45 protein-coding genes and 1 tRNA gene (1 of these 46 running past the window's edge) are annotated in these 57,671 nt (G+C 33.8%); 6 read left to right on the top strand and 40 right to left on the bottom strand.

Features of this window, described 5'->3' with window-relative positions; all coding sequences use genetic code 11:
- Window positions 1-2,825: choice-of-anchor L domain-containing protein (locus BMZ09_RS00005; RefSeq protein WP_143067764.1), on the bottom strand; the 2,825-nt coding region annotated here is incomplete at its 3' end.
- Between the two features lie 244 nt (window positions 2,826-3,069).
- Here BMZ09_RS00005 and BMZ09_RS00010 point away from each other — a divergent pair.
- Window positions 3,070-3,876, top strand: a complete 807-nt coding sequence (locus BMZ09_RS00010; protein WP_090836340.1) for a mechanosensitive ion channel family protein — start codon at window positions 3,070-3,072, stop codon at window positions 3,874-3,876.
- A gap of 68 nt (window positions 3,877-3,944) precedes the next feature.
- Complete coding sequence (locus BMZ09_RS00015; RefSeq protein ID WP_090836342.1) at window positions 3,945-4,652, top strand: hypothetical protein; 708 nt, start codon at window positions 3,945-3,947, stop codon at window positions 4,650-4,652.
- 4 nt (window positions 4,653-4,656) lie between these two features.
- On the opposite strand, the gene tsaB is transcribed toward BMZ09_RS00015, so the two are convergent.
- From tsaB to BMZ09_RS00180, 33 genes are all read right to left on the bottom strand, one after another.
- Entirely contained in the window at window positions 4,657-5,328 is a 672-nt protein-coding gene (gene tsaB, locus BMZ09_RS00020) for a tRNA (adenosine(37)-N6)-threonylcarbamoyltransferase complex dimerization subunit type 1 TsaB (protein WP_090836343.1), read from the bottom strand.
- A 2-nt stretch (window positions 5,329-5,330) separates the two neighbouring features.
- Window positions 5,331-6,668 carry a TolC family protein gene (locus BMZ09_RS00025; RefSeq protein WP_177183487.1) on the bottom strand — a complete coding sequence of 446 codons (1,338 nt, stop codon included), beginning with the start codon at window positions 6,666-6,668 and terminating at the stop codon, window positions 5,331-5,333.
- On the bottom strand, window positions 6,652-7,770 hold the full coding sequence (locus BMZ09_RS00030; RefSeq protein WP_090836347.1) for an efflux RND transporter periplasmic adaptor subunit: 1,119 nt from the start codon (window positions 7,768-7,770) through the stop codon (window positions 6,652-6,654). Before BMZ09_RS00030 ends, BMZ09_RS00025 begins: the two co-directional genes overlap by 17 nt.
- A gap of 59 nt (window positions 7,771-7,829) precedes the next feature.
- On the bottom strand, window positions 7,830-9,068 hold the full coding sequence (locus BMZ09_RS00035) for an ABC transporter permease (protein ID WP_090836349.1): 1,239 nt from the start codon (window positions 9,066-9,068) through the stop codon (window positions 7,830-7,832).
- Window positions 9,069-9,070: 2 nt separating this feature from the next.
- Complete coding sequence (locus BMZ09_RS00040; RefSeq protein ID WP_090836352.1) at window positions 9,071-10,300, bottom strand: ABC transporter permease; 1,230 nt, start codon at window positions 10,298-10,300, stop codon at window positions 9,071-9,073.
- On the bottom strand, window positions 10,293-10,994 hold the full coding sequence (locus tag BMZ09_RS00045) for an ABC transporter ATP-binding protein (protein ID WP_090836354.1): 702 nt from the start codon (window positions 10,992-10,994) through the stop codon (window positions 10,293-10,295). Before BMZ09_RS00045 ends, BMZ09_RS00040 begins: the two co-directional genes overlap by 8 nt.
- A gap of 111 nt (window positions 10,995-11,105) precedes the next feature.
- Window positions 11,106-11,327, bottom strand: coding sequence for a hypothetical protein (locus BMZ09_RS00050; RefSeq protein WP_090836356.1), 222 nt, complete (start codon window positions 11,325-11,327; stop codon window positions 11,106-11,108).
- Window position 11,328: 1 nt separating this feature from the next.
- Window positions 11,329-11,877: a DUF420 domain-containing protein gene (locus BMZ09_RS00055; protein ID WP_090836358.1), complete on the bottom strand. Its 549-nt coding sequence runs from the start codon at window positions 11,875-11,877 to the stop codon at window positions 11,329-11,331.
- 48 nt (window positions 11,878-11,925) lie between these two features.
- Window positions 11,926-12,672, bottom strand: a complete 747-nt coding sequence (locus BMZ09_RS00060; RefSeq protein WP_090836359.1) for an SCO family protein — start codon at window positions 12,670-12,672, stop codon at window positions 11,926-11,928.
- Window positions 12,673-12,682: 10 nt separating this feature from the next.
- Window positions 12,683-13,399, bottom strand: coding sequence for a hypothetical protein (locus BMZ09_RS00065; RefSeq protein ID WP_090836361.1), 717 nt, complete (start codon window positions 13,397-13,399; stop codon window positions 12,683-12,685).
- Between the two features lie 88 nt (window positions 13,400-13,487).
- A complete protein-coding gene (locus tag BMZ09_RS00070; RefSeq protein ID WP_090836363.1) occupies window positions 13,488-13,868 on the bottom strand; it encodes a cytochrome C oxidase subunit IV family protein in 381 nt (126 codons plus the stop codon).
- Between the two features lie 21 nt (window positions 13,869-13,889).
- Window positions 13,890-14,888 (bottom strand): cytochrome c oxidase subunit 3, encoded by a 999-nt coding sequence (locus BMZ09_RS00075; protein WP_090836365.1) that lies wholly within the window; start codon window positions 14,886-14,888, stop codon window positions 13,890-13,892.
- Between the two features lie 121 nt (window positions 14,889-15,009).
- The gene (locus BMZ09_RS00080; protein WP_090836366.1) at window positions 15,010-15,594 is read right to left on the bottom strand and encodes a cytochrome c oxidase subunit 3; all 585 of its coding nucleotides are present in this window, start codon (window positions 15,592-15,594) and stop codon (window positions 15,010-15,012) included.
- 1 nt (window position 15,595) lies between these two features.
- On the bottom strand, window positions 15,596-16,489 hold the full coding sequence (cyoE, locus tag BMZ09_RS00085; protein ID WP_090836368.1) for a heme o synthase: 894 nt from the start codon (window positions 16,487-16,489) through the stop codon (window positions 15,596-15,598).
- 98 nt (window positions 16,490-16,587) lie between these two features.
- On the bottom strand, window positions 16,588-18,720 hold the full coding sequence (locus tag BMZ09_RS00090) for a gliding motility protein RemB (protein ID WP_090836370.1): 2,133 nt from the start codon (window positions 18,718-18,720) through the stop codon (window positions 16,588-16,590).
- A 113-nt stretch (window positions 18,721-18,833) separates the two neighbouring features.
- Window positions 18,834-19,643, bottom strand: a complete 810-nt coding sequence (locus BMZ09_RS00095) for an energy transducer TonB (protein WP_090836372.1) — start codon at window positions 19,641-19,643, stop codon at window positions 18,834-18,836.
- Window positions 19,644-19,756: 113 nt separating this feature from the next.
- Window positions 19,757-20,482 carry an energy transducer TonB gene (locus BMZ09_RS00100; RefSeq protein WP_090836374.1) on the bottom strand — a complete coding sequence of 242 codons (726 nt, stop codon included), beginning with the start codon at window positions 20,480-20,482 and terminating at the stop codon, window positions 19,757-19,759.
- Window positions 20,483-20,539: 57 nt separating this feature from the next.
- The gene (locus BMZ09_RS00105; protein WP_090836376.1) at window positions 20,540-20,932 is read right to left on the bottom strand and encodes a VanZ family protein; all 393 of its coding nucleotides are present in this window, start codon (window positions 20,930-20,932) and stop codon (window positions 20,540-20,542) included.
- Window positions 20,904-21,284 (bottom strand): glycine cleavage system protein GcvH, encoded by a 381-nt coding sequence (gene gcvH / locus BMZ09_RS00110; protein ID WP_090836378.1) that lies wholly within the window; start codon window positions 21,282-21,284, stop codon window positions 20,904-20,906. Before gcvH ends, BMZ09_RS00105 begins: the two co-directional genes overlap by 29 nt.
- A gap of 63 nt (window positions 21,285-21,347) precedes the next feature.
- Window positions 21,348-28,550, bottom strand: coding sequence for a T9SS outer membrane translocon Sov/SprA (sov, locus tag BMZ09_RS00115; protein WP_090836380.1), 7,203 nt, complete (start codon window positions 28,548-28,550; stop codon window positions 21,348-21,350).
- 6 nt (window positions 28,551-28,556) lie between these two features.
- Window positions 28,557-29,138, bottom strand: coding sequence for a Holliday junction branch migration protein RuvA (gene ruvA / locus BMZ09_RS00120; RefSeq protein ID WP_090836382.1), 582 nt, complete (start codon window positions 29,136-29,138; stop codon window positions 28,557-28,559).
- A gap of 59 nt (window positions 29,139-29,197) precedes the next feature.
- A complete protein-coding gene (locus tag BMZ09_RS00125) occupies window positions 29,198-31,489 on the bottom strand; it encodes an NADP-dependent malic enzyme (protein ID WP_090836384.1) in 2,292 nt (763 codons plus the stop codon).
- Window positions 31,490-31,593: 104 nt separating this feature from the next.
- Entirely contained in the window at window positions 31,594-32,517 is a 924-nt protein-coding gene (gene queG, locus BMZ09_RS00130; protein WP_090836386.1) for a tRNA epoxyqueuosine(34) reductase QueG, read from the bottom strand.
- An 8-nt stretch (window positions 32,518-32,525) separates the two neighbouring features.
- The gene (locus BMZ09_RS00135; RefSeq protein ID WP_090836388.1) at window positions 32,526-33,848 is read right to left on the bottom strand and encodes a cytochrome P450; all 1,323 of its coding nucleotides are present in this window, start codon (window positions 33,846-33,848) and stop codon (window positions 32,526-32,528) included.
- A gap of 71 nt (window positions 33,849-33,919) precedes the next feature.
- Window positions 33,920-34,942: a Holliday junction branch migration DNA helicase RuvB gene (gene ruvB / locus BMZ09_RS00140; RefSeq protein ID WP_090836390.1), complete on the bottom strand. Its 1,023-nt coding sequence runs from the start codon at window positions 34,940-34,942 to the stop codon at window positions 33,920-33,922.
- Between the two features lie 108 nt (window positions 34,943-35,050).
- Window positions 35,051-36,841, bottom strand: coding sequence for a cytochrome c oxidase subunit I (locus tag BMZ09_RS00145; RefSeq protein WP_090836392.1), 1,791 nt, complete (start codon window positions 36,839-36,841; stop codon window positions 35,051-35,053).
- Window positions 36,842-36,873: 32 nt separating this feature from the next.
- Entirely contained in the window at window positions 36,874-37,950 is a 1,077-nt protein-coding gene (locus BMZ09_RS00150) for a cytochrome c oxidase subunit II (protein WP_090836394.1), read from the bottom strand.
- Window positions 37,951-37,979: 29 nt separating this feature from the next.
- Window positions 37,980-39,362, bottom strand: a complete 1,383-nt coding sequence (locus BMZ09_RS00155) for a quinol:cytochrome C oxidoreductase (RefSeq protein ID WP_090836396.1) — start codon at window positions 39,360-39,362, stop codon at window positions 37,980-37,982.
- 26 nt (window positions 39,363-39,388) lie between these two features.
- Entirely contained in the window at window positions 39,389-39,946 is a 558-nt protein-coding gene (locus BMZ09_RS00160; protein ID WP_177183488.1) for a c-type cytochrome, read from the bottom strand.
- Window positions 39,947-39,955: 9 nt separating this feature from the next.
- Window positions 39,956-40,486 (bottom strand): DUF3341 domain-containing protein, encoded by a 531-nt coding sequence (locus tag BMZ09_RS00165; protein ID WP_090836398.1) that lies wholly within the window; start codon window positions 40,484-40,486, stop codon window positions 39,956-39,958.
- A gap of 3 nt (window positions 40,487-40,489) precedes the next feature.
- Window positions 40,490-41,947, bottom strand: coding sequence for an NrfD/PsrC family molybdoenzyme membrane anchor subunit (nrfD, locus tag BMZ09_RS00170; RefSeq protein ID WP_090836400.1), 1,458 nt, complete (start codon window positions 41,945-41,947; stop codon window positions 40,490-40,492).
- A 33-nt stretch (window positions 41,948-41,980) separates the two neighbouring features.
- Window positions 41,981-45,094: a TAT-variant-translocated molybdopterin oxidoreductase gene (locus BMZ09_RS00175; RefSeq protein WP_090836402.1), complete on the bottom strand. Its 3,114-nt coding sequence runs from the start codon at window positions 45,092-45,094 to the stop codon at window positions 41,981-41,983.
- Between the two features lie 75 nt (window positions 45,095-45,169).
- Window positions 45,170-46,471, bottom strand: a complete 1,302-nt coding sequence (locus BMZ09_RS00180) for a c-type cytochrome (RefSeq protein WP_090837358.1) — start codon at window positions 46,469-46,471, stop codon at window positions 45,170-45,172.
- Window positions 46,472-46,683: 212 nt separating this feature from the next.
- Between BMZ09_RS00180 and BMZ09_RS00185 the strand changes: the two genes are divergently transcribed.
- A complete protein-coding gene (locus BMZ09_RS00185) occupies window positions 46,684-47,082 on the top strand; it encodes an SPOR domain-containing protein (protein ID WP_090836404.1) in 399 nt (132 codons plus the stop codon).
- 71 nt (window positions 47,083-47,153) lie between these two features.
- On the opposite strand, the gene infB is transcribed toward BMZ09_RS00185, so the two are convergent.
- The 3 genes from infB to rimP are packed head-to-tail and all read right to left on the bottom strand — an operon-like array spanning window position 47,154 to window position 51,749.
- On the bottom strand, window positions 47,154-50,000 hold the full coding sequence (gene infB / locus BMZ09_RS00190) for a translation initiation factor IF-2 (RefSeq protein ID WP_090836407.1): 2,847 nt from the start codon (window positions 49,998-50,000) through the stop codon (window positions 47,154-47,156).
- Between the two features lie 41 nt (window positions 50,001-50,041).
- Window positions 50,042-51,274 (bottom strand): transcription termination factor NusA, encoded by a 1,233-nt coding sequence (gene nusA, locus BMZ09_RS00195; protein ID WP_090836409.1) that lies wholly within the window; start codon window positions 51,272-51,274, stop codon window positions 50,042-50,044.
- Between the two features lie 13 nt (window positions 51,275-51,287).
- Window positions 51,288-51,749: a ribosome assembly cofactor RimP gene (gene rimP / locus BMZ09_RS00200; RefSeq protein WP_090836411.1), complete on the bottom strand. Its 462-nt coding sequence runs from the start codon at window positions 51,747-51,749 to the stop codon at window positions 51,288-51,290.
- Window positions 51,750-51,910: 161 nt separating this feature from the next.
- Here rimP and BMZ09_RS00205 point away from each other — a divergent pair, with 161 nt between their 5' ends.
- Window positions 51,911-52,735, top strand: coding sequence for a universal stress protein (locus tag BMZ09_RS00205; RefSeq protein WP_090836413.1), 825 nt, complete (start codon window positions 51,911-51,913; stop codon window positions 52,733-52,735).
- 55 nt (window positions 52,736-52,790) lie between these two features.
- Here the strand turns inward: BMZ09_RS00205 and BMZ09_RS00210 are convergent.
- Window positions 52,791-52,863: transfer RNA gene (locus BMZ09_RS00210), tRNA-Gln, on the bottom strand.
- Between the two features lie 151 nt (window positions 52,864-53,014).
- Here BMZ09_RS00210 and BMZ09_RS00215 point away from each other — a divergent pair.
- Window positions 53,015-56,323 carry a glycosyltransferase family 117 protein gene (locus BMZ09_RS00215; protein WP_090836415.1) on the top strand — a complete coding sequence of 1,103 codons (3,309 nt, stop codon included), beginning with the start codon at window positions 53,015-53,017 and terminating at the stop codon, window positions 56,321-56,323.
- Window positions 56,324-56,950 (top strand): polysaccharide deacetylase family protein, encoded by a 627-nt coding sequence (locus tag BMZ09_RS00220; protein WP_090836417.1) that lies wholly within the window; start codon window positions 56,324-56,326, stop codon window positions 56,948-56,950.
- On the opposite strand, the gene BMZ09_RS00225 is transcribed toward BMZ09_RS00220, so the two are convergent.
- Both BMZ09_RS00225 and BMZ09_RS00230 read right to left on the bottom strand, forming a co-directional pair.
- Entirely contained in the window at window positions 56,947-57,243 is a 297-nt protein-coding gene (locus BMZ09_RS00225) for a thioredoxin family protein (RefSeq protein WP_090836420.1), read from the bottom strand. The two genes, BMZ09_RS00220 and BMZ09_RS00225, sit on opposite strands and share 4 nt — an antisense overlap.
- A 53-nt stretch (window positions 57,244-57,296) precedes the next feature.
- Window positions 57,297-57,671, bottom strand: the final stretch of a protein-coding gene (locus BMZ09_RS00230) for a metallophosphoesterase (protein WP_090836422.1). It continues 855 nt past the right edge of the window; only the last 375 of its 1,230 coding nucleotides appear in the window; its start codon lies beyond the right edge, outside the window; the stop codon is at window positions 57,297-57,299.

Here is a 57,671-nt window from a genome sequence, read left to right on the forward strand (position 1 = left end):
GCATTAGTCCCTGAATCTGCTTCCGCTTGTGTTAAATAATAACTTACTGCGTATGCAGGGTTACCACCACTTATTTCGTTGTTTTTAAGACTTAAGTTAAATGATGCTAATCCATCAGGTGTACCATCGTCACAAATTGTTAATGATGTTGGTATTGCCACAGTAGGTAATGGATTTACAATTAAATCAAAAGTTGTAGAGCCATAACATGTAGAATTGCTATTATCATTAACTCTAACATATATTGTTTGCTGAGAAGCTGTCGTATTTTGATAAGCTCCCGGATTTAAAATTGGATTAGCTTCTGTTATAACATCTGCCATATCTTCATAAAAAGTTACCGTATAATTTAAAGGATCTTGTCCTCCTAAAATAGTAGTTTCTTGAGCTGTTAAATCAAACACCTCAAAACCATCTTCGGTTGGGTCATCACAAGACGTCAAATCCATTGGCTGTATCGCAACTGCATTAGCATTCACGATAAGTGTAAAACCACCATTTGGTAATTGATTAGCAGAATAACAATTAGCATCTGAAGCACTTTCTAGTCTTACAAAAATAAATTCGCCATCACTACCACTGTAAGGACTTGTTAATGGATTGATATCTGCATCTGCATCTGCGAAAGAATTATGATAAGTCACATTAAAGTCTGTAGCTAGCTGAGTACCTAAAACAGGAACCGTTTGAGATTCTAAATCAAAAAATTCAACGCCATCATTGGATAAATCATCACAGACTTCCAGATCTGGAGCTTGGTTTAATACCGTTGTAATAACATCTAAAGTAAACGCTTCTGTATCTGAACACGTTTGAGAAGCAAGATCTTCTATTCTAACATAAATGGTTTCAGGATATACTCCAGAACCAACATAATTTGCAGGATCAACAATAGGGTTTGCATCGTTTTGCGCATCTACTAAAAGTGTATGATAACTAACAAATACATCTGTCTGCGCACCAATTACTTCTGTGTCATTTACAGTCAAATCAAAATTAATTGGTCCTGTAGCATTATCACACTCAACAATATCAATTGTATTTTGTACCGTCGGACCGGAAATAAATTCAATTAAAACCGAGTCTGATGCTTGACAAGTTGCAGAAAACACTACATCTACACTATAAACACCCGATTCCATAGCATCCAACGTAGACGATGTTTCTCCAGGAATAACAACTCCATCTAAATACCAAGTATGAGAAGCAGTTGGTAGGTTAGTGTCTAATGGTATTACTCCACCACTACAAATTGCCGTACCAGCTCCTATTGTAACATCATCCCCTAAATCTCCTCCTAAATTGAAAGTTCCTGCTCCTAGGAAAACAGCCGAATTATAGCTTGTATCATTTCCACTAGTTCCACCATCATCGGCAACTACAAGTTTAATTCTATAATTATTATTTGGCGTTACGTTAGCAAAAGCAGTCATAGCAACAGTGTATCCTCTAAAATCAATTGGAGAATTTGCTGCTGGTTGTCCGCCTGCTCCATAAAAAGAATCAAAAAATGCAGGATTTTCTGAAGAACAACTAGGGTCAAAAGCATTATCTCTTACGGTATATACAGAAACAACATCTGTTGTACCTGGCACTATAGCAAGGTTAACTGTTGTTGTAGTTGTTAAGTCCGTTAATAAAAAAGCAAATGCATCAGAAAAGCTACATTGGAAACCACCATACTCATCCGAAGCAAACAAAAAATCAAAACTTATACTATTTGCTATTGGCACAAAATCGAATTCAATATAAGAAGCATTTGTTGAAAAACCTGCAGGTAAATCATCTCCTGCCACACCATCTAAATCAGTATTAATAGCAGCTTCTAAATCACTATCTCCAGGCCAAGAACCTCCTCCACTACTTTGCACACCAGTTTCAGGGCCCTCTGCTTCCATAGCATCTCCAGAGTTTAAAACAATACCTGCCTCAAAAGCAAATGCACCAGGAATAGCTGTAAAATACCCAATACCATTAACGTCTCCAAAATTGGTCCCTGTACTCCAGTTTATATTTGAAACACTAGCACAGGCACTATTAATTAAAACATCTTCTACTAATTCTGGAACAGTATAAGTGGTTTGATCCACATCTATATATGGACTTAAAACTTGAACTTGTATTGAGTCAGAACTAGAACACCCTGTTGGATTGATATCCGTTGCTGTAAAAGTTACTGTATAAAGACCCAAACTATTAAATGTGTGAGCTACTGATTCTCCTAAATCTGTAAAACCATCTCCGAAATTCCAACTGTAAATAGCACCTGTATTATCATCAGAAAAAGTAGCACTTCCATCAAAACTAACCACGCCACCTAAAGCAACTTGAACAACTCCTGTAGTATCAGCAACTGGGTTTGTAGTATCAATAGTTGGTGTTATTGTCTGACAAGATTGTAAACAAGAAATATTTGCCGACCATCCTGTTGTATTAGTATTTGCAGCTGCATCCGAAACAAATGAAATTGTTATGCACCCTGTAGTACTTGTTGGCGATGCCGAAATAGTTCCCGGATTAGTAGTCCCTCCAGAGAAGGTTCCTAAAACAGCACCCGAAGTATCATCTCCATCATAAATAGTCATAACATCCGCTACCAATTGTGTGCTAAACGCTGTAAACTCTAATTGAACAAACTGATCCACACTGTCCGGACAAAAAGTAATAACAAAATTTTCTCCATCTGAATAATTAGAAGTCACCCCTCCTGAATCAGAAAAAACACCTGAACATTGGGTAAATGTTCCGTTTTGCATAACTACATCTTGAGAGTGTGCAGTAAAAAGAGCTCCAAAAAAAGCAATAATTAGTAGAAATTTCTTCATTTCTTTATATAAGAGGGTTTAACAAAGTATTACATTACAAGTATACTAAAATAATGACTAAAAAATCTGATTACTAAGTCATTTAACTAATCAAAAAAGGATATTAAAACTTAATAGTTTAGACAAATAGTCAAGACTATATTATGATAGTTAACAGTATAACAAGTAAAGTTAAAGTTATCCTACCTAAAACTAAGATTTTCTCATTTATATCTATATTTGCTCAAAACTAAGAATATACAGAATGAATTTACAAAAATGGATTGATAAGGGCACGCAAGTTATTATAGACTATGCGCCTAAATTATTAGCTGCAATTGCAATATGGATTATTGGAGCTTTTGTTATTAAGCAAATTACTAAAGCTTTAAAAAAATTAATGCTTTTAAAAAATTATGATGAAAGTCTTCAAAAATTTCTATTAAACCTACTTAACTGGGTATTAAAAATCGTATTAATTGTAGTTGTATTAGGTACCTTAGGTGTTGAAACAACTTCTTTTGCCGCAATTCTAGCTGCAGCTGGTTTAGCCATTGGACTTGCTCTACAAGGATCATTAGGTAATTTTGCAGGAGGTGTTTTAATCATGTTGTTTAAGCCTTTTAAAATTGGTGATTTAATTGAAGCTCAAGGTGAAGTTGGTGTTGTTAAAGAAATACAAATCTTTACTACTAAATTAACAGGTCTATCAAATAGAGAAATTATAATACCTAATGGTTCTTTATCAAATGGTAATATCATTAATTTTTCTACTGAAGGCACAAGACGTGTAGACTTAGTCTTTGGTGTTGGTTATGACTCTGACATTAAGCAAACAAAATCTGTATTAATGCAAGTTTTAAAAGACAACCCTAAAGTATTAAATACGCCTGAACCTACCGTAAACGTAATGGAATTAGCAGATAGCTCTGTTAATTTCGCGGTTAGACCTTGGTGTAAAGCAGAAGACTATTGGGCTGTTTATTTTGAAACAACTGAAAAAACAAAAGAAGCATTAGATGCTGCAGGAATAGAAATACCTTATCCTCATGCTGTAGAAATACAAAAATAAAGCTAGTTATTTAATATAACGGTATAATTCTTGATGCTAACTATATATATTAACTTAAACCAATAATTATGAGAAAATCAATTTTATTATTAACCGGTATTGTTTCTCTTTTTAGCTTTCAGGCTATTTCACAACAAGTTGTTCTTATACCAGAACGTACTTTTAGTCGTGACATGGGAATGAATACAGCAGAAAGAGAGGAGAACCCAAATATCGAAGGTTCTAAATACATTTACGAAAATTATCAACAGGCAAAATTATCTACGCATCCTAATATATTATTCAACGTAAGATACAATGCTTATAATGATGATATAGAGGTGCAAGGAGCAAATAATACGTCGTATGCTTTAAATAAATATGGAGGTACCATAATTGTAACTATGCTGACGGGAGAAAATTATATCAATTCCAAGTATGTAGACGATAAAGAGAATATTAAGACTGGATTCTTCGAGGTGTTAAATACTAGCGGTGATTTTTTTCTATTAAAAAAACAAACAGTTTTTGTAAAAGAAAAAGAAATTGCTAAAACAACATATCATAAAGATAAACCAGCTAAATATGTAAAAAGTAGTGATGAGTATTATGTAAAAGTAAATGATTTAACTGCTAACAAAATTCCGAAAAAAAACAAAGAATTTGCTAATTTATTTCCTCAAGAAAAAGAAGCGATTTTAAGCTTTATTAAAAGTGAAAAAATCAAATTAAAAAAAGAGGAAGATCTTATAAAGGTTTTCAAACATATTGAAAAACTTAGAAAAGATAGCAAGTAATAATTTATTTCTTAGATTTTATTGCAACAAAATCTTTTAAATAATAAGGCTCAAAATAGGCGACATCTTCGATGTCGCTTTTTTTATACTTATTAAAACTTAAAGCGCTCATTTGATCTGCAGACGGCAACTTGTTTTCAATGAAAATAGCATTAGGGCTATTTAAAAGTATTTTTGTTTTCTCTACACCGTCTCCAACAAAGTAAACCTTACCGGAAGCTAGCTCTTTCTCAAAAGCACTTTCATTCAATATCTGAGCTTCTATGGCTCTTACTACATTATAATCTTTATCAAATATAGCAGAATAGACTTCTAATCGTCTAGCGTCAAGCATAGGTACAATACAACCTGAATCAGCACTTACTTGATGCGCTAATGCTTCTAGAGTAGATATTGATATTAAGGGGATCTTTAAAGCGTAGGCCAATCCTTTTGCTGCCGAAACACCAATACGTAAACCAGTATAAGACCCTGGACCTTTACTTACCGCAATAGCTTCTAATTGACTTGAAGTAATATTTGCTTCCTTTAAAACAGCCTCAATATAGACATGCAGTTTTTCTGCATGAGAATACCCATTACCATAATCTTCTTTTAACACCAAAGTCTCCCCTTTATTAGAAAGAGAGACTGAGCAGTTTGTAGTTGAAGTTTCTATATTTAATATATACGCCACTTTTATTCTGTTATTGGTTTACCTAGATAAAAATCTAGCACTTTTGTTTTAAAAATAAAATCATATTTAGCATTTACTAAAGACGCTTCAGCGTTTACTAGACGCAGTCTTGTTTGCTCTATATCAAATGCGTTCATAGCTCCAATATTATAACGCTCTTGTGCATTTTGAAATGCAATATTCTGCGCTTCAAGGCTTACTTTAGCTGCTTCATAAGATCTAAAAGCTGCTTTTGCATCTGTAAATGCACGTTGCACATTAGCCTCTAAAGACAATTTAGTTTGCACTAAACTTAACTTAGCATTCTCTTCTTGTATTTTTGCTTTAGCAACATTGGTTTTATTCTGAAATTGAGAAAAAATCGGAATGCTAATGTTTAATCTAAAACTATGCGCTTTCTGATCGTTTAACTGATTAAAAAACGTGTTTTCAGTTTGAATTAAGTTAGTATAAAACACATTAGATCCAAACCCGTAACCTACTGAAATAAATGGTAAAAATCCACTTTTTGAAATATCTGTAGACAATTCTGCATTTTCAATATTCTTTTCAGCAACTTTAACCTCATATCTATTAGCCAATGCATACGCTACAATAGGGGTAGCATCATCATACATTAATTCTGCAGACGGATCATTAACCTCAATTACCTGGACATCAAAACCTTTATAAGGCACTTGTAATAGTTGAGATAACGTTAATAATGAAATATCATAATTATTCTGAGCCACAGTTACACTTTGTAAATCTCTACTTAAAGTTGCTTGTGCATCATAAATATTAGCTTGAGGTTGCACACCTGCGTCCACTAAATCTTGTACCTGTTTTAACTGTTTTTCTGTAAATCCATACTGTGCTTCAGCGATTTCAAGATTTTCGATATTAAACAATACATTTAAATAAGCATTAACTACATTTAAAGATATATCATCCTTAATTCTATTCAATTCTAATCTATTAGTCTCTAAACTTAATTGAGACTGCTTGTATAAATTAGTTAACCTAAATCCGTTAAACACTGTTTGGTTAGCAGACACACTAAAACTTGTACTATTAGATGTTCTATCAACAAATTGTCCCGGAAATATCTCTGTGTTACCTAAAGACAAACTATGTCCTGCACTACCACTTACCGTTGGTAAAAACTGTCCTTTTGAAGCAATGATGTCTTGCTCATTTGATAACAACGTGTTTTGACCTTGTAAAACTGATATATTATTCTCTAGAGCGTGCGTTACACACTCTTGTAATGTCCATTTTTTTTCTTGCGCTGTTGCTGAAAAACCTATTAACAGCAAAAATAAATACGTTATCTGTTTCATATTAGTCTTCGTCTTCATCGTTATCTTCTTTTGATGCTTTATTCCAAACTTTGATTTTATCACCTTCTTCAACACCATCCTTGATTTCGACATTAATCCCATCAGACAATCCTAATTCTACATCTTTCTTTTCAAATTTACCATCTTCCTTTTCAATTTCAACAAATGGCTTTTCAGTAATTCTATTAAACTGTAGTAAAGATTCTTTTATAACCAAAGTACTATCTCTGCTTTCCATTTCTATTTCAGCATTAGCACTATAACCAGCTCTAATTTTAGTTGATGGCTCCACAGTTACATCTGCTTTTATAGTAAATTGAACTGCTCCATTTTCCTCCATACCTTTAGGCGCTACAAAGGTTAATTTTGCTGGAAACACTTTTTCGTTAATGGCACCTAAGATAACTTTAATGTCTTTACCTTCCTCTAACTTACCAACTTCTGCTTCGTCTACTTTACCTTCAAAAATCATCTTACTCATGTCTGCAATAGTCGCAATAGTTGTCCCAGCATTAAAATTATTACTTTCAATGACTTGGTCCCCTTCACGTACAGGAATTTCTAGTACAGTACCAGGTATAAGTGCTATAATATTAGTATTGGCAGATCCACCACCAGACAACGATCCTCTTTTAATAATTTGATAATTATTTTGTGCTTGACTTAACGTCTCTTGCGCTTGATTTAAAGCCAACTCGCTGTTCTCAAAATCTTGTCTTGAAACTACACCTTTATCAAATAAGGTTTTATTACGATCGTATATTGTTTTAGAATTATTGTAAGACAATTTAGCACTAGAAATTTGACTACTTGCTCCTACTAAACTCTGCTCGTTAGGCACAACCCTAATCTTAGCGATAACATCTCCTTTTTTAACAACATCTCCTTCTTCTACAAGGATTTTGTCAATAATCCCTGATATCTGCGGTTTAAGTTCTACTTCTTCCTCAGGATTTAATTTACCTGTGGCAACAGTTTTAGTATTAATTGAAGTATAAAAAGGTGTTGCAGTTTTAAAATCTTCAACCGATTTTGAACTAGAATCTTTAAAATACTTTAACACCATGACAAGTGCTATTACCAAAGCAAGAATTACAATTATTTTTATTGTTTTTTTCATTTTATTTATAGTTTTCTTGGTTGACTTTATATATTTATTGGTTTGTTATACTACTTAAATTACTCTTCTCTTAAGGCATCGATTGGCTTAATACTTGTTGCTTTAAATGCTGGTATTAATCCTATTAATGTTCCTAAAACTATTAAAATTGTTAATGCTATAAAAACTATGGATATGGATACTGATGCATTTACCAACACCGCTTCTGGACCTTGACCAAAGAGGCTATCTACTAACATCAAAATCAATCCTCCAGTAATAATACCTATTAAACCGGCTATTAATGTAATAAACACAGCTTCTAATACTACTTGTCTTTTTATCTCAAAAGGTGTTGCACCAAGTGCCCGACGCACCCCTATCTCTTTTGTACGTTCTCTAACGGTTATCAATAAGATGTTTCCAATAGCAAATACACCTGCAAACAATGTTGCAATACCAACAAACCATGTTAGAAACTGCATCCCTGTTAAAAACCCAGTAATTTTCTCAAACTCTTTACCAAGGTTAAAACTACCAAACGCACGATTATCTTCGGGATGGACTTTATTTAAGTTTCTTAAAATCAATTTGGCATCTGCTTCAATTTGAGAAATATCATATTCAGGTTTACCAGTAATCATCATCCAACCAATATTACCTCCCATATTATAGATTTGCTGAAAAGTGGTAAACGGAATATTCATGTCATCCGACGGTCCCATATTACCTCCCGTTTCAAACATACCGACGATCTTAAAATTCATTCCATTAAGCTGAATGTACTCCCCAATCATTTCGGCATCTTTCTCAAAAAGTTGTTTGTATATTTCTTCCGAAATAGCCACCACTTTCCTGTTTTCGTCAATATCCGTTTGATTAATAAAACGACCTTGAATCATTTTCTTTTTCTGAACCTGATCAAGCAATGGATAATCACCACTTACACTAAAATTTCCAGACAGAAAATCATGAATAACCAACGCTTGGTTTCTATTTCTAGGCACCACAAACTCAATGCCTTCTACGTTATCTTCAATTTTTTTTGCATCTGTTATTTTAAGTTGCACTTGCCTACCTTCTTGAAAGCCTTTAAAGGGTTTACTTGTACTTTGTGCCCACACAAACACACTGTTAGTAGCAAAACTACCAAACAATCTATTGAATGAGTTTTCAATCCCACGTGCAGACCCTAATAAAACGATAAGTAATAAAATTCCCCACCAAACACCAACCATAGTTAATGCGGTTCGAAGTTTGTTTTTACCCAAACTATCAAAAACCTCCTGCCAAGTATCTCTCTCTAATAAAAATCGCATAGTTAATCGTTTCTTAGTGCTATAATTGGTTTAATTTTCGATGCTTTTTTAGCTGGTAAATAACCTGCTAAACCTCCTGCAATAATAAGCGTGAATGTTGCGCCAATTACAAGGTTTATACTAACATAAGGGTCCTTTATAAAATAGTCTTCTAAACTAGGACCTATTAACTCTAAGATTCCCATACCTAAAAACAAGCCTAAAAACCCAGCTATAATGGTAATTAAAATAGATTCTAAAAGGATGATCAAGACAATAGAACTAGGCGAAGCTCCTAAAGCTTTACGTATTCCTATTTCTTTAGTACGTTCTTTTACTATAAAAATCATGATATTACTAATCCCAACAATTCCGGCTATTAAAGTACCAAAACCAATAACCAATACTAGAATCCCTAAAATAAAAGTCATTTGGTCTACCGCTTTAGATTCGTTAGCCAAATTACGTACTCTAATGGCACGTTGGTCATTTTGAGACACCATAAAACGGTCTTTAAGTTTTCTTGTCAATAGATTACTAAAACCAATAGCCGCATCAAAATCCATATCTGGATTATAAGTCAAGTTAATTTGATCTATATGGTCATTGTTACCATAAATTTGTTGCGCTGTAGATACAGGCATATAAATGTAACGTTCCTCATTATCTCCACCATCATCTTCAAAAATACCAACAACTTTATATTGTATTCCGTTAAGGTTTACATATTTTCCAATCGCTGTAGTTTTTAGAAACAAATCCTCCTCCACTAAACGACCAATAACAACCACTTTAGTTTTGTTTTTAATATCAGACTCATTTATATAACGACCATAAGTAACTTTAGTATTTTCTAAAAACTGATGATCAGGGTTTACCGCACGAACACTGTAACTACTTTTTTCGTTTCTAAAAGTAGCAGTAACGTTTATATAAATTCTTGAAGTAATGTATTGTACTTTCCCGTCAAACTCCTCTTCTATCCATTTTTGATCCTTATTTTCAAACTGAATTTGTCGTCCTGCTTGCAAACCGTTACTGGCTTTTGAAGTTCTTCCTGAATTAATGAATATTGAGTTTTTAGCATCGTCTACAAAAGCACTATCAAACGTATTTAATAATCCATTTGTAATACCAAAAAGCAACGCAAATAACAAAATAGCAAAGGTTACTGTAAAACCAGATAACAACGTTCTGGTTTTATTCATGTTAATACTTTGAAAAATCTCGCGCCAAAGGTCTCTATCAAACATATTCCGAAGCTCTTACTTGTTCTACAAAAGCGTCTTCCATTATTACACCATCTTTTAAACGTACAATACGTTTACACATGCTTGCAATATCCTCCTCATGCGTTACCATTAAGATTGTTTTGCCTTCATCGTTTAAAGATTGGATAAAAGCCATAATCTCATGAGAGGTTTTTGTATCTAAAGCTCCTGTTGGCTCATCAGCCAATAATAATTTAGGATTTGCTGCCAATGCTCTTGCAATAGCGACACGTTGTTTTTGACCTCCAGACAACTCTTTTGGTAAGTGGTGCGCCCAATCTTTTAAACCTACTTTTTCTAAGTGAAACAAAGCTGTTTCAATACGTTCTTTTCGCTTTAAACCTTGATAATACAATGGTAAAGCCACATTATCTAAAGCGTTTTTGTAATTTATTAAATTGAAAGATTGAAAGATAAATCCTAAAAACTTATTTCTATAAATGGCTGCTTTTTTCTCAGTAAGATCTTTGATGGGTACATTATCTAAAATGTATTCCCCTTCATCAGCTTCATCTAACATTCCTATAATATTTAGTAATGTTGATTTCCCTGAACCAGAAGACCCCATGATTGCCACCATTTCTCCTTCTTCAACAGATAAGTCTATTCCTTTTAAAACATGAAGACTAGAATCGCCAATTGGATACGACTTGTGCAGTTTGTTTATTTTGAGCATAATGATGGTTTTTTGATTGATTAGTAACTCAATATCAATTAGACTACAAAGGATGGAATTTGTTACAACATTTATCGAAAATTTATGTTAAATGTTGATTTTGAGCTGTAACTATTGCTTTTTAGTCCTAAAATACTTCCAATATATAAAGAAACCTAAACCAAAAACTAATATGTATGGAATAGACATTAAGTAAACAATACCGTCATTTATACCTTTAGCAGCCTTCTGACCATCTTCGTTTTCTAAAACAGCTCTACACATAGCACATTGTGCTGAACTAGTAAGAACAGCTGTTAGAATAAACACAAGACTTAAAATTTTAGTTTTCATTTTAAATATAATAAGGCGAAATCATTAAATACACAATAACACCTGTTACTGCTACATATAACCACAAAGGAAAAGTTATTCTGGCTATTTTTTTATGACGTTCTATATTATTTGTAATTGCTCTTACATACGTTATTAACACAAATGGAATAACAACAATAGATAATGCAATATGTGTTATTAAAATAATAAAATAAACGCTTCTAATAGCTCCTTCTCCACCAAATTTAGTAGAATCGCTAGTCATGTGATACGCTACATACATTAGTAAAAAAACGACAGAACAACCAATTGCGGTTGTCATTAATTTTTTATGAAGCACGATGTTCTTCTTTTTAATAGCTAAAAATGCAAGCACTAAAAGGATTGCTGTTAAACCGTTAATAGCAGCATATATAGGAGGCAAAAAAGTTAGAGGCGCTACATTAAACCCAAAATCGCTTAATTTTACATTAAATAGAACCGCAACCGCAATTGGAATTACTATTGACAATGCAACAATCCACTTATTATATTTTTTTTCGTTTTGTATGTTTTCTAAATTAGCCATATCTATAAGTTTAGGGAATCCTGAAAATAGTCAGAATAACGTAACAGTTTACTCGTTTAATAATTTTGCAATGTCTTGTTTTAAAGCTGTAATTTCTTGTTCATTACCATCTTCATCAACTTTTTCTTGTTCACTTATCACACCTTTGTAAAAGATTTTTGGATTACCAAAACCGTCCTTTCTAGAACGCAAATAACCTTCTTTATCTACTAAGGCAAAATCTCCTGAATGCTCAAAATTTTCGATATTAACAAAAATATTAAATCCAATATTTGATAACTTATAAATAGCTTCTTTTGCACCAGTCAATAAATGCCAATTAGCACTAGTTACGCCGTAATCTGCAGCGTATGTTTTTAAAACTTCTGGTGTATCATTTTCTGGATTAATACTAAATGATGCAATACCAAATTCTGAGTTATCTTTAAATACATCTTGAATAAGAGCCAAGTTTTTACTCATTCTAGGACAAATCGTTGGACACGTTGTAAAAAAGAAATCAACAACATACACTTGCCCTAAATAGTCCTTATTAGTAATGGTTTTACCATCTTGATCCGTAAAACTAAATTCAGGGACTTTTTTACGTTGTCCGTCAATAATCAAATACTCTAAATCAGATTTACCTTTAACTGCTTTCTTACCATTAACAACCAAGCCTTCACTTCTACTCTCATCAGTGCGACTAATATCGCCACTATTTATGCGTTCTATTATTCTTGGCACGAAAATAATACCAAATAATAAAATAATAAATGAAATCCCTATGTACGAATAATTTGCTTTTTTGCTCATTGTCCCTATATTATTTTGTGTCTCCTTTTAAATCGTCTGCACGTCTTGAAGCTGAGTTAAACTCACCTTTACGTTTTTGTCTATACTCTGTAAACAACACACGTAAATCATCAGCACCCATTATATTTTTAAGCTCTGATACTTCTGATGCATTATATGCTGTAAGCGGATAAGCTTCTCTCCCTTTTTCCTTTTCAATTTTAGTACGACTATCTAGACGTCCACGTTGGTTTAGTTCTTTATCAATTATAAAAGCTTTGCTTGTGGCTAAGTTAAAATCTAACACCTCACTAGTGCGTAAACTATTAAACATTTTTCTGGTATCAGAATCATCTAACTGAACAAACTTCCAATACTTAAGCTCCCCGTATTTAGTCAACTCTTTTCTTAGCCTAGAGGCAGCTTCTTCTGCATCTTTAGACACCAGAGAAATAACTTGAAATTTTTTGAAACCTTGAAACTTATCGTAAATCAATTCTTTTAAATTAGAACACTCTACAACTAAGGCTTCTGGATCTTTACCTAAAAAAGTTAATACAGTAATATAATCTTCTAATTGAACATCTGTATTTGCTGAAGTTAAATTTTGAATGTCTAACACATTATTTTTAACTACTTCTAATGGATTGTAATTGTTTGTAGATGGATACAAAAACAATAAAAAGATAACAGGAAGAAAAAACAAAACACTTAAAACAATACCTTTTTTTACATTCTTTTTGTCCATAATACTTGCGGTGTTTTTTAAAATACAAAAATAAAAAAGGTGGCTTTAATAAACCACCTTTTTAACTATATATTATATTGATTTCAATTTAGAAATCTCTTTTGATAAATCCTCTGTCATATACGTCAAAAACGTAACCACCTTCTTGTAATAAGATAAAGACTAAGTAACAGATCAGGAAAATAGCTGTCCATACTACCGCACGTCTTAATCCTGGTAATTCATCACGCATGTGCATGAAGTCCCAAGTGATATAATATGCTTTTACTATTGTAAGTATAATAAAGATCCAGTTTAATAGTTTCATCCCTAAAACCATACTAGCTCCCCATGATGGCTTATAGATACCTAATACAACCTCTACAGCTGTAATAATAGATAATAAGATTAATACTCCCCAGATTTTTTGAGTGTTAGATTTAAACTTTACTAAACCTCTAAATATTTCTAATTTATGTGCGTCTGCCATGATATGTCTTTTCTATTTTTATTAAACTAGGTAGAAGAATGTAAATACAAATACCCATACTAAATCTACAAAGTGCCAGTAAAGTCCAACTTTCTCAACCATTTCGTAACTCTTACGTCTTTCGTATGTTCCTAAAACTACATTAAAGAAAATAATGATGTTTAAAACAATACCCGATACAACGTGAAACCCGTGAAATCCTGTTATGAAGAAAAAGAAATCTGCGAATAATGGTGAACCGTATTCGTTAACTTGAAGGTTTGCACCTTGCACAACAGCTTTACCGTTATTTTTTATTTGCTTTAAAGATTCTGCTCTCGATAAGATAGTCTTCTCTCCCTCTTCATTAAGTATTTGAGTTCTAACTAAAACATCAGTGTTAGCCTCCATCCCTTTAACAACGTCTGACACTTGGTAAACAGGCAACGTACCTTCTCCAATAAACCATAATCCGTTTTTACCTTCATGCGCTACTCTTTCCGTATGTCCAGCAGTAGTAAAATCTGAAATAGCGACACGTTTAAATGTTTTTTCGCCATCTACGGTTACATACTCTCCAAACTGTAAGATGTTACCACCTTTAGTTTGTACAGCACCAAAATCTCCTTTAATAAAAGTATTCCATTCCCAAGCTTGAGAACCAACGAATATTATACCACCTATAATAGTAAGAAACATGTACCATGTTACTTTTTTCTTATTCATGTGATGTCCAGCATCAACAGCCAAAACCATTGTTACGGAAGACATAATTAAAACAAAGGTCATAAACGCTACATAAATCATTGGATAGTTTCCATGAAAAAATGGTATGTGCGTAAAAACTTCATCTGCAATTGGCCAAGCATCAATAAATTTGAATCTTGAAAAACCGTAGGCTGCTAAAAAACCTGAGAATGTTAATGCATCTGATACGATAAAAAACCACATCATCATCTTACCATAACTTGCTTTTAGCGGTTCATTACCACCTCCCCAAGTCTTTCCATCTGTATCAGTAGTTGCAACTGTAGTATTCATAGTGTTAAATTAGTTGTTAAAATGTGGCACAAAAATAATCAATTTATTCAGTTAAAAAAATAGCAAACTCTAATTTTATACTATCTAAATAAGCTTTTTGGCCTTATTGTATCTATTTTATTTAGTTTAGAAAAAAGTATAGGAAGAAAAATAGATAAATCCAAAGCAAATCTACGAAGTGCCAAAAGGTTAAAGCTAACTCAAATCCAACAATGTTTTCTGCGGAATATATTCCACGTAAGTGATTGACTAACACAACCAAAACAGGTATCAACCCAACTACAACATGTACAATATGCACTACTGCAATTAAGTAAATATACGTTACGGTAATGTTACTTGTTGGTCCTGTAAAATTATAACCTAAATCGATTATCTGATTAAATCCTCTAAATTGATTGTACACAAAAAATAATCCTAATAAAAATGTAGTAATCAACATTGCAGTAGTTAATCCCTTATTACCATTTAATAGCGCTTTTTTAGCTGCCATAAATGTTAGACTACTAACAATCATAATAATAATGCTTATCCAAAATGGCTGTGGCATTGTAAAACCCTGAAGCCAATCTGGTCTAGAGCTACTTACAATAAAAGCACTTGTCCATCCTGCAAAAGACATGATTAAAGACGCTATACCAAAGTAAAGCATCATTTTTTTTGCACGTCCAGTTTTCTCTTCTAAAGTCCCTTGAGTTAAATCCATTTTATCTTATAAATTTATCAATTACATATACAATTTGTATTAATGTAATGTATAATACACTTGACAGCATTAATTGTTTTGCTGCTTTTTCAGTCATGTTTTTATACAGTTTAATAGCATAAAACAACATCATCAAGCCTAAACCAAACACAATAATTGCTGCTACTACAGATAACTTTAGTTGTCCCGTTACACCAAACACTGGTACAATTGACACTAAAATAGTCCAAATAGTATATAACAACACTTGTATTGCAGTCCCTTTATCTTGTTTTCCTGTTGGTAACATAAAAAAGCCACCACGTTTATAGTCTTCAAATAAAAACCATCCAATTGCCCAAAAATGCGGGAATTGCCAGAAAAATTGTAAAGCAAATAATGTTCCAGACTCAATACCAAAATCATCCGTTGCTGCAACCCAACCTAACATAAAAGGAATAGCTCCCGGAATAGCTCCAACAAAAACAGATAATGGTGTTTTTGTTTTTAATGGCGTATAAACACTAGTGTATAAAAATATTGATATTGCACCAAACATGGCTGTCTGCGCATTAATAGTATATAAAATTGCAATCCCTAAAATGGTAAATATACATGCAATTGCAAATGCCGTATTTACTGTCATGCGTCCAGAAGCAACTGGTCTGTTTTGCGTACGATGCATTAAAGCATCTAAATCTTTTTCGATAATTTGATTAAATGCATTACTAGCACCAACCATAAAATAACCTCCTAGAGATAGAAGTAAAACAATTTTTAAACTAATGGTATCTGCTCCTAAAAAATAACCAGCAACTGACGAAAACACGACACTTAAAGACAAGCGCATCTTTGTGATTTCTTTAAAATCTGATATAACTGTATGTTTTATTGTGGGTGTTGCTGTTGTACTCAAACCAACGCTATTTTTTTTGCTGATGCAAAGATACTGCTAATTGACTATTTAGCATAAAAAAAGCGCAAGGTTTTTATAGTGTAATGGATATCCTTGATTTACATATCAAAATACCAATTGAACAAATCAGTTCTGACACCAAAATTAATCCAAACCGTACTATTATTTAAAACCGAAGGGGTTTCTGCTTCTGGATTATAGTTACGGTAACTTAAATTAACAAATGCTTTTAAATTAGAAGCCGGATTAACTAAATACCCCAATTGAGCACTCGCATTTAAGGTAGTTGTTTTTATACCTTGGCCTATAGTAACACCTGTATCAAAAGGTCTGTCATTATAATTTCTATAAATATCTCCACCGTAACTAAAATTATCAGTTCCGTCGTTTACATCAAAACCTCTTATCCCTGCAATCATCTTAGCTTCTCCAAACCAACGTTCTTTTTGATAACGCCCAATTAATACTAACTCTCTAAAGTTTGCGCCCCAAAGATGAGCCATGGGCTGATTGTTATGCGCATAGTTTAAAACAATGGTGTTGTGAGAATACGTATATGGTCTGACTTGGTTATATTCTGCTTGAAGCATTAGATTTTTCGTCTTAAATGCATTGTACCATTTTGCGCCTAACTGAAACCCATATTTGTTTTTCCAACTTTTATTACCCCCTGTAACATCGCTTAACGAAAATTCGTCTAAAATAAATTGACCATATACGTTAGCATTATCACTTAATTTATATTTCCCTGATGCTCCTAAAATAGCATTTCCTGCACCTTGACCAGTTTCAAATTCTATAGCTCTAAAAAAGATTAACGGATTTAAATAATTAATATCAAAACCACGATCATTACTATTTTCCCAAATTACAGATTCAAATAAACCTAAATTAAATCGCTTAGTAACGTTCCAACTTAAGTAATGGTTGGCAATATATTTTGTTCTAAAAGCTTTATCAAGTGTAACATCATCGCGTACATCCTTTAGCCACGTCCAAGTATTGGTGTATTTAATATTCCAAAATTTAGTATTCAATTTTAAATATGGATATGGACTAGACACGTCACTTTGCAATAAACTTCTATAACCATCTCCAATAAACTGTTTACCGTGTCCAAATTGAATATTTAAAAACTTAGCTGGAGAATAAGACAAATAAGCTTCGGCAACAGGATAATCATAGGCATCTTCCTTAAATCGTTTTGCAATTCCACGACCAGGAATAATTGCTGGATCAGGACCAAATGCTTTTAAACTTTCTGCATATTGATTATAATATTGTGCAAAACGACCTTGACTTTCGTAAACCGATGCAGAAAAACTAAGCTTGTTACCCAACCCTCCTTGAATGTAAGCCCCACGTGTATTATTGTAAGTGTAACTAAAATCGGCATCTGTATCTTTCCCTAATTGTAAATCTAAAATCGGATCTATAGTTAACCAATAGTCTTTACTTTCTAACTGCACCAAATGCTCGTTCCATAACTTACGCCCAGCCCATGACTGAGATGTCCTCTGAAGCGCCTCATTTTCGTCCTCAAAATCATAATAATTAGACACCTCTTCATACCTGTACGGTTTTGAAGCTGTATGATTATTAGTACCTATTCTATTAACGTCTTGATCAAATCTTGAATAATTTTCATGAGAAAACGGAACATTAACCTGACTTTTATATGCTTTGTTTGTGTATTTAACTAATGATTTTTGAACACTATCAAACTCTTGTTTTGCTTTTTGTTGCAATACTGTCAATTCTTCAATTGGGTTAACAATCATATCGGTATCGGTCGTAGCCGAAGTAACAATAACATTACTTGGTATGTTATTTTCATTTAATGGAAAATACAACGTCATACTATATTGCTTAAACGTTGGATTACCATTATATGTAGCAGGTTTTATTTTAGGAAAAGCAGAAAACACACGAGACGTCTCTTTTTTTAAAGCTGAATTCTGAGCATCAACATAAATAGTTTTAAAAAGACCATCTTTAGTAACTTCAAAAATAACTGCTATTTCTCCAATGTAATCCGCCTTAACTGATTCTGGCAAATTAAACTGAGCATATAAAGCTTTATATACTTCTTGATTAAAACAATGATCTAATTGCTTTAAATCCGTTTCTTGACAATTTTCAAAACGAGGAGACACTTGATATACAGTTGTATCTTGTCCATAAGACAACGTTGAAAACATTATAAATAGACCTAAAATGAAAGTTTTCATATTTAGTTGGAAGTTTAAATTTAGCCGAAAGATACTGCTTTTTATTAACGCTTTAAAACTGAAAAAGTCGTTATCTAAAAAAGATAACGACTTTAAATATTACTGATTTTAACTTAATATTTTACTTCGAAAATTATTGGTAAAGAATACAAAACAGAAACTGGCTCACCACCTTGCTCCCCTGGTTTCATTTGTGGCACTTTATCCACCACACGATTTGCTTCTTTTTCTAAATCCTTATGCGGTGCACGTGTACTCATAATCTCAACAATTCCAGATTTATTTATTCTGAAATTAACATATATACGTTGCACACCTTCTCTTAAACCAAGCTCAGTACCTAAATTTCTATCAAATTTTTTCTTAATTAATTTAGCTAATTTATTAGACATACATTTTTTACGCTGATCATTACTATTAGCACTTTCGCATCCTGGGTAAACGGGTACCTTTTCAACAAAATTAATATGCACTTCCTCCTCTGGTTCTATAACGACTAATGACTTTTCATCTAAAGAGGGTTTTGTGCCTTCTGGTTTAGTTGCGTGAATAATATCTGAAATTAAATTTTGTTCTGTGATTTTTTCATCTGGAGTATCATTTGGCACCATTGTTACGTTATCTGGACGCACAGGTTGTTTAGATACAGGCTCTGAAGTCTCTACAGCATCAGGCGCTACAGTAATAACAGGAGCAAACATATAATCCTCTTCAACGTCAGCTTTTGCAGTAACAGGCACTTTAAAATCTTTTGTTTCGAATTGATACTCCAATGCACCATACGCAGCTAACAAACACATTATTAATCCAATTTGGAAATATAATGCTGTGTTAGTTTTTAGGTTTACATCCTTTTTTTGAGGTTTCCTTACGTTTTCTTCAACTTTTTTACTAAAACTTTCTTTTTTACTTGAAATCATCATAATATCTATAGTTTAAACGTTAATATTATGAGAAAATATCAACAATTATACCAAAAAGAAAAATCCCGTTACATTGCTGTAACGGGATCTTAAAATATATATGGAAATATCTTTTACTCTACTTTAAATGTAATAGGTAATCCGTAAGGTACATTTACTGCTTTACCTCTTTGTCTACCTGGTTTCATTTTAGGTAACTTAGCAATAATACGCTTAGCTTCCTGCTCTAATTTAGGGTGTGGTGCTCTTGCTTGAATATTTACAATATTACCAGTCTTGTCAATCTTAAACCCTACGTTAATTCTTTTAATACCACTATCAAGACCTAAATCCTGTGCTAAGTCAGCATTAAAATTCTTTCTAACAAATTTTCCGATTTTTTCAGACATACACTTTTTCTTTGCGTCATTGTTTCCAGCACCTTCACATCCTGGATACACTGGTACGTTTTCAATAATAGAGAACGGTACATCTACATCTTCTTCAACTTCTTCAACCTCTACATCCGCAACTTCAATTTCCACAACTTCTTCTTGAGTTGTTTCTGTAGACATTACTTCTGTTTCCACTACATCTTCTTCATCTTCTACTACCTCAATAACTTCTGGAGCTGCTGGTGGTGGTGGTGGTGGTGGTGGCGTATTCAAAATCTCTGTAATTGGCACATCATCCTCATCATTATCATCAAACACTAACATTCCTATATCAATATCGGACTTATCAGTTGTTGTGTAATTAAGTGTTACGTAAGATAGAAAAAGCATTAAAGCTAGTCCTACTGCCACGTAAAGAGAACTGTTACGTCCTACATTTGCTTTTGTATTTTTTTTAGATTCCATATCTTTTTTGTTTACTGAATGCTAAAATAACTATTTATTTGTTAAAAAAACAAGCTATTAGTCGTTTTTAACTTTACTCAGTGTTAGTAAATTAATAATTAAGACCGCAATAAGCGCACCTACTACATTGGCAATAACGTCTTTATAATCGGCTTGCCTACTTTCTGTTAGTGTATGCTGTAATATTTCAATTACTATGCCAAATAGAAAAGCGCTTATAAAAGCCATTTTCAAGGCTTGTTTCTTACTTTTATTTAAATAAAAATAAAAGGATAAAAACCATAACCCAACAAATATAAAATGTGCTATTGCGTGATTAACTTTATCGTTGTTATCAGGTATGATGGAAATATCAGATATAGTTGCTAGACTTAACACTATTATAACCACAGTATACCCTAAACTGATAAATGGCAACAGTTTACGCACCAATAAGAGCTTTGTAGTCATCAGCAGACATTAAACCTTCTAATTGAGAGGCATCTGTCACTTTTACTTTAACCATCCAGCCTTCACCATAAGGATCAGAATTAACTTTCTCTGGTTCGTCTTCTAAAGCTTCATTAAAAGCAACAATCTCTCCTGAAACAGGTAAAAATAAGTCAGACACAGTTTTAACAGCCTCTACTGTACCAAATACTTCTTCTGCTTCTAACGTTTCGTCTAAAGTCTCTACTTCAACGTATACGATATCTCCTAACTCACTTTGTGCAAAATCTGTGATACCAACTGTAATTTGGTCTCCTTCTATTTTAATCCACTCGTGATCTTTAGTGTATTTTAAATCTGATGGTATGTTCATTATATATTTTTTAATTGAGTTACAAATGTATTTAAATGAACGTTAAGTTCAAACATTGAAATGCTAATTTCCAAAATTATATCTTAATGTCATTCCTGAACGAATAGTTGTTTGTGGAAAAGCAGTAGAAATAGCATATTCTGAGAAGGTATAATCAAAATAGAATAAGCCTGTTAGGTTTTTACTAAACGCATATTCCGCGTTATATTTAAGCCCCCAAATAGTTTGCCCATTTGTAATTTGATTATTATCCAAATCCAAATAACGAATAATTGTTTTGTTATCTCTAACAGAAACATCAGCAGACATAATTAAATCAGACACGATTTTAGTTTTAGTACCAGTTAAATTTGAATTAAAAGTTACATCCTTAATACGATATCCTAAACCAACGACATATTCATTCCCTGATATTTCCGTCATTAAATTATTATCAAAACTTAATGACAACATTCTATCTTTTCTCATTTCTAACAAGACTCTAACCGAATTTTTCATTTCCATATCAAAACGGAATAATGGGCTAAACATCTCTGTTAGTGTTACACTACTATATAAATGTTCGCTTTTAAAGTTTCCTGCTTGATCTAAATCTTCATTTGGTTGCGAATCATAATCCAATCCATAATCAATACCATCAAAATCAAGATTAGTTCTAAACTGACCAATACTATAGCTTGAACGGTATCCATGTGTTAAAGAGAAACGTTTAAATTTTTTCTTAAACCATTTCATTTTCATGAAACCAGAATATTTAATATCCCAGTTTGGAATTGGTACATTTCTTAACGCTCCCAATTTAGTCTTCTTAGAATCTTGACCTGTGTAAGCACTTACAAACGCCGGTAGTAATACCTGTTGACTAGTTTTACCGAATCCTTTAGGATAACCATCTGCATCAACATCATCCGGGTCTGAACCGTTTTGAACAGCTAAACGTCGTGCTATTTCTAATCTATTTTCTCTAAAATCGTTAAATGCCTGAGATCCCGATTCATCACTTTTACCAAATGCTGTTGGTAAAGTAAATGATGAGATAATAAAGTTTCCATAAGTATTAGGTGTTAGTGATAAATACTCATCATTCTCAATACGGTAGTTTTCTGTATAGTTTTCGGCATACGTTCTAAACCCAACTAAATCAATTTTAAAATCATTAAACGGTTCTAAGTTTGCAGATAAATCTAATTGCTTTGTTTGGTTAGTTGTGTATTGTTGATTAAAATCTGGAAATACAGTTAACCATCCATTTCTTGCTGCTAAATCTCTAACATCACTTTGACTTCCTAAGGTATAACCTACCGTAGGTTTAGCTGTTCCGAAAAATCCAGGTGTCTGCAAGTAACCAGGCAAATACGTACCGTTAGTTTCACTATAAACTGCTTGTATTCTTTTTACTGAAGTTAATAAACCAATTCCAACATCACCAATTTTAGAACCAATACCACTACCCTTCTTTTTTGTAGTTGCCTCTGCTTTTCCTTTTGCAGTAGTTGGTGGCGCACTATTTCTAGAGCCTCTAGCAACTTTATTTGTTTTTCTTTTCTTCTTTGTAGTAATACCTAAATATTTATACAACTTATTCATGTCTAAAGTTGAATTAATATTATGTGTGTTTCCGTTAGAAATAGTGTTTCCTAGGTTGTACGTGTTACCATCATCCCCGACAAGGTTTCCAAATAAATCAGACCCTTTTTGCCATTGGAATAACCCTGAATAAGAATACGTCGCTCTAATAAAACTTAAAGTTGGAATTTTATTAAATGGCAACTCATAATTAATCCCTATTTGTTGTTGTTGACGATTTGGATCTCCAAAATCAAAGAAACCATCCCAAACATCTAATAACAAATCTGGTTCTCCATTAATAATATTGTCTTTAAAATAGTTTCTTACAATATTATTATTTGCTGAAGAATAAGTGACTTGAAGCGACTTTGTTAAACTCCAATTAACATTGTATTGATAATCAAATGTGTAATTTCTTCTGTACAATTCTTCTAATCCAATGTTACCTTCTGCTAAATCTAAATCTCTAAATTTTTGACGATTAAACTGTCTGCTTAAATCTGAATTTACTGTAAAACTAGATGGTAAGGCATTAAAGTTTAAATCTTTTAAGAACTTCCAATATTTACCTGTAAATAATGAATCATTTTTCTTGAAAGGCTCGATAATTTTAGGTTCAAAATTATAAGCATAATTAACACCTGCTCTTACTTGTTTATCAACAGCTCTTTCTATTTCAAAATCGCGATGTTCTAATTTATTATAAGAATAGTTTAATGTTAGATTTTCCACGTCATAGAAACGCGGTTTACTATCTCCAGTTCTAGATTTTTTAACCCCTATAAAGTTTATGCTTTTACGTTTAGTATATTCTTCTGACTGTTCTAGTATTTGCTCTCTTTCTAAACTGGTTTCGGCTTCAGCCAAACGCGTATCTAACTCGATATCCTCGTATTGCTGATCAAACTTAGGCGTTATAACCTCTACTCCTTGACCGTAACTGAATGGGATTTGAATTCCCCATTTTTTTGGTAATAACTGACCAACATTTACATTGGTTAATACATCGTATTGTTTTACATCTTCCAAACTACGCTCGCTTGGACCTTGACTAACACTACCAAATCCAGCTGTACTCATTCTACCCGTTGCACTAACACTTGCAAAATCTGCTAGTTGTGTATCTACTGTTACTATTGCTGCCCAACCGCCTTCGTTATCTAACTCTGATAAACGTAACTCATTAAACCAAACCTCTCCACATTGTACAACCTGTGTTCCGTTTTTTACACCAACCATTAAAGTCCTTACATCTCCAAAATTAGGATTTCCTTTAATAGCTACACGTTGTTGTCCTGTTACATATCCTCCATATTGGTCGGGTACTGGTAAAAGATCACTACCAACAACATCATAAAAATTAGCAGTACCATCTGCTAATGTTTGGTTAGTAATTCCTAAAGATTTAATACGTTGTAAAACTTCTAAATCAATATTTATCTCATTGGCTTCAGGCCAATATGCTTCTGCTGTCGCACCTCCATTATACACTTGTAATGGTACTTCTATTTGATAATAATTATCTGTTAAATCGTTACCCATTCTGATAAAACCTACTAAATCATTATCTGTTAAACCAGGTGTTTCTCCATCTCTAGCGTGCATAAACATACGTAGCTTTTTATACTGACGCATATCTATATTAATATTTTTAAATACGGCTCTAGAATCTTTAGCTTTTAAATCGCAAACATCAACAACAAGAGCTTGTTCGTTTTGTCTTACAATAGTGTTATTATTATTTAATCGTTCTGGAACAACACTAGGTGGCGACACATAACTTCCATCATTTTCTTGTGTACTAACTGCACCAACAGTAAAATCTGTATCATCAAAATCTAATGGCGTTGGCCCACCATCTAAGGCTAACTGGTAACGTCTCCAATCACTTCTAACTAACTCTAAAGAACCAAATCGTAAAGTTGTACTTTGATCAAACCCATTTAAATAAAGTCTTGTAAATCTAATAGAACGTAAATCCGTAATACCATTTACCACAAACTCATCATCCGTGCGGATCGGAATTCTAAACTGGTACCATTTTGGATATACTGTATCACCATTAGGTAATACTCTAGGGTTATTATTGTCTGTTACGTTTTTAGTATCAACAATATATTCGTTATCAATATTTAAAGTAGCAGGCGTTATTTCAACTTCATACTCAAAATAACTATCAATAGTATTCATTGTGTTATCTCTATTGACATCCTCTACATCTGGCTGAGTTGTAGACCCTCTATTGGTATCACTAAATGTATCTGGTGAGTTTCCATCTAATCCATTATACAATTTATACCTCTCAAATAAGTTACCATCTCCATTTAAATAGTAATTGTAATTATCGTTAGCAGGATCTGGCAGACCAGCAAAACCTGTTGGAAAATTAACAGCTTCCTCTGCATCATCATATCCATCAAACCCGACATCTTGATTAGTACGCTCTTGACCATTTGTATCAAATGCATAAATTAATGCTTGGTTTTGTGGCACTACAGATTGAAAATCTGTTTGTGGTAATAAACTAACGTTACCATCCTGAGGTAAACCGTTTTCATATTGTTTACGACCATCCTTTAGCACGTCTTCAGAAATATTTCCTAAATTAATAAATAATTTACCACCTTGATTTGACGCATTTTCTTGAAAAGGATCTTGTAACCAAAACTCGACATACTCAACATTAGCTTGTTCAAAATCTGTTGAAGTTATTTGACGCGTCACCCCTGCCCAACTTGCTGTTGGATTGGAGATTGTTCCACTTTCTGTTCCTGGCTCAAAATTATAAGGTCCACGTTCTTGTGGGTAATACGATAAATCTAATGTGTTTAAAACAGAGGTTTGTCCTTGTGCAATGTCTTGTTCAGGAAACAACTCATTAACAAAAACACGACTAGTATATAAACTAGACATATCGTCGTCTGAAATTCCTGAAGGACGCTGACTTCCATAAAAAATTGGATCAATAGTATACCAGTTAAGCATTGCTCTACCGTATCCGTTTTCGATACCATTATTATCAAAAGAACCAGTTCCATTTATATTTAGAGGTCTACTTGAAATGCTCCAAGATTGAGCAGACTTAAGATCTATTCCGTTTTGTGTTCCTTCAAAATCATCTATGTAAGCAGTTGCTTCACCATTAAAATCAGTACCTTTTGGAGCACCTGGCAACAAATAAGCAAAATCTCCTCTAACAGAAATGTTAGATGGCGCATCCGTATCAATATTTGGAAGTTTATTTACTAAGCGTGATAAAAATGGTAATTCTGAAGAAAAATTAGCATTCAACCCAAACATTGTATTATTGATAGGCTCGCTATTGTAATTTGCTTTTTGAGTAATTGGACGTTCATTTAAATTTAAATAAGTGGCTCCAACTACAAACTTTTCATTAAACTGATGTTCGACATTTAAACCTGTATAACGTTTTGTTTGTTGTCCAAAAATAGAATTGTTTTCAGTAGAAACTTGAATAGGAATGTTAGATGCTTTTAAACCTTCGTCAATTATATAAACACGTCCTAACTGATAATTTACTGTATAATCCTGTCCTTCTACTAATGTACGTCCTCCGGCAGTAACCTGAACAGATCCTCTTGGCACGTTAAATCCACCAATAGGAATCCCATCTCCACCCGAAGATTTATAACGTCCTTTTATTAAAAATTTATTTTTCTGACTTTCATCTAAGGCAGCTGTTTTAGTTGCTTTATATAGTAAATCATAAACATATTTTTCTTGATTGGCATTGGCATAAGTATCGCCCTCATAATCCGTCGCGTTATTTCCTGCATTAGAATCATTATCTAAAACATCAAATAAATAACGTCCAAAAGGCTCGACCTTGGTAAACACAATCTTACCATTTGTTGGTATTACTGTTATCCCTGAAACGAAGTCAAAAAATCCATCACCGTTAGTTTGCGGATCATTATTATAATTTAATCTATCAAAATTAAATAAACGTAATAATGTTGTTTGCTCAATTGCTTCTCCATTAAAATCGACTCCAAATGGTGTCCCTTCTACTGGAGTAATATAATTTAAAGGTGCAGATTCGTTATAAAATATATTAAGTTTAAAATCTTCTTGTGTTAATTGGTATGCGCCTGTGTCATACACGTTTTTCATCATCAAATCCCAAATAGGCTGAGAGACACTGGTAATACTACTTTTTAATAGTTTTAGTACTAAGGCGTTATTGGTAACGTTTATAACCTGACCTGAACTATCTACATCCACATCCGTTGCACCAATACCATCATTAGCAAATTCTCCAACTTGAAACACTTGCCCACCAACCGTATATTGGTATGCTACTGCTAAAACTTCGTCATTATTAAGACGTTGATTTAACGAAATATAACCCAACTGAGTATTTAAAGTAAATTCTTGTCCTTCAGTTAATTTTCTAGTGTTTTCTTGTTTAGCATAATCAAAACCTTCATTAAAACCTGAAATTGAAATACCATTTTGAACCGTAGCAATATCTCTTACTGCGTTATTTAATTGTGATCCAGCATTACCAATATTGGTTGGATCTAGACCGTTATTTCCGTTATCCGGAAATGCATTTGGACCACCCGTAATTGCAACGCCAGGATTACCCACAACACTAGTTTCTCCTAAATCTTGGAAAGCCACAAAGTTTCTTACATTTTCAGTACGATTACTTCTATTAGTTACCCAAGCTTCAATTCTTGTAATTTGAATATTATTATTTATAAAAGGATAATTCTCTAAAGCTTTATCATAATTATTACGGAAGTATTGTCCTAAGAAAAAGTGACGATTCTCATCATAATCTCTAATAAAAAACTCAAACTCATCAATAGTACCACCACCTTCAGCAGTTACAGATCTAGCGTCTGAACGTTGGTCAGAAAAGACTCCAGTAATAGTTGTTTTACCAAATTTTAATTGTGTTTTAACACCAAATAAACTTTGTGCTCCAGAAATTAAAGAGTTATTAATTGGCATACTAACGTTACCAACTTCAATTTTTTGAATAATATCATCCTCAGTAGGTGCGTATTCTAATTTAATTAAATTCTGAAAATCAAAAGTAGATTGTGTATCGTAGTTTGCATTAACTTGTAATCTAGACCCAACTTTACCTAACATACTTAAACTAATACGCTGGTCAAAATCAAAAGAAAAGTTACGTCTATTTCTGGGTGAAAATGAGGGATTATCTTGTTTTGTAAACAATACACCTAAATCCATTTCTACGGTACCTTGTGGTACTATTGAAATTGGACCTTCACCAAAAATACTTTCAAAAAAACTAGAGTTTACATAAAACTCAGGAATAAGATTTTTTTGAGCCTCTTCTGAGCCTCCTTTTTTACCTTCGTAAGCATCAATTTTATCTTTGTAATAGGCCTTTTGATTTTGTCTTGCAACTAAATCCTGATACTCCTGTGGTGATAAAATTACAGGGTAATTGATATTAAACTGTCCAACCGACTCTGTATAGATATAACGATCGGTTACCGGGTCATAAGTATATTTAGATTCAATACTAGTTGGGTTAGGCATATTAATAGTCCCAAGACTAAAGCCTGTACTAGTACTATCTTGCTCTGTTTGGTTATCGTCCTGTCCAAAAGACAAGGCAGACACTAACAATGCAAATGCAGTTAGAGAAAAATGTTTAAGGGATTTATAAAAACTAAGTTGAGCTGTCTTCAAAATATATTATAAATTTTTTAAGGCTAGTTTGATAATTGTTTCTACGTTAGCATCTGGTTGAGTCATGACAATTTTATCCACAACTTTTTCGGCTTGTTTTTTAACAAAACCAAGTACTTCTAAAGCTGATAACGCTTCATCTTTGCTTGTATTGTTCTTAGTAACAGAAACTTCATCAATATCATAGATTTTAAGAATCTTATCTTTTAAATCTATAATTACTCGTTGAGCAGTTTTTATTCCGATTCCTTTTATTGATTTAATTAATGCAACATCTTCGGTTGCTATCCCTTCTCTAATTTGTTTTGGTGTTAAAGAAGACAACATTGTTCGTGCAGTATTAGCACCAATACCGCTTACAGAAATAAGTAAGCGAAACAGCTCTCTTTCGGCTAAAGACGCAAAACCATATAATGTATGCGCATCTTCTCTAATTTGAAGATGCGTATATAATTTTAAAGCTTCTTGTTCCGGTATTTGAGAGTACGTATGCAAGGAAATGTTTAAAAAGTACCCAACACCATTACAATCAATAACGACATCCGTCGGATTTTTTTCTACTAATTTACCTTGTATATGTGTAATCATCCGTTTTTTTACTATTAAGCCTCCAAATGTAAGAAAATTATTTGTATCAAATAATGCTTCTATTTTTTAGCTTTTTGTTCTAACTTTTCTTTTTGCTGAGCATCAATAACCGCAATAGCTGTCATATTTACAATTTCATCCACGCTAGCATGTAATTGTAAAATATGCACTGGTTTGCGCATACCCATCATAATTGGACCAACTGATTCTGCCTTATTAAGTTCTTTTAATAACTTATATGTAATGTTAGCCGATTCTAAATTAGGGAAAATTAATGTATTAACCTTTTTTCCTGCAAGTTTAGAAAATGGAAAACTATCCATTAACATTTGACTGTTTAATGCAAAATCTGTTTGTAACTCTCCATCCACTAGTAAATCTGGATGTCTTTTGTGTAAATAAGACACGGCTTCTCTTACTTTAGTTGCCGTTTGATCTTTTGACGATCCAAAATTAGAATATGATGTCATAGCCATTACTGGCTCCATTCCAAACATTTTAACCACTTTTGCTGTCATTTGTGCAATCTTAGTTAAATCTTGCGCTGAAGGGTTAATGTTAATAGCGGTATCACTTAAAAACATTGGACCACGTTGCGTCATCATAACATTGGTAGTTGCAATTCTAGTAGAACCAGGTGCTAAACCAATCAGATCCAACATAGGTTTTACTACTGATGGGTAACTACGAGAATATCCAGAAATTAATGCATCTGCATCACCTTCGTTAACCATCATTGCAGCGTAATAATTACGCTCTCTCATTATTTTTTCTGCTAAAAGACTTGTAACACCTTTCCTTTTGTGTTGCTCCCAATAAATATTAGCATACTTATTTTTTTGTTCTAATTGTTCGTCAGACTTAGGATCAATAATCTCAACATCTGCGTCAAACTCTAATTCTTCTTTTAGACGTTCAATCTCATCCTTTCTTCCTAATAAAATCGGAATTGCAATTCCTTCTTCATAAACAATTTGAGCTGCTTTTAAAACATCTATTGAGTCTGCTTCTGTAAAAACAACACGTTTAGGGTCTAATTTTGCTCTGTTTAATAATAATCTTACAATTTTATTGTCATTACCTAATCTATCTAATAATTGCTCTTCGTATTTAGCCCAATCTTCAATAGGTTCTTTTGCTACTCCACTTTCCATTGCTGCTCGTGCTACTGCAGGAGGCACTGTTGCTATCAAACGTGGGTCAAAAGGTTTAGGTATAATATATTCTTTACTAAATGTCAAACGTGTTTCTCCGTAAGCAATGTTTACTTGTTCTGGAACTGCTTCTTTAGCTAAATCTGCTAACGCTTTTACAGCTGCCATTTTCATTGCTTCATTAATTTTAGTTGCTCTAACATCTAAAGCACCTCTAAAAATAAAAGGAAAACCTAACACGTTATTAACTTGATTAGGATGGTCACTTCTTCCTGTAGCCATGATAATATCCTTACGTGTTGCAATTGCTAAATCATATCCTATTTCTGGATCTGGATTAGCCATAGCAAATACAATAGGGTTTTTAGCCATTGCTAATAACATGGATGGACTAACAATGTCTGAAGTAGATAAACCAACAAAAACGTCTGCATCTACCATAGCCTCATCCAACGTATCAATTTTACGATGCGTTGCGAATTCTGCTTTTTGAGATGTTAAGTTATCGCGATCATTTCTAATCACACCTTTACTATCCAACATCACCACATTTTCGCGTTTTGCACCAAATGCCAAGTACAAACGCGTACAAGATATTGCTGCTGCACCTGCACCACTTACTACTATTTTTGCGTCTTCTATGCTCTTTTCTGAAAGCTCTAATGCATTTAATAATGCTGCTGCAGAAATAATTGCCGTTCCATGTTGATCATCATGCATTACAGGAATATCTAATTCCTCTTTTAAACGTCTTTCAATTTCAAAAGCTTCAGGCGCTTTAATATCTTCTAGATTAATTCCTCCAAAAGTTGGAGCAATCATTTTTACAGTTTGAATAAATTCCTCGATATTTTCTGTATCAACTTCAATATCAAAAACATCAATGTCTGCAAATATTTTAAAAAGCAATCCTTTACCTTCCATAACAGGTTTTGATGCTTCAGGACCAATATTTCCTAATCCCAAAACAGCTGTACCGTTAGATATAACTGCTACTAAATTTCCTTTTGCGGTATATTTATAAACGTTATTAACGTCTTTTTCTATTTCTAAACAGGGTTCTGCTACACCTGGAGAATATGCTAATGCTAAATCCCGTTGTGTTGCATATTTTTTTGTTGGAATAACTTCTATTTTACCAGGTTTTGGCTTTGCATGATATACTAAAGCTTCTCTGCGTTTGCTCTGTTTGCTCATAATTCCACTTTAAATTTTAGTGAATTACAAATGTAATGTTTTTAGAAGAAAAGAAGTTAGAAAAAAAGGGGTTTGAACGCAGTATATTTTATCCTAACGATTAACTATTTTAAAAAATCGATATTACGCTGTAATCCTGAAAACTTAGTGCGTTTAACTGCTGATTTTTGAAACACTTTTTGAAAAACATCTTCCGTAATCTCATCCCAATCCTTTTTAGTCATGTCTAACAATTCTGGGTGAGGATTAAAAAGAGGCTCACTATGTGGCTTAGAAAACTTATTCCATGGGCAAACATCCTGACACACATCACAACCAAACATCCAATCGTCAAATTGGCCTTTCATTGTGTTGGGTAATTGATCTTTAAGCTCAATTGTAAAATAACTAATACATTTACTACCATCTACAACATAAGGCTCTGTAATTGCTTGGGTAGGACAAGCATCAATGCAAGCAGTACACGTTCCACAATGATCAGAAACAATAGTATCATATTCTAGATCTAAATCAATAATTAGTTCGGCTATAAAATAAAAAGAACCGACTTTCTGTGTCAATAAATTACTATGCTTACCAATCCACCCTAAACCTGATTTTGCTGCCCAAGCTTTATCTAAAACGGGTGCAGAATCTACAAAAGCACGACCAGAAACTGCGCCTATTTCCGTTTGAATATAGTGCGTTAATTCTTTTAATTTAGATTTAATAACCTCATGATAGTCCTTACCATAGGCATATTTAGACAACTTGTAAGATTGATCTGATTGCTTTTGTTCTGGATAATAATTAAGAAGTAATGAGATTACAGATTTAGAATCATCAACCAAAAGGGTTGGATCTAATCGTTTATCAAAATGATTTTGCATGTAACTCATTTGTCCATGCATGTTATTATTTAACCACTTTTCTAATCTAGGAGCTTCAACTTCTAAAAACTCAGCTTTACTAATTCCACAAGACAAAAAACCCAAACGCTTAGCTTCAGATTTAATAAGTTGCGTGTATTTAGATCTATTATTAATCACTTAATCAATTATCTTTTTACAAATTTTAAAAACGCATTTTTTGGTTTAAGGGTAATTAAGGGTGTGATCTCAATAGCATCAATTTTGGGTTCTATTTTATACTTTTTAAGTAATTCTGTAACAGCAATAATCATTTCAAACATTGCAAAATTATTACCTATACATTTTCTTGGTCCCGCACCAAACGGAAAGTATTGGGCAGAAAATTGTCGTCCACCATCCGCGAATCGTTCTGGCATAAAATCAATTGCATTTTCCCATAACTTTGGATGCCTATGGATTTCGTAAACCGAAAATAACAAGTTACTTCCTGCTTCAAATTCCATATCATTAAAACTATCAGCTTCCACATTAACACGATCAATAAAATACGCCGGTGGATACAACCTCATGGACTCTTCTAATACTTGTTGACATACTTTAGACGAAGCAACACGCGTCATTAAATCCGCAGTATCTCCTCCTAACGCTTGCCATTCTTGATATATTTTATCTTGCCATTCTGGATGTTTAGCTAATAATTGGAATGTAAATGTTAAAGCATTAGATGTTGTTTCGTGACCTGCTGTAAAAATGATTAAAATTTCATCAATAAGCTGTGCTTCACTCATGCCTTTACCATCATCATATCTGGTTTCTAATAGCATGTCAAGCAAATCATCATAACGTTTACCAGACAATTTTCTTTCTGCGACAATCCCCTTTAAAATGTATCTAGCTTCTTCAGATAGTTTTAGATGTTTACTTAAAGCACCTCCAATTTTAAACCACCAAGCTAAATAAGGTTGTCGCAACTCTTTAACCAACATACGCTGATTAGCCTCCGTAATAAATTGAAGCCTATCCATATCCTTACTATTAGCAGCCTGAGTAAATAAAGATTTTACTACTGTTTGGAAAGCTAAATCATTAAGAATAGGAAATACATCTATAGTTTTACCAACCTCTATATTATCAAATTCTGATATAATAGTCTCTTGCATTCCGCTTAATAGATTCTGCAATTGCTTTTTATGAAAAGCGGGTTGCATCATTTTGCGTTGTACTTTCCATTTAGCACCTTCGGAAGTCAATAAACCTTCACCAACATACTTTACCAAATCTACAGTCTGTATTTTAGACTTAACATAGTTTTTTTGATTCTTCTGAAGGACATATTGTGCGAAAGCGGCGTCACGACAAAAGTGTATTTTTGTATTGAAACCAACGTTAAGCTTAAAAATATCTCCTTTTAATTGAAAGTTTCGATTATGAAAAGGTAATGGGTTTTTAAGAATTTCTAATGAATGCTTAATGAACTTTAATAATGATACTTCAGGTATATTTTTCATTTATTCTTTAATCTTAAAATCCCTTTTGATAACTCACGATATACTAAAACACATTCAAAGTACTATATTGGTTAAAACAACCCGCCTTGAATAGGGCCTTTAATTTTGCCCAAATGTTTATACGCTAATTCCGTGACCTCGCGACCACGTGGTGTACGCATAATAAACCCTTGTTGTATTAGAAAAGGTTCGTAAACCTCTTCAATGGTTTCTGTACTCTCGCTAACTGCAGTTGCAATAGTAGAGATTCCGACAGGACCTCCTTTAAACTTATCAATTATTGTAGATAGTATTTTATTATCCATTTCATCTAGACCGTAAGCATCCACATTAAGCGCTTCTAAACTATATCTAGCAATTTTAATATCAATACTACCATTACCCTTAATTTGTGCAAAATCACGAACGCGACGTAACAATGCATTAGCTATTCTAGGTGTCCCACGACTACGACCAGCAATTTCAATTGCAGCCTCCATAGATATAGGTACATTTAGTATTTCTGCACTACGTTGTATAATTGTAGTTAATAAATCTGTTTTATAGTATTGTAACCTACTTTGTATTCCAAAACGTGCACGCATTGGAGCTGTTAACAATCCTGATCTTGTCGTTGCACCAACTAAAGTAAATGGATTTAAATGAATTTGAACCGTCCTTGCGTTTGGGCCAGACTCAATCATTATATCAATTTTATAGTCCTCCATTGCGGAGTATAGATACTCTTCTACTATTGGACTTAATCTATGGATTTCATCAATAAACAAGACGTCTCTTTCATCCAAATTAGTTAGTAAACCTGCTAAATCTCCGGGTTTATCCAATACAGGACCAGAGGTTACTTTTATACCAACGCCTAACTCATTAGCTAATATATTAGCCAATGTCGTTTTCCCTAAGCCGGGAGGTCCATGAAATAAGGTGTGATCCAATGCTTCGTCTCGTGCAACTGCAGCTTGAACAAAAACTTGAAGATTCTCCAATACTTGATCTTGTCCAGTAAAGTCATCAAAGGATAATGGTCTTAATTGCTTTTCTACATCAAATTCTTCTGGTGTAAAATTTTCGTTGGTTGGATCTAGGTTATCGTTCATTAAATTATTGTTGGATTCTGATAGTGCAATCAGCTTAAACAAATATAAAGAAAAAGCCTTTCCGAATTATCAGAAAGGCTTTTCAATATTATAGATAGATTTAAAAATCTAATGTTGTAATTCTTCTTCTCCTTCTTTAAGAGGAACATTTTGAGGAACAAAATCTTCATCGTGTCCTGGTTTACTATAGTCATAAGACCATCTGTATACGTGAGGAATAGCTCCTGGCCAGTTACCATGAACATGCTCTACAGGAGTAGTCCACTCTAAAGTGTTAGATCTCCAAGGGTTTTGCTCTGCTTTCTTACCGTAAAAGATACTAGCAAAGAAATTGTAGATAAACACGATTTGGAAAATAGCTCCAATAATTGCAAAAATTGTAATTACTACGTTTACACTAGCTAAGTCATCAAACAATGGGAAGTTAGTGTTAGTATAGTAACGTCTTGGTAAACCTGCCATACCAATAAAGTGCATTGGGAAAAACACCCCGTAAGCACAAACAGCAGTTACCCAAAAGTGAACATAACCTAAGTTTTTGTTTAACATACGACCAAACATCTTAGGGAACCAATGGTAAACCCCTGCAAAGAAACCATATAGAGCAGATATACCCATCACTAAGTGGAAGTGAGCAATTACAAAATAAGTATCGTGTACGTTAATATCTAATGCACTATCACCTAAAATAATTCCAGTTAAACCACCTGTAATAAAAGTAGATACCAATCCTATTGAGAAAAGCATAGCTGGGTTCATCTGGAGGTTACCCTTCCAAAGTGTAGTAATATAATTAAATGATTTTACTGCTGACGGAATTGCAATTAATAAGGTTGTGAAAGTAAACACAGAACCTAAGAAAGGATTCATTCCTGAGATAAACATATGGTGACCCCAAACAATTGTAGATAAAAATGCAATTGCTATAATTGAAGCAATCATGGCACGGTATCCAAAAATTGGTTTACGTGAATTAGTTGCAATAATCTCTGAAGTAATACCTAATGCTGGTAATAATACAATATATACTTCTGGGTGACCCAAGAACCAAAATAAGTGCTCAAATAAAACTGGAGAACCACCTTGATAATGTAAAACTTCACCTTGAATAAATATATCTGATAAAAAGAATGACGTTCCAAAACTTCTATCCATTATTAACAATAATGCAGCAGATAATAAAACTGGGAAAGAAATAACCCCAATAATAGCTGTTACAAAAAATGCCCATATTGTTAAAGGTAGTCTAGTCATAGACATTCCTTTAGTACGTAAATTAATTACCGTTACAACATAATTTAAAGATCCTAATAAAGAAGATGCAATAAATATAGCCATAGAGACTAACCACATTGTCATACCTAAACCAGAACCCCCTTGAGCCATTGGTAATGCACTAAGTGGAGGATAAATTGTCCATCCAGCTGCAGCAGGACCTGCCTCAACAAAGAAAGAACATACCATAATAATACTAGATGTAAAAAACAACCAGTAAGATACCATGTTTAAGAATCCTGAAGCCATATCACGAGCTCCAATTTGCAATGGAATAAGTAAATTACTAAACGTACCACTTAAACCTGCTGTAAGTACAAAGAAAACCATGATAGTACCATGAATAGTAACTAATGCAAGATAGATATCTGCACTCATTACACCATCTGGTGCCCATTTTCCTAATAATGCTTTAAATAATGGATTTGACTCTTCAGGCCAAGCAATTTGCATACGCATCATGATTGACATTACTACAGCTATGATTCCCATTATAAGACCAGTAATTAAATACTGCTTAGCAATCATTTTATGATCCTGACTAAATATATACTTAGTTATGAATGTTTCTTTATGATGATGACCATGATCGTCATGTCCATGTTCTTCTACGTGTGCTGACATAATCTAAAAATCTTTAAATTGAATTTTTGTTCTTAATTTTTTACTAATGAATCTACGAAAAGCTTTTGTCCCTTCATCCATTCGTCGTACTCCTCTTGCGTTTCTACTATAATCTTCATTTGCATGTTATAGTGAGAAGTTCCACAAATTTTATTACAAAGTAATAAATAATCAAATGTGTAAGGTTCTAAACCTTCCTTACCTTCAGCAATTAAAGACTTGCTTTTACCTCTTCTGATCTCATTAATATTAAATACTTTCTCTTTCATTTCCTCTGTCTCACGCATATCAGCAGTCGTTACAGTAGGTGTAAATCCAAATTGAGTAATCATACCAGGAACACAATTCATTTGTGCTCTAAAGTGAGGCATATAAGCTGAGTGTAATACATCTTGAGAACGCATCTTGAACACTACAGGTTTACCAACAACCAAGTGTAGTTCTTTTACAATAACGTCATCTTGAGCATTAGGATCTGCTTCGTCAACACCTAATTCATTAGCTCTGTTGATATCAATTAATCTTACGTTAGCTTTTCCTAAAGCATTATCTGGTCCTGAATATCTCGCTTTCCAATTAAATTGTTGTGCATATAATTCAATAACCATTGGATCAGCTTCTTCGTCAATATTCATGATGCTATTCCAAGTAAATAAACCTTGAATAATTAAACCTGCTAAAACAATTACAGGTATAATAGTCCAAATAGCTTCTAACTTATTGTTATCTGCATAAAACAAAGCTTTTCTACCTTTTTCACCTTTGTATTTAAAAGCAAAATAATGTAATAAAAACTGAGTTACCGTTTGTACAAAGAAGATAACAATCATTGAAATGATCATTAAACTATCAATACCAGGTCCATGCTCTGAAGCAGAATTAGACATTAAAGGTAAATCTCCCCATTTAACAAAACACACGATTGTTATAACATAAATGAAGATTAAAAAACCTATCATTAAATAACCATTAATACGGTTGTCGTCGTCGTTTGCAACTTGATTATTTTCTGTTGTCTTTCCGACTTGAGTTAAATCAAAGATTTTAACCATTTGCCAAATTGCAACGAAAATAAATACTAAAACTAAAATTGATAATAAAGTCGTCATTGTTATCGTTCTTCTTTATTTAATTTTTATTAATAATGGAAGTTTTCACTTTCTTTAATGAAAGGGTTTCCTTTAGGCACTAAAGATTGTTTTGAAATAGCGTAGAATACTATAAACATGAATAAACCTGCAAATAATAACACTGCACCAATTTCTGGCATACCTATAAACCATCTATCTCCAACTGTAGCCGGCATAATCATATTAAAAATATCAATATAATGCCCTGCTAATATTACTACACCTGCCATGATTACAAACCAAGACACACGCTTAAAGTCACTATTCATTAATAATAATAATGGGAACAAGAAATTCATTGCCACCATACCAAAGAATGGTAAGTTATAGTCTTCAATTCTTGTAATAAAGTAAGTTACTTCCTCAGGTATGTTAGAATACCAGATTAACATAAATTGAGAGAACCATAAGTACGTCCAGAAAATACTAAATCCAAACATGAACTTAGCTAAATCATGAATATGACTATTGTTAACGTTAGGTAATAATCCTTTAGATTTTAAATATATAGTAATCATTGCCATTACTGTTACAGCACATACTAACATACCAGCTAACACATACCATCCAAATAATGTAGAGAACCAGTGTGGGTCAACACTCATAATCCAATCCCAAGACATCATAGACTCTGTGTATAAAAAGAATACTAAAAATGCTGCTGATATACGGAAATTATTGACAAAATAACGAGTATCACCTGCTGGAGCATCATCTTGAGCTAATGAGAATTTACGAGAAAAGTATCTATAAACTGACCATCCTGTAATAAAAATTAGAGCTCTAATTACAAAACCTGTTGTATTTAACCATCCTGATTTACCAGCTACTAATTTATCATAATCAGCACTCTCTGGATTAACCATATCAGGATTCATCCAAACAAAAATATGATCTCCAGAAATAACTGCTATTGCTACTACAATTAATGCACCAGGTAATAAATAATAAGTAATACCTTCCATCACTCTAAATAACAAAGGTGACCAACCAGCCTGAGCTGCTTGCTGAATAGCATAAAAAGCTAAAGCTCCTAAAGCAATCATCATAAAGAAAAATGCTGCAATATAAAGTGCCGAATAGGGCCTGTTATGAATTTGGTGCATTACATGTTCTGCGTGAGCATCACCATGATCAACCTCTGTATGACCAGCTTCAGCGTGGTCATTAGTAGCATGAGCATCACCGTGAGCAACGCTTTCAGTAGCATGAGTATCTGCAACAGCGTGCGCGTCTCCGTGTCCACCATGACTCGCTTCTTCAGCTAACATAATTTTCACATCATCTTGTGTAACATGATGTGATGTATAATAACCTGTTCCCCATAGTATTGCTCCTACCACGATTAAGGCAAGTGATACTATTTTTAGTCTATTTGAAAGTGTGTACATATCTGTATATAAACTTTATCTAAATCTTATTTTTCTAGGTCTCCCTTTAATTTCATAACGTAAGCAACTACTTGCCAGCGTTCTTCTTCGCTTAAAAAATTAGCGTAAGATCCCATCGAGTTTTTACCATAATACATAACATGGTAAATACTACCTACATTTATTGCTCTACCTGCGTCATCATAACTAGGGACTCCAAGAATTTTTTCTCTCTTCACTAAGTTACCTTGACCGTTACCTTTGTTACCATGACAAATACCACAGTAAATAGTGTATAATTCTTTAGCTCTTGGCTCATCAAACTGAGTTGAATCTAAAGGTGATACTAATTCAGCCTTAGCTAAATTATAACCAGAAACATCGCTAGAATATTCAAAAGGTGTATAACCTCTAGGAATTGAACCATCGACTGGTAATTGTGCTTCAACACCATTTGCAAATGCATTTGACTCTTGGTAAGCTTCGTATCCAACAGATTCATACATGTTTGGCATGTATTGGTAATTTGGACGCGCACTATTATTACAAGAAGTAAACGATACTGCTATTAATGCTATGATTGTTATTTTAATTAAATGCTTCATTATATCTAATTAATGTGCTTTATCTACTATGTTAATTTCTACCGCTCCAGTTTGACCTAATAAACTTTCTAATTCATTTTGGTTTCCAGTAACGGAGATTTCCATTAAAAAATGATCATCTGTAGTTCTTGGATCTGGATTTTCAGCGTTTTTAAATGGCCACATTTTACTTCTTAAGTAGAATGTTATAACCATTAAATGGGCTGCAAAAAATACTGTAAGTTCAAACATGATTGGTACAAATGCCGGCATGTTTTCTAGGTAACTAAAACTAGGTTTCCCACCAATATCTTGTGGCCAGTCTTCAATCATGATAAAATTCATCATTAATGTGGCTACAGTTAAACCAACGCAACCATACATAAATGCACAAATTGCTAAACGTGTTGGAGCTAATCCCATTGCCTTGTCTAGTCCGTGAACTGGAAAAGGTGTATAAACTTCGTCAATATGATACTTTGCAGCTTTGACTTGCTTAACTGCATTCATTAACACATCGTCATCGTTATAAATAGCGTGAATTACTTTTGAAGCTTCCATATGCTACTTTAAATTATTAGTTTCTTTATTATTCACTACTGACGTTCTAGCATCAGCTCCTGTCCCTACTAAACTATCACCTCTTTCTCTGATAGCTTTATAATTATCACCAGAAGACTTTAATATAGTCTTAACCTCTGCTTGTGCTATTACTGGGAAAGTACGAGAGTACAATAAGAATAGTACAAAGAAAAACCCTATTGTTCCGATAAAAATTCCAATATCAACAAATGTTGGTGAGAACATTGTCCAAGAAGAAGGTAAGTAATCTCTGTGTAGTGATGTAACGATAATTACAAAACGTTCAAACCACATTCCGATATTTACAACTATCGAAATAGCGAAAGAGAACATAATACTTGTACGTAATTTTTTAAACCACATAAACTGAGGTGAAAATACATTACAAGACATCATTGCCCAATATGCCCATGCATAAGGTCCCGTTGCTCTGTTTAAGAAAGCGTATTGCTCATACTCTACACCAGAATACCATGCAACAAATAACTCAGTTATGTATGCAACACCTACTATAGACCCAGTAAGCATAATTACAATATTCATTAACTCGATATGTTGTACAGTAATATAGTCCTCTAAGTTACATACTTTTCTCATAATGATAAGTAGTGTATTTACCATTGCAAAACCAGAGAATACAGCACCTGCCACGAAATATGGAGGGAATATAGTTGTATGCCATCCAGGTATTACTGAAGTAGCAAAATCAAAAGATACAATTGTGTGTACTGATAATACTAATGGTGTCGCTAATCCTGCAAGCACTAAAGATACTTCTTCAAAACGTTGCCAGTCTTTTGCACGACCTGTCCATCCAAAACTTAATAAGCTATAAATTTTCTTTTGAAAAGGTTTAACAGCTCTATCACGTAACATTGCAAAATCTGGTAATAAACCTGTCCACCAGAATACTAATGATACCGATAAATAAGTAGAAATTGCGAAAACATCCCAAAGTAGAGGAGAGTTAAAGTTTACCCATAACGAACCAAATTGGTTTGGTATTGGTAATACCCAATATGCTAACCATGGACGACCCATATGAATAATTGGAAATAAACCTGCTTGAACTACAGAGAAAATTGTCATGGCTTCCGCAGAACGGTTAATAGCCATTCTCCATTTTTGACGGAATAATAAAAGTACTGCAGAAATTAATGTTCCTGCGTGACCAATACCAACCCACCAAACGAAGTTAGTAATATCCCAAGCCCAGTTTACTGTTCTGTTTAAACCCCAAGTTCCAATACCTGTTGAAACGGTATAAATAATACAACCTATTCCCCAAAGAAAAGCTACAAGTGCGATAGAGAATACAATCCACCACTGTTTGTTAGCCTTACCTTCTACAGGAGCTGCGATATCTACAGTTACATCGTGGTAAGATTTCTCACCGGTAACCAAAGGTCTTCTAATAGGTGCTTCGTAATGAGACGCCATAATCCTTTATAATTGTTTATTAATTAATCCTTTTTATGCTTCTTTCGTGTTTCTCACTTTAGTATGGTACTGCACATTAGGCTTAGTACCAACACTTTCTAATAAGTGATACATACGATCGTCTTTTAAAAGTTTTGCAACTTTACTTTCCTTATCATTGATGTCACCAAAAATCATTGCTCCATTACCACAAGCGGCAGAACAAGCTGTTTGGAACTCACCATCCTTAATCTCACGTCCATCACGTTTAGCGTCTAGAATAGTCTTTTGTGTTTTTTGAATACACATAGAACATTTTTCCATTACACCACGAGAACGAACCGTAACATCAGGGTTAATTACCATACGACCTAAATCATTGTTCATGTGGTAATCAAACTCGTCATTTCCATTGTATAAGAACCAGTTAAAACGTCTTACTTTATACGGACAGTTGTTTGCACAATATCTTGTACCAACACATCTGTTGTATGCCATATGGTTTTGACCTTGTCTACCGTGCGCTGTAGCAGCTACAGGACAAACAGTCTCACATGGTGCATGATTACAATGTTGACACATTACGGGTTGAAATGCTACTTGTGGATTATCTGCAGGATCTTCTAATTCTCCAAAACCTCCTAAAGAACCGTTATCTCCAAATAAACCAGAGAACCCTTCTTTTTTAGCATCATCTTCAGCAAATGTATCTTCTGATGAGTAATATCTATCAATACGCAACCAGTGCATATCACGACTACGTCTAATTTCTTCTTTACCTACTACTGGCACGTTGTTTTCAGCGTGACAAGCAATAACACATGATCCACAACCTGTACAAGCATTTAAGTCTATTGAAAGATTAAAGTGATGTCCAATTGAACGATCAAATTCATCCCATAAATCTACTTCTGGAGACGTTACCGGAGTTTCTTCGTGGTTTAAAGATACCATTGGTATTTTATTCCAACCATGCTTATGATCTTGACTATCATAAGTATTAAAAACCTCTAATGTCGTTTCCTTTATAATATCTCCACGTCCCATTAAAGTATTCTGTAACTGTACACATGCAAATTCATGCATTCCAGTTGCAGGCTCAATAGATACACTTTGAACTGTATTGAAATCGTTATATAGTGTAAACGCGTTAACACCCGTTTTCATTTCGTCTTTAAGACCTGAAGTCCTACCGTAACCAAACGCTAATCCTACAGTTCCTTTTGCTTGACCTGGTTGGATAATTGCTGGTACAGTCAACGCTTCAGAACCGTTAACATTTAAAGTAACATAACTACCATTTAAAGCTCCTGTAGAATCGTTTTCATTAACAATTCCCCAAGCTTCTGCATCTGACTTAGATACCGTTAAGTAGTTATCCCATGATGTTCTTGTAATAGGGTCAGGAAACTCTTGTAACCAAGGGTTATTTGCTTGTTGACCATCACCCATTCCTGTTTTAGAATACAATGTCAACTCTACACCTGTACCTTTTGCTGAACTAGCTAAAGTCCTAGCAGCATTGCTAGAAGGCACTTCATCTATTTCTACCTCCTCAGAAACAACATCTGTAGCAGTATTGTTGCTTACAAAAATTCCATCATGTAACGCTTGATTGTAAGATCCACCATTAAGGATAGATTCTTTCCAAGTTGTTTTGATAAACTCATTTAATGCCACTGCATTTCCAGTCCACTTTAATAAAGTGTCTTGAAACTGTCTTGTATCAAATAATGGTCTTATTGTTGGTTGCATTAAAGCAAAGTGACCTTTCTTTAATTCAACATCACCCCAAGACTCTAAATAATGTGGTGCTGCTGCTATATATTGTACTAAACCAGCAGTTTCATCTTCTTTAGAAGTAAACGCAACTGATAACGTCGTATTTTTTAAACCTTCTGCAAAATCGTTAGCATTAGGTAATGTATACATTGGATTAACACCGCTCATGATAACTGCACCTACTTTACCTGCTTTCATATCAGCAATTAAAGTTTGAACATCTTTATTGTTACCTTGACGTGTTTTAATAGGTGTTTTAGGATCAAATGCCTTACTTCCTAACTTTGCATTTATTTCTAAAACAACAGTTTGAGCATTTACATCTTGAATACCTGTTACTACAACACCATTACTACCAGCTTTAATCAACTCAGAAGCAGTTTTTTGAACAGCCTCTTTAATTTTAGCAGGCAAGTCATTTGTATTGACTGAACCTCCTACGATTAAACTATGTAATTGTGCTAAAACTAATTTTTGTTGTGTTGGCGTTAATGGAACACGTTTATCAGCGTTTGCACCTGATATAGACATATTAGATTCAAACTGAATATGACGTGACATTTTTCCATGCGCTGGAATTCTTTTTTTAGAATATCCAGAATCAAATCCACCTCCTTGCCAATCTCCTAAGAAATCTGCTCCCACAGATACTACAGTCATAGCTTTTGAAAAATCGTAGTTAGCTAAACCTCTCTCACCATATTTTGCTTGGTAAGCATCTAAAGCAGCAGACTCTGAAACAGCATCATAAACCACATGGTTTACATTACCGTATTTAGCAGTAAATTCTGCAACTAATTTAGATGTTGATGGACTAGCGTAAGTTTGAGTTAACAAAACGATTTGTTTTCCTGAATCTTTCAAACTGTTTAAAGCTTGTGTTGTTTCAGAATCAAAATCTGACCATGAAATAGCGTTTCCACCTTTCATCGGACCTTGTACTCTTGTACTATCATATAAATCTAAAACTGAAGCATTTACTCTAGCATTTGCATGACCATTGGTTGCAGCTAAAGTATTGTTTTCAATTTTAATTGGACGACCTTCTCGAGTCTTAACTAAAACACTTGCAAAATCAAATCCGTTAGCAATAGTTGTTGCATAATAATTAGCAACACCAGGTACTATTCTGTCCGGTTGCACCACATAAGGGATAGACTTAACTACTGGTCCCTCGCAGGCTGCTAATGATGCAGCAGCTGTACTAAAACCAACATACTTTAAGAAATCACGACGTGTTGTTGAAGAAGCTTCTAATGTATCCTTATCACCTAAGAACTCATCAGTAGGAATTTCTTGAACAAATTCGTTTTGTTTTAGCGTCTCAACAATAGAGCTATCTTTTAGCTCCTCAACACTTTTCCAGTATTTCTTGTTTGATGACATATTATATAATTGAATTTATTTCTTTATTAATTATTTTCAAGTTTTCCATTGTACTGGAAAAGCGTCATTTTGTTATTAGTAATGACATTTACCACATTCCAATCCTCCCATTTGTGCAGCTGTAAGGTTTTCAACACCGTACTTCTTAGACAATTGTTCGTGGATTTTTGTGTAATATGCGTTATCTTTTACTTTAACGTCAGTCTTTCTGTGACAGTTAATACACCACCCCATTGTTAATGGCGCATGTTGAGAAACTATTTCCATCTCTTCAATAGGACCGTGACACGTTTGACATTCAATACCTCCAACAACAACGTGTTGCGAGTGATTAAAATATGCAAAGTCAGGTAACTTATGAATCTGAATCCATTTTACTGGAGAAGACTTTCCTGTATACTTTTGCTCGGCATCATCCCAACCAACAGCTTTGTACAATTCTTTGATCTCAGCGTTATAATCAACACCATATTCAGCTAAACCTTCCGCTTGCGTTTTAGGAGCAACTTCATAAATAGATTTATGACAGTTCATACATACGTTTAATGATGGAATACCTGAATGCTTACTAACTCTTGCAGAAGAGTGACAGTATTTACAATCGATACCATTATCTCCAGCATGAATTCTGTGTGAATAATGTATAGGTTGTACTGGTTGATATCCTTGATTAACTCCTACTTGCATAAAGAATCCATATACAAAATAAGCACTAGCCAATAACAAACCAATAACAGTTACAAATATTAAAAATTGATTTTGAACAAAAGCTTTCCAAATTGGCGTACGTTTTGTTTCAGTTAAAGCAACTCCTTTTGCATCTGCAAAATTACGAAGCGTTTTATTTACTAAAAACAATGCACCTGCCAATAAAGCAAACAACACACCTAAAGCTCCTAAAATTAACTTATTTGAAATACCACCTTCTTGAGACGTTGAAGAACCTCCTCCATCAATTGGACCCGGCGGAGGCGGAGCAACAGTTGGCTCAGTTGCAGTATATGCTAAGATATTATCTATATCCGCATTTGTCAACGTAGGAAAAGCACTCATGGCAGCACCATTGTACTCATTATAAATCTTGTTCGCATATGCGTCACCAGACTTAATTAAACCAGCACTGTTTTTTATCCACTTGTAAAACCATTCTCTATCTAAACCTTCTGAGTCAGCCAAACGCGATTCCACTTTACGCAAAGCGGGACCAGTCATTTTTTTGTCAAGCTTGTGACAAGCTATACAGTTAGCATTAAATAATGATTTACCAACAACAGGGTCGCCATCTTGAGCGAAGATTGATGTTGAGAACGTTAGTAAAAAAATTAAGCTTAAACGAAGGTAGTTACTACTTAACTTACGGTGAATCACCTGTTTCATATTATATATTGAATTTACTTCTAGACTTTGGTATGATTTTTTCATTACTGAATACATATTTCAGCTCGAAAAACGTTACGCAAAAGTAATACTTAAAGTCGATTTTTAAAATCTTAAAGAAGTCTTAATTGCTAATTTAGATAAATTCTAAATAATAAAACGCGTCACTTTTAAGTTTAATACTTTTACATTTGCATTAAATCCGTTATAAAATGAAGAAACCAAAAATAAAAGCATACTATCTAACCGCCTTAATTACAATTAGTTTTTGCGCTATTAGCTATGCACAACAAGGGACAGTCGTTATTAATGAAGATCCTAATATTGACAAGTTATTAGAAATTAAAAAGGACTTAAATAAAGATGAAAAGAATAGCGATAAGTATAAAATACAGATCTATTCTGGAACTTTAGCACAAGCTGAAAGCGCTAAATCCAAGTTTGATGGTTCCGTTGGACAATGGCGCTCTCAATTAGTATTTGACTCGCCAAACTACAAAATTCAAGTTGGTAACTTTAGATCTAGATTAGAGGCAGACCGCGCGCTTTTAGACGTACAGAAAAAGTTTTCTGATGCCTTTATATTTAAACCAAAAAAGGAAAAAGAGTAATTTATATTACGATACAAAACAAAAAAAAAGCGATTCAAATGAATCGCTTTTTTTATATAATAACTTAAGTATTATTTAAGTTTTTTCTTAACTTCTACTTCATGGAACGCTTCAATTACATCACCAACATTAATGTCGTTGTAGTTCTTGATTTGCATACCACAGTCATAACCTTTAGAGACTTCTCTAACATCGTCTTTGAATCGTTTTAACGACTCTAACACTCCTGTGTAAGTTACAACACCATCTCTAATAAGACGTATCTGTGAGTTTCTAAATATCTTACCATTCATTACCATACAACCTGCGATAGTACCAACTTTAGACACCTTAAACATTTCTCTAATTTCAGCCGTACCAGTAATCTCCTCTTTTAACTCTGGAGATAACATACCTTCCATAGCATCCTTAAGATCATTAATAGCGTCATAAATAATAGAATATGTTCTAATATCAACTTCTTCTCTATCTGCAATTGTACGTGCATTTCCAACAGGACGCACGTTAAATCCAATAATTATCGCATCTGATGCAGTTGCTAATAACACATCACTTTCTGTAATGGCACCAACACCTTTATGAAGAATATTTACTTGAATTTCTTCAGTAGATAGTTTCTGGAACGAATCTGTTAATGCTTCAACAGAACCATCCACATCTCCTTTAAGGATAATATTTAATTCTTTAAATGTACCTAAAGCAATACGACGACCAATCTCAGCCAACGTTAATGTCTTAGTTGTTCTTACATCTTGTTCACGTTGTAATTGTGTACGTTTAGTAGCAATCTGCTTAGCTTCACGCTCATCAGCAAATACGTTAAACTTATCACCTGCCTGAGGCGCTCCGTCTAAACCTAATACAGATACAGGTGTAGATGGTCCAGCTTCCTGTACATCATGACCACGCTCATCCTGCATAGCTTTTACTTTACCACTATTCTTACCTGCTAGAACATAATCTCCCACACGTAATGTACCAGCTTGCACTAACACTGTAGATACATAACCTCTACCTTTATCTAAAAAGGCTTCAACTACTGTTCCAATTGCCGGTTTATTTGGATTAGCTTTAAGCTCTAATAATTCAGCTTCAAGTAATACCTTTTCTAATAATTCTTTAACACCTGTACCTACTTTTGCAGAGATATCATGAGACTGGATTTTTCCACCCCAATCTTCTACAAGTAAATTCATTTGTGCTAAACCTTCTTTAATTTTTTCTGGGTTAGCGTGTGGCTTATCAATCTTGTTTATTGCAAACACGATTGGTACACCAGCTGCTTGTGCATGAGATATTGCTTCTTTTGTTTGAGGCATAATATCATCATCCGCTGCTGCTACAATAATAGCAATATCTGTTACTTGAGCACCACGTGCACGCATCGCTGTAAAAGCTTCGTGACCTGGTGTATCTAAGAACGCTATTTTTTGACCGTTATCCAATTGTACTCCATAGGCACCAATGTGCTGTGTAATACCTCCAGATTCTCCTGCAATTACATTCTCCTTACGGATGTAATCTAATAAAGACGTCTTACCATGATCAACGTGTCCCATTACAGTTACAATTGGTGCACGAGGTTTTAAGTCTTCAGGCTTGTCAATTACATCTTCAATTGAAACTTCAATATCAGCAGTAACAAATTCTGTTTTATATCCAAATTCTTCAGCAACAATAGCAATTGTCTCAGCATCTAAACGCTGATTCATTGTTACCATCATACCTAATGACATACATGCTGAGATAATTTGTGTTACAGGAACATCCATCATCGTTGCAATCTCATTTGCAGTTACAAATTCTGTAACCTTAAGTATTTTGCTTTCTGCTGCTTCAATTTGTTGATCAATTTCTGATTGCTCTCTATGTTGATCTCTTTTCTCTCTTCTATACTTTGCTCCTTTTCCTTTTGAAGATTTACCTTGTAATTTCTCTAAGGTCTCACGTACTTGTCTTTGTACTTCTTCTTCACTAGGCTCTGCTTTTACAACAGGGGTTGTTTTACGACCTCCACCAGTTCTTTTTCCTTTAAACCTATCATTACCACCTCTTGATGGTCCTGAGTTAGATCTATTGTTATTATCACCTGGTTTAGATATACGACGACGCTTTCTTTTGTTAGCGTTATCATCCTTTTTAGGATCTTCTTTCTTTTTCTTAGGTTTATTAAATTGAGATAAATCAATTTTTTCACCAGCTATTTTTGGTCCAGAAAGTTTAGTATATTTTGTTTTTAAAGTTTCTTCAACAGGTTCTTGAGGTGCTGCTTCTTCTTTAGCTACTTCCTTTGCAGGTGTTGCTTTAGTGTCCGCTTTTACTTCAGCTTTAGCTTCTGTTTTAACTTTAGGGTCTGCTTTGGCTTTTGAATCAACAGACTTAGAGTCCACTTTTGCTTTGTTATCCGTTGTTGCTTTCGCTTCAACTTTAACTTCCACTTTTGGTGTTTCTTTAGCTTCAGGAGCTTTTTCTGACTTAACAGCAGCTGGTTTAGCTTCCGATGTTTTCTCAACTTTCTTAGCCACTTTCTTACCAGTATCTAAATCTATTTTACCAATAGTTTTAGGTCCCTCAAGTGCCTTAGAAGCTTTGATAACTTCTTCGTCTTTTTTGAGCTGAGCAGCTTTAGCCGCCTTAGCAGCATCATCCGCCTTTTGCTTAGCCTCTAGTTCCTTTTCGCGTTTAACACGCAACTCTTCCTTTTCTTTATTCTTTGCTTCATTAACTTCTTGAGACGCCATCTTTTTGTTAGCATCTGTTTGAAATTCATTTGAAAGAATACTGTACGTTTCCTCTGAAATTTTGGTAGTCGGGCGCTTCTCAACCTCTACACCCTTAGAATCCAAAAATTCTACAGCGCGATCAAGAGAGATGTTAAGCTCACGTAATACCTTATTTAATCTAATTGTTTCAGCCATAAATTGCCTTTAACCTAATTTCTTTTTTTCTCAAATATATGTTAATCTTCGAATTCTTCCTTAAGAATTCTTATAACATCTAAAATTGTTTCCTCTTCTAAGTCTGTTCTTTTGACTAGATCTGCCACATCTTGCTCTAAAATACTTTTTGCTGTATCTAGACCTGCTTTACTAAATTCTTTGATAATCCAATCTTCGATTTCATCAGAGAATTCTCTTAATTCTACATCTTCTTCTGCACCTTCTCTTAAAACGTCAATTTCGTAACCTGTTAATTGACCAGCTAATCTAATATTATGACCACCTCTACCAATTGCCTTACTTACTTCTTCTGGTTTTAAGATTGCTTCTGCACGTTTGTTTTCTTCATCAATTTTGATTGAAGTCACTCTTGCAGGACTTAAAGCTCTTGTTATGTATAATTGTAAATTAGTTGTGTAATTAATAACATCAATGTTTTCATTACCTAACTCACGTACAATACCATGAATACGAGATCCTTTCATCCCAACACATGCTCCAACTGGATCGATTCTATCATCGTAAGAATCTACAGCTACTTTTGCTTTTTCACCAGGAATACGAACAATATTCTTTATAGTAATTAAACCATCAAAAACTTCAGGTATTTCCGACTCAAAAAGTTTTTCTAAAAACTTAGGAGACGTACGAGACATAATGATCGTTGGTTTGTTACCTTTTAGCTCTACGCTATCAATAACACCTTTTACATTATCTCCTTTTCTAAAAAAGTCAGAAGGAATTTGCTTATCTTTTGGTAAAATAATTTCATTTCCTTCGTCATCCAATAATATTACTGCTCTGTGACGTATATGGTGTACTTCTGCAGTATATAAATCTCCAACAAGTTCTTGAAACTGTTTGAAAATATTTGAATTATCATGTTCGTGAATTTTAGAAATCAAGTTTTGACGTAACGCTAATATAGCACGACGACCTAAATCAATTAACTTAACCTCTTGAGACACATCTTCTCCAACTTCAAAATCCGGTTCAATCTTTCTTGCTGCAGTTAAAGATATTTCTTGATTTGGTTCTTCAACCTCACCATCTGCAACCACTACACGATTTCTCCAAATCTCTAAATCTCCTTTATCTGGGTTTATAATAATATCAAAATTATCATCATCTCCAAATTTTTTCTTCAATGCATTTCTAAATACATCTTCCAAAATAGCCATTAAGGTGACACGATCAATTAATTTATCGTCTTTGAACTCTGAAAAAGATTCAATTAACGCTATATTCTCCATAACTCTATTTGAATTAAAATTTTATAATAACTTTTGCTTCTACAACATCTTTGTAGGCAATATTTTCTTTTTTATTCACTGTAACTTTTCCTTTACCTACAGGTTTTGGCTCTCTTGCCTTCCACTCTAACGTAAAGTCGTCATCACTAACTGCTGTTAACGCACCTTCAATATGTTGCGTTGCGGTCTTAACTTCTAATGTGCGTCCGACGTGCCTAGGGTATTGTCTTGGCAATGTCAAAGGTGCAGCTGCACCTGCCGACATAACTTCTAGAGCAAAATCATGTTCCTCTCTATCAATATTATGCTCTATTGCACGACTAACAAATATGCAGTCTTCAACCTTAACCCCTTGATCTCCATCAATAATTATATTGACAGCATTATCTCCAGTAACACTAAAATCTATTAAAAATAAATCTTGGCGCTCCGTTAGGGCTTCTTCTAATAAACTTTTTACTGTATTTATAAACATTTTTAAGTATAAAAAGAGGGGACTTTAGTCCCCTCATTTTTCATTTTCTTCTTACAACGCTGCAAATATACATATTTTTATTGATTTTCATAACTTTTTAAAAGTCATTTTTTATTGCTAACTTTATAATAAGTTCTTTATTAACCAACTATAACCATATTATGAAAAAACTACTCGTACCTACAGATTTTTCTAAAGAAGCAGAAAATGCTGTCCAAGTTGCTGCCCAATTAGCAAGAAAACATGATTGCGAAATCATTCTACTTCATATGCTAGAGCTCCCCTTTAACAATCTTGCCGACACCCCATCAATGTCAGAGCTGCCTGAAGCGGTTTATTTTATGAAACTAGCGCATAAAGAATTTGAAACCTTACTGCAAAAAGACTACCTAAAAGACCTAACCGTTCATGAAACTGTTGACTTTAATGAAATAGCAACCGGAATCCTAGAAACCTGTAATAACCATGACATCGACTTAATAGTTATGGGGTCACATGGATCTGAAGGCATAAAAGAATTGTTTATTGGTTCTAATACCGAAAAAGTAATACGCACATCAAACACACCTGTATTAGTGATTAAAAACGAACACGCGCATTTTGATATCAAAGAATTTGTATTTGCCTCCGATTTTAAAAACGACAATAAAGAAACTTACCAACAAGCAGTAAAGCTAGCCAATCTATTTGAAGCCAAAATGCATCTTCTTAACGTAAATACACCAAGCAATTTTACAACAACTGCTGCTTCAAAGGTTAGAATGATGGAATTTATTGATAATAATACATTTGACAACTACACGATAAACATCTATAATGATGACACTATTGAGAAAGGCATTCTTAACTTTTCTAAAATAGTAAATGCAGATTTAATTGGAATAAGCACGCACGGACGACAAGGGATTGCACATTTTTTTAATGGTAGTATAAGCGAAGATTTAGTAAATCATGCTAAAAGACCTGTTATAACCTTTAAAATATAAATTACAAACTGTCTTAAATAGAAAAAAGCTCCCTTTTGAAAGGAAGCTTTTTTTGTTGGCCCACTAGGTCTCGAACCTAGACTCTTCAGTACCAAAAACTGACGTGTTACCAGTTACACCATAGGCCAATCTTGTAATGAGGATGCAAATTTAAAACAATTATTAACTCCCGCAAACTTTTTTTAAAAAAAATTTCAATAAAAACTTAACGTTACCTTAAAAACGGTGTCTGTTTGATAATAATTACTAAATTCGCAACACAAAACAAACCGATACTTTATGATGTCTTTCAACTTTAAAAAATGGAACTTAATACTAAGTTGGTTCGCTTTTTTAATTGCTTTAATCACCTACACACTTACCGTAGAGCCTACAGTAAGTTACTGGGATGCTGGAGAATATATATTAACATCTTCCAAACTACAAGTTGGTCACCCACCAGGAGCACCTCTATTTCAAATGCTAGGCGCAGTGTTTTCCGTGTTTGCTTTAGACCCTTCTCAGATCGGTTTTTTAATGAATATGATGAGTGCAGTCTCTAGTGCTTTTGCCATTTTATTTATGTTCTGGACTATTGTATTATTATTAGAAAAAATAGTTGGACAGCCAGAAAAACTTGAAAAAGGACAACAATTTGCTATTTTAGGAAGTGCTTTTGTAGGAAGTTTAGCATTCGCCTTCACAGATTCATTCTGGTTTAATGCAGTCGAAACTGAAGTTTATGCTATGGCCACTTTAATTATGACCGTAATGTTCTATTTAGGGTTACGTTGGGAAAAGGACATGCACAAACCTAGAGGTAACCGTTGGCTAATTTTAATTGCTTTTGTAGTTGGTCTATCTTTTGGTATTCACTTTATGGGATTATTAACTATTCCAGCCATCGGATTAATTTACTTCTTTAAAAACTATAAGACCGTAACCGTTAAAAACTTTATAATTGCCAATATCGTATCGGTAGCCGTATTATTATTCGTTTTTAAATTAATGTTTCCTAATGTCCTTAGATACTTTAGTGCTTTAGAGTTGTTTTTTGTTAATCAAGTAGGACTGCCTTTTAACTCCGGTTCTATTATTGCTGGTATACTATTGGTTGCAGCCTTTTATTATGGTTTAAAGTACACAAACACTAAAAAATTATATGCTTATAATACAGGTATCCTTTGTTTACTTTTTGTACTTATTGGATCATCTACATGGTTAATGCTACCTATTAGAGCTAACGCTAATGTTGTTATTAACGAAAACAACCCTTCTAGTGCTAGAGAATTATTAGCCTATTACAATTTAGAACAGTATCCAGAAACACATTTGTTTTACGGACCTTTATTTACAGAACAATATACTGGTTTAGATGAAAACAATCCGTACGTAGACGATAAACCTAAATATGAAAAGGACGAAGTCAACGGTACTTATATTATTGTAAACCAATATAAAAATGCAAAACAGAATTACAATTCTGAACAAGCTGCATTTTTACCAAGAATGTGGAGTGGCGAAAATGCAGAAAACTACCTATTATTTACTGGCTATTTAGACTTTAGCATAAAACCCGAATACCAAGGCGAAGCACGTTTAGAAAAATCTATCCTTGATTTTAAAAATGATGTGGCTCAAGGCCGAATAGATTATGAAGATTATAATGACTTTTTAAAGCAATTTGGAACGGTCCTTAATATTGAAAAGCCATCTTTAGCAAGTAATATTCAATATTTATTTGAATACCAATTAGGGTATATGTATTGGCGTTATTTTATGTGGAATTTCTCAGGGCGTCAAGATGACCTGCAAGGACGCTATGACCAACACGGAAACTGGATTAGTGGTATCAAACCAATTGACGAGTGGCATTTAGGGCAGTCTCAAGACAATCTACCTACGGACGTTGCACAAAACAAAGGACGTAACACGTACTATTTCTTACCTTTAATTCTAGGACTATTAGGTTTGTTTTTTCTATTTAATAAAGACAAAAAATTATTTTGGGTCACTTTAGTGTTTTTCCTATTTACAGGATTAGCCATTCAAGTGTACACCAATGTTAGACCTTTTGAACCTCGAGAACGTGATTACTCTGTAGTAGGATCCTTCTATGTCTTTGCGCTTTGGATTGGGTTAGGGGTTTACGCTATTTTTGATCTACTTAAAAAACACGTACCATCAAAAGTACTAGCACCAGCAGTCTCTTTAATATGTCTATTATTAGTACCAACAATATTAGCGTCTCAAAACTGGGATGACCATGATAGATCAGGAAAGTATACTGCTTTAGCTATGGCTAAAAAGTATTTAGATTCTTGTGGGGAAAACGGAATACTATTTACCATTGGAGATAATGACACCTTTGCCTTATGGTACGCGCAAGAAATTGAGAATTATCGTACTGATGTTAGAGTTGTAAACACTAGTTTATTTCAAACCGATTGGTACATCGATCAAATGAAGCGTAAAGCATACAAAAGTGATCCGATACCATCAACATTAACCCATGACAAATACAAACACGGGACTAGAGATTATCTTATAAAACGTATCCGTTCTAAAGACACATTAGACATCCGTACGTTTATGAATTTTGTATCTAGTGAAGATGCTAAAACGAAGCTAAAATATGCGCTTCAACAAGAAGGAGACGCAGGCAGCAACTATCCTGAGCAATACTTAAACTCTAATTACTTCCCTGTGGAAAACATTAGAATTCCTGTGGACAAAAATGCTGCTTTAGCTAGTGGTGTTGTAAAAGCAAAAGATGCTGATTTAATTGAACCTTATTTAGATGTCAATATTTCTAGCAATGCCATTACAAAAAACAGACTATTAATGTTAGACATTGTTGCCACTAATAATTGGGAGCGTCCAATCCATTTTACTGGTGGTGCGTTTAGTGATGAAGACTACATTTGGATGAAAGACTATTTACAGTTAGATGCCATGGTCTACACATTAGTACCTATAAAAACTGCTGTTGCTAGAGCAAATCCATTTGACATGGGACGCTTAGACACGGAGTTTATGTATGATAAAGTTGTTAATTGGGATTGGGGTAATAGTGGTAGCGACAATATTTACCATGATACAGAAACTAGACGTAACTCTATTACATACAGAGGTAATCTAGCGCGTTTAATTCAAGAATTGATTAACGAAGAACAATTAGACAAAGCTGAAGAAATAGCAGATATTGCTATGAAAAACATGCCTGTAGACAAGTATGGTTTTTACACGCTTCTAGAACCTTATATTAGTGCTTACTACGAAGTTGGCAATCAAGAAAAAGCGCGACAATTGTTTAAAGACGTTTCTATTAAGTATCAAGAAAACTTAAAATACTACAGCACTTTAACCAAGGACAATCAAGACAATAACTTTACAGAAATACTAACAGATATCGAGCGTTATAAAGCCTTAGTTGATGTTTTAGTACAATATGATAGACCGTTTGCTAAAGAAGAGTCTATGACGTTTACAAACTACCTAGAGTTATTTAAACAATACTATGACAGTGCGCCTGAAGTTGAAACAAATCCAATCCGTACGGACAAAGATTTACTACAACAGCTAGACACGGTCTTAAAAAGCGAATAAATGCCTGTTTTTCCTGCAAAAACACCAAAATTAATCCAACGCCTTTTTCCAAAATACATTTGGAACAAGGCGTCTTTGGACAAAACATTATACTTAACGTTTGATGATGGACCAACTCCAGAAATCACACAATGGACATTGGACACCTTAGCACAATATGATGCTAAGGCTACCTTTTTCTGTATTGGAGAAAATGTAACAAAATATCCTGATATTTTTAAGTCTGTTGCCAACGCAGGTCACGTTATTGGCAACCATACATTTAATCATTTAAAAGGATGGCATACACATACGGACCGCTATATTGATAACACATTAAAAGCACAACAAGTCATTGCACCTAATAGTAATGGGCTGTTCCGTCCACCATTTGGAAAAATAAAAGGAAGTCAAGCAAAACAATTACTTAGTAAAGGATATAAGATTGTTATGTGGAGTGTTTTGTCTTATGATTGGGAAGTCAAGGTTACACAAGAGCAATGTCTTAAAAACGTAATAAAACATGCTACATCTGGAAGTATTGTTGTGTTTCATGACAGTGTAAAAGCATCAAAAAATATGCAATACACATTACCTAAAGTTTTAGATTACTTTAGCAAAAAAGGGTACACCTTTAAATCGCTTTAAACAAATTGCTGTACAATACCAATTAAGGTATTAGCATCTTGCTCTCCACTTTGGCGCCATTTCATTTCACCATTTTTATAAATAATTAAGGTTGGTAAACCTTTGACACGCAAAGCCTCAGATAGCTCTTGATTTTTCTCAACATCTATCTTAATTACTTTTGCTTTGTCACCAAGCGCTGCTGCTACATCACGTAGCACTGCATGCATGGCTTTAGACGGTTCATTCCACTCTGTAAAAAAATCGAACAGTACAGGAATTTCGACATCTATTAATTCTCCAAATTTTGACATTTGATATCAGTTTAGTTAAAACTTAGTTACTAAAATATAACATTTAGATTTAATTAAGCAATTTGCTTACCTTTTTTAAGTTCTATTACGGTTATTTCTGGCCAAATTCCTACACGTCCAGGGTAGGCTAAATAACCAAAACCTCTGTTAACGTTAATGTATTGCCCTTTTTCTTTATAGATTCCTGCCCAATGCTTATAACGCCATTTAATTGGACTCCATTTAATCCAACCCGGGATTTCTATCCCAAACTGCATACCATGTGTATGACCACTTAGTGTTAAATGATAATGGTAATCGTGTGCGATAACTTTCTCATCCCAATGTGATGGATCATGAGACATTAATATTTTAAAATCGTCAGCTGTAATATTAGACGATGCTTTATCCAAATCTCCAGACTTCTTAAAACCGCCTTTACCCCAGTT

The organism is Olleya namhaensis (assembly GCF_900114005.1).
Classification (GTDB): domain Bacteria; phylum Bacteroidota; class Bacteroidia; order Flavobacteriales; family Flavobacteriaceae; genus Olleya; species Olleya namhaensis.

What these genes read in the sequence shown, in the direction of transcription:
- BMZ09_RS00010 (WP_090836340.1), top strand. Translation starts at nt 3,070, where the DNA reads ATGAATTTACAAAAATGGATTGATAAGGGCACGCAAGTTATTATAGAC.
- BMZ09_RS00015 (WP_090836342.1), top strand. Translation starts at nt 3,945, where the DNA reads ATGAGAAAATCAATTTTATTATTAACCGGTATTGTTTCTCTTTTTAGC.
- BMZ09_RS00025 (WP_177183487.1), bottom strand. Translation starts at nt 6,668, where the DNA reads ATGAAGACGAAGACTAATATGAAACAGATAACGTATTTATTTTTGCTG.
- BMZ09_RS00030 (WP_090836347.1), bottom strand. Translation starts at nt 7,770, where the DNA reads ATGAAAAAAACAATAAAAATAATTGTAATTCTTGCTTTGGTAATAGCA.
- BMZ09_RS00035 (WP_090836349.1), bottom strand. Translation starts at nt 9,068, where the DNA reads ATGCGATTTTTATTAGAGAGAGATACTTGGCAGGAGGTTTTTGATAGT.
- BMZ09_RS00040 (WP_090836352.1), bottom strand. Translation starts at nt 10,300, where the DNA reads ATGTTTGATAGAGACCTTTGGCGCGAGATTTTTCAAAGTATTAACATG.
- BMZ09_RS00045 (WP_090836354.1), bottom strand. Translation starts at nt 10,994, where the DNA reads ATGCTCAAAATAAACAAACTGCACAAGTCGTATCCAATTGGCGATTCT.
- BMZ09_RS00050 (WP_090836356.1), bottom strand. Translation starts at nt 11,327, where the DNA reads ATGAAAACTAAAATTTTAAGTCTTGTGTTTATTCTAACAGCTGTTCTT.
- BMZ09_RS00055 (WP_090836358.1), bottom strand. Translation starts at nt 11,877, where the DNA reads ATGGCTAATTTAGAAAACATACAAAACGAAAAAAAATATAATAAGTGG.
- BMZ09_RS00060 (WP_090836359.1), bottom strand. Translation starts at nt 12,672, where the DNA reads ATGAGCAAAAAAGCAAATTATTCGTACATAGGGATTTCATTTATTATT.
- BMZ09_RS00065 (WP_090836361.1), bottom strand. Translation starts at nt 13,399, where the DNA reads ATGGACAAAAAGAATGTAAAAAAAGGTATTGTTTTAAGTGTTTTGTTT.
- BMZ09_RS00070 (WP_090836363.1), bottom strand. Translation starts at nt 13,868, where the DNA reads ATGGCAGACGCACATAAATTAGAAATATTTAGAGGTTTAGTAAAGTTT.
- BMZ09_RS00075 (WP_090836365.1), bottom strand. Translation starts at nt 14,888, where the DNA reads ATGAATACTACAGTTGCAACTACTGATACAGATGGAAAGACTTGGGGA.
- BMZ09_RS00080 (WP_090836366.1), bottom strand. Translation starts at nt 15,594, where the DNA reads ATGGATTTAACTCAAGGGACTTTAGAAGAGAAAACTGGACGTGCAAAA.
- BMZ09_RS00090 (WP_090836370.1), bottom strand. Translation starts at nt 18,720, where the DNA reads ATGAAAACTTTCATTTTAGGTCTATTTATAATGTTTTCAACGTTGTCT.
- BMZ09_RS00095 (WP_090836372.1), bottom strand. Translation starts at nt 19,643, where the DNA reads ATGATGATTTCAAGTAAAAAAGAAAGTTTTAGTAAAAAAGTTGAAGAA.
- BMZ09_RS00100 (WP_090836374.1), bottom strand. Translation starts at nt 20,482, where the DNA reads ATGGAATCTAAAAAAAATACAAAAGCAAATGTAGGACGTAACAGTTCT.
- BMZ09_RS00105 (WP_090836376.1), bottom strand. Translation starts at nt 20,932, where the DNA reads ATGACTACAAAGCTCTTATTGGTGCGTAAACTGTTGCCATTTATCAGT.
- gcvH (WP_090836378.1), bottom strand. Translation starts at nt 21,284, where the DNA reads ATGAACATACCATCAGATTTAAAATACACTAAAGATCACGAGTGGATT.
- ruvA (WP_090836382.1), bottom strand. Translation starts at nt 29,138, where the DNA reads ATGATTACACATATACAAGGTAAATTAGTAGAAAAAAATCCGACGGAT.
- BMZ09_RS00125 (WP_090836384.1), bottom strand. Translation starts at nt 31,489, where the DNA reads ATGAGCAAACAGAGCAAACGCAGAGAAGCTTTAGTATATCATGCAAAG.
- BMZ09_RS00135 (WP_090836388.1), bottom strand. Translation starts at nt 33,848, where the DNA reads ATGAAAAATATACCTGAAGTATCATTATTAAAGTTCATTAAGCATTCA.
- ruvB (WP_090836390.1), bottom strand. Translation starts at nt 34,942, where the DNA reads ATGAACGATAACCTAGATCCAACCAACGAAAATTTTACACCAGAAGAA.
- BMZ09_RS00145 (WP_090836392.1), bottom strand. Translation starts at nt 36,841, where the DNA reads ATGTCAGCACACGTAGAAGAACATGGACATGACGATCATGGTCATCAT.
- BMZ09_RS00150 (WP_090836394.1), bottom strand. Translation starts at nt 37,950, where the DNA reads ATGACGACTTTATTATCAATTTTAGTTTTAGTATTTATTTTCGTTGCA.
- BMZ09_RS00155 (WP_090836396.1), bottom strand. Translation starts at nt 39,362, where the DNA reads ATGTACACACTTTCAAATAGACTAAAAATAGTATCACTTGCCTTAATC.
- BMZ09_RS00160 (WP_177183488.1), bottom strand. Translation starts at nt 39,946, where the DNA reads ATGAAGCATTTAATTAAAATAACAATCATAGCATTAATAGCAGTATCG.
- BMZ09_RS00165 (WP_090836398.1), bottom strand. Translation starts at nt 40,486, where the DNA reads ATGGAAGCTTCAAAAGTAATTCACGCTATTTATAACGATGACGATGTG.
- nrfD (WP_090836400.1), bottom strand. Translation starts at nt 41,947, where the DNA reads ATGGCGTCTCATTACGAAGCACCTATTAGAAGACCTTTGGTTACCGGT.
- BMZ09_RS00175 (WP_090836402.1), bottom strand. Translation starts at nt 45,094, where the DNA reads ATGTCATCAAACAAGAAATACTGGAAAAGTGTTGAGGAGCTAAAAGAT.
- BMZ09_RS00180 (WP_090837358.1), bottom strand. Translation starts at nt 46,471, where the DNA reads ATGAAACAGGTGATTCACCGTAAGTTAAGTAGTAACTACCTTCGTTTA.
- BMZ09_RS00185 (WP_090836404.1), top strand. Translation starts at nt 46,684, where the DNA reads ATGAAGAAACCAAAAATAAAAGCATACTATCTAACCGCCTTAATTACA.
- infB (WP_090836407.1), bottom strand. Translation starts at nt 50,000, where the DNA reads ATGGCTGAAACAATTAGATTAAATAAGGTATTACGTGAGCTTAACATC.
- nusA (WP_090836409.1), bottom strand. Translation starts at nt 51,274, where the DNA reads ATGGAGAATATAGCGTTAATTGAATCTTTTTCAGAGTTCAAAGACGAT.
- rimP (WP_090836411.1), bottom strand. Translation starts at nt 51,749, where the DNA reads ATGTTTATAAATACAGTAAAAAGTTTATTAGAAGAAGCCCTAACGGAG.
- BMZ09_RS00205 (WP_090836413.1), top strand. Translation starts at nt 51,911, where the DNA reads ATGAAAAAACTACTCGTACCTACAGATTTTTCTAAAGAAGCAGAAAAT.
- BMZ09_RS00215 (WP_090836415.1), top strand. Translation starts at nt 53,015, where the DNA reads ATGATGTCTTTCAACTTTAAAAAATGGAACTTAATACTAAGTTGGTTC.
- BMZ09_RS00220 (WP_090836417.1), top strand. Translation starts at nt 56,324, where the DNA reads ATGCCTGTTTTTCCTGCAAAAACACCAAAATTAATCCAACGCCTTTTT.
- BMZ09_RS00225 (WP_090836420.1), bottom strand. Translation starts at nt 57,243, where the DNA reads ATGTCAAAATTTGGAGAATTAATAGATGTCGAAATTCCTGTACTGTTC.